This window comes from Pseudoramibacter alactolyticus ATCC 23263, assembly GCF_000185505.1.
GTDB classification, from domain to species: domain Bacteria; phylum Bacillota; class Clostridia; order Eubacteriales; family Eubacteriaceae; genus Pseudoramibacter; species Pseudoramibacter alactolyticus.
In genome coordinates, this window is the sequence record NZ_GL622359.1 from 1017118 (window position 1) to 1074788 (window position 57671).

Annotated in this window: 55 protein-coding genes and 1 tRNA gene (2 of these 56 only partly in view); 3 read left to right on the forward strand and 53 right to left on the reverse strand. The window is 50.8% G+C overall.

Going from position 1 to position 57671, the window contains the following annotated elements:
- The 25 genes from HMPREF0721_RS04790 to hslO form a co-directional block, all read right to left on the reverse strand.
- Positions 1 to 60, reverse strand: partial view of an amidophosphoribosyltransferase gene (locus tag HMPREF0721_RS04790; RefSeq protein ID WP_006598468.1) — the 5' end (the start) only. 1365 nt of this gene lie to the left of the window's left edge; 60 of the gene's 1425 nt are visible here — the first part of the coding sequence; the start codon lies at positions 58 to 60; its stop codon lies off the left edge, out of view.
- Between the two features lie 161 nt (positions 61 to 221).
- Complete coding sequence (locus tag HMPREF0721_RS04795; RefSeq protein ID WP_006598469.1) at positions 222 to 2408, reverse strand: bifunctional 4-hydroxy-3-methylbut-2-enyl diphosphate reductase/30S ribosomal protein S1; 2187 nt, start codon at positions 2406 to 2408, stop codon at positions 222 to 224.
- 113 nt (positions 2409 to 2521) lie between these two features.
- On the reverse strand, positions 2522 to 3100 hold the full coding sequence (locus HMPREF0721_RS04800) for a lysophospholipid acyltransferase family protein (RefSeq protein WP_006598470.1): 579 nt from the start codon (positions 3098 to 3100) through the stop codon (positions 2522 to 2524).
- Positions 3097 to 3753: a (d)CMP kinase gene (cmk, locus tag HMPREF0721_RS04805; protein ID WP_006598471.1), complete on the reverse strand. Its 657-nt coding sequence runs from the start codon at positions 3751 to 3753 to the stop codon at positions 3097 to 3099. Before cmk ends, HMPREF0721_RS04800 begins: the two co-directional genes overlap by 4 nt.
- A 1-nt stretch (position 3754) precedes the next feature.
- The gene (locus HMPREF0721_RS04810; protein WP_006598472.1) at positions 3755 to 4978 is read right to left on the reverse strand and encodes a BaiN/RdsA family NAD(P)/FAD-dependent oxidoreductase; all 1224 of its coding nucleotides are present in this window, start codon (positions 4976 to 4978) and stop codon (positions 3755 to 3757) included.
- A 35-nt stretch (positions 4979 to 5013) separates the two neighbouring features.
- Entirely contained in the window at positions 5014 to 5586 is a 573-nt protein-coding gene (mnmM, locus tag HMPREF0721_RS04815; RefSeq protein ID WP_006598473.1) for a tRNA 5-(aminomethyl)-2-thiouridylate-methyltransferase MnmM, read from the reverse strand.
- The gene (locus HMPREF0721_RS04820; protein ID WP_006598474.1) at positions 5579 to 6319 is read right to left on the reverse strand and encodes a pseudouridine synthase; all 741 of its coding nucleotides are present in this window, start codon (positions 6317 to 6319) and stop codon (positions 5579 to 5581) included. The genes mnmM and HMPREF0721_RS04820 overlap by 8 nt, the downstream gene beginning before the upstream one ends.
- On the reverse strand, positions 6316 to 6897 hold the full coding sequence (gene scpB, locus HMPREF0721_RS04825; RefSeq protein WP_006598475.1) for an SMC-Scp complex subunit ScpB: 582 nt from the start codon (positions 6895 to 6897) through the stop codon (positions 6316 to 6318). The genes HMPREF0721_RS04820 and scpB overlap by 4 nt, the downstream gene beginning before the upstream one ends.
- Complete coding sequence (locus tag HMPREF0721_RS04830) at positions 6890 to 7627, reverse strand: segregation and condensation protein A (RefSeq protein ID WP_006598476.1); 738 nt, start codon at positions 7625 to 7627, stop codon at positions 6890 to 6892. The genes scpB and HMPREF0721_RS04830 overlap by 8 nt, the downstream gene beginning before the upstream one ends.
- 3 nt (positions 7628 to 7630) lie before the next feature.
- Positions 7631 to 8272, reverse strand: a complete 642-nt coding sequence (locus HMPREF0721_RS04835) for a site-2 protease family protein (protein WP_006598477.1) — start codon at positions 8270 to 8272, stop codon at positions 7631 to 7633.
- Positions 8273 to 8275: 3 nt separating this feature from the next.
- Positions 8276 to 9544 carry a diaminopimelate decarboxylase gene (gene lysA, locus HMPREF0721_RS04840; protein WP_006598478.1) on the reverse strand — a complete coding sequence of 423 codons (1269 nt, stop codon included), beginning with the start codon at positions 9542 to 9544 and terminating at the stop codon, positions 8276 to 8278.
- A gap of 119 nt (positions 9545 to 9663) precedes the next feature.
- The gene (locus HMPREF0721_RS04845; protein ID WP_006598479.1) at positions 9664 to 10191 is read right to left on the reverse strand and encodes an NUDIX hydrolase; all 528 of its coding nucleotides are present in this window, start codon (positions 10189 to 10191) and stop codon (positions 9664 to 9666) included.
- A 9-nt stretch (positions 10192 to 10200) separates the two neighbouring features.
- Complete coding sequence (gene nrdR, locus HMPREF0721_RS04850) at positions 10201 to 10653, reverse strand: transcriptional regulator NrdR (protein ID WP_006598480.1); 453 nt, start codon at positions 10651 to 10653, stop codon at positions 10201 to 10203.
- A 3-nt stretch (positions 10654 to 10656) separates the two neighbouring features.
- Positions 10657 to 11757: a cell division protein FtsZ gene (gene ftsZ / locus HMPREF0721_RS04855; RefSeq protein WP_006598481.1), complete on the reverse strand. Its 1101-nt coding sequence runs from the start codon at positions 11755 to 11757 to the stop codon at positions 10657 to 10659.
- 233 nt (positions 11758 to 11990) lie between these two features.
- Positions 11991 to 12773, reverse strand: a complete 783-nt coding sequence (locus tag HMPREF0721_RS04860; protein WP_040639919.1) for a cell division protein FtsQ/DivIB — start codon at positions 12771 to 12773, stop codon at positions 11991 to 11993.
- 32 nt (positions 12774 to 12805) lie between these two features.
- A complete protein-coding gene (gene murG, locus HMPREF0721_RS04865; protein ID WP_006598483.1) occupies positions 12806 to 13915 on the reverse strand; it encodes an undecaprenyldiphospho-muramoylpentapeptide beta-N-acetylglucosaminyltransferase in 1110 nt (369 codons plus the stop codon).
- Positions 13912 to 15042: an FtsW/RodA/SpoVE family cell cycle protein gene (locus tag HMPREF0721_RS04870; RefSeq protein ID WP_006598484.1), complete on the reverse strand. Its 1131-nt coding sequence runs from the start codon at positions 15040 to 15042 to the stop codon at positions 13912 to 13914. Before HMPREF0721_RS04870 ends, murG begins: the two co-directional genes overlap by 4 nt.
- A 62-nt stretch (positions 15043 to 15104) precedes the next feature.
- A complete protein-coding gene (gene murD / locus HMPREF0721_RS04875; RefSeq protein WP_006598485.1) occupies positions 15105 to 16478 on the reverse strand; it encodes a UDP-N-acetylmuramoyl-L-alanine--D-glutamate ligase in 1374 nt (457 codons plus the stop codon).
- Between the two features lie 33 nt (positions 16479 to 16511).
- Positions 16512 to 17477 carry a phospho-N-acetylmuramoyl-pentapeptide-transferase gene (mraY, locus tag HMPREF0721_RS04880; RefSeq protein WP_006598486.1) on the reverse strand — a complete coding sequence of 322 codons (966 nt, stop codon included), beginning with the start codon at positions 17475 to 17477 and terminating at the stop codon, positions 16512 to 16514.
- A 4-nt stretch (positions 17478 to 17481) separates the two neighbouring features.
- Positions 17482 to 18912, reverse strand: a complete 1431-nt coding sequence (locus HMPREF0721_RS04885; protein ID WP_006598487.1) for a UDP-N-acetylmuramoyl-tripeptide--D-alanyl-D-alanine ligase — start codon at positions 18910 to 18912, stop codon at positions 17482 to 17484.
- 35 nt (positions 18913 to 18947) lie between these two features.
- The gene (locus HMPREF0721_RS04890) at positions 18948 to 21383 is read right to left on the reverse strand and encodes a penicillin-binding transpeptidase domain-containing protein (RefSeq protein WP_006598488.1); all 2436 of its coding nucleotides are present in this window, start codon (positions 21381 to 21383) and stop codon (positions 18948 to 18950) included.
- 10 nt (positions 21384 to 21393) lie between these two features.
- Positions 21394 to 21876, reverse strand: coding sequence for a septum formation initiator family protein (locus HMPREF0721_RS04895; RefSeq protein WP_006598489.1), 483 nt, complete (start codon positions 21874 to 21876; stop codon positions 21394 to 21396).
- A 28-nt stretch (positions 21877 to 21904) separates the two neighbouring features.
- A complete protein-coding gene (gene rsmH, locus HMPREF0721_RS04900) occupies positions 21905 to 22849 on the reverse strand; it encodes a 16S rRNA (cytosine(1402)-N(4))-methyltransferase RsmH (protein WP_006598490.1) in 945 nt (314 codons plus the stop codon).
- A gap of 11 nt (positions 22850 to 22860) precedes the next feature.
- Positions 22861 to 23289: a division/cell wall cluster transcriptional repressor MraZ gene (gene mraZ / locus HMPREF0721_RS04905; RefSeq protein ID WP_006598491.1), complete on the reverse strand. Its 429-nt coding sequence runs from the start codon at positions 23287 to 23289 to the stop codon at positions 22861 to 22863.
- 145 nt (positions 23290 to 23434) lie between these two features.
- On the reverse strand, positions 23435 to 24349 hold the full coding sequence (hslO, locus tag HMPREF0721_RS04910) for an Hsp33 family molecular chaperone HslO (RefSeq protein ID WP_006598492.1): 915 nt from the start codon (positions 24347 to 24349) through the stop codon (positions 23435 to 23437).
- A gap of 236 nt (positions 24350 to 24585) precedes the next feature.
- On the opposite strand from hslO, the gene HMPREF0721_RS04915 reads away from it, so the two are divergent.
- Entirely contained in the window at positions 24586 to 25932 is a 1347-nt protein-coding gene (locus tag HMPREF0721_RS04915; protein WP_006598493.1) for an MATE family efflux transporter, read from the forward strand.
- A gap of 685 nt (positions 25933 to 26617) precedes the next feature.
- On the opposite strand, the gene HMPREF0721_RS04920 is transcribed toward HMPREF0721_RS04915, so the two are convergent.
- The 10 genes from HMPREF0721_RS04920 to HMPREF0721_RS04970 all read right to left on the reverse strand — a co-directional run bounded on the left by HMPREF0721_RS04920 (position 26618) and on the right by HMPREF0721_RS04970 (position 37982).
- Entirely contained in the window at positions 26618 to 28156 is a 1539-nt protein-coding gene (locus tag HMPREF0721_RS04920) for an LTA synthase family protein (RefSeq protein ID WP_006598496.1), read from the reverse strand.
- A complete protein-coding gene (locus HMPREF0721_RS04925; protein ID WP_040639921.1) occupies positions 28137 to 28787 on the reverse strand; it encodes a hypothetical protein in 651 nt (216 codons plus the stop codon). Before HMPREF0721_RS04925 ends, HMPREF0721_RS04920 begins: the two co-directional genes overlap by 20 nt.
- 184 nt (positions 28788 to 28971) lie before the next feature.
- Complete coding sequence (locus HMPREF0721_RS04930; RefSeq protein WP_006598498.1) at positions 28972 to 30111, reverse strand: hypothetical protein; 1140 nt, start codon at positions 30109 to 30111, stop codon at positions 28972 to 28974.
- A gap of 103 nt (positions 30112 to 30214) precedes the next feature.
- Positions 30215 to 30805, reverse strand: coding sequence for a ComEA family DNA-binding protein (locus HMPREF0721_RS04935; RefSeq protein WP_040639922.1), 591 nt, complete (start codon positions 30803 to 30805; stop codon positions 30215 to 30217).
- Between the two features lie 131 nt (positions 30806 to 30936).
- Entirely contained in the window at positions 30937 to 32178 is a 1242-nt protein-coding gene (locus HMPREF0721_RS04940) for a DUF1015 domain-containing protein (protein ID WP_006598500.1), read from the reverse strand.
- A 9-nt stretch (positions 32179 to 32187) separates the two neighbouring features.
- Positions 32188 to 33357 carry a phosphoglycerate dehydrogenase gene (locus tag HMPREF0721_RS04945; protein WP_006598501.1) on the reverse strand — a complete coding sequence of 390 codons (1170 nt, stop codon included), beginning with the start codon at positions 33355 to 33357 and terminating at the stop codon, positions 32188 to 32190.
- 152 nt (positions 33358 to 33509) lie between these two features.
- On the reverse strand, positions 33510 to 34598 hold the full coding sequence (gene serC, locus HMPREF0721_RS04950; protein WP_006598502.1) for a 3-phosphoserine/phosphohydroxythreonine transaminase: 1089 nt from the start codon (positions 34596 to 34598) through the stop codon (positions 33510 to 33512).
- 229 nt (positions 34599 to 34827) lie between these two features.
- On the reverse strand, positions 34828 to 36195 hold the full coding sequence (gene mgtE / locus HMPREF0721_RS04955) for a magnesium transporter (RefSeq protein WP_006598504.1): 1368 nt from the start codon (positions 36193 to 36195) through the stop codon (positions 34828 to 34830).
- Between the two features lie 146 nt (positions 36196 to 36341).
- A complete protein-coding gene (locus HMPREF0721_RS04960; RefSeq protein WP_040639923.1) occupies positions 36342 to 37037 on the reverse strand; it encodes a YoaK family protein in 696 nt (231 codons plus the stop codon).
- A 222-nt stretch (positions 37038 to 37259) separates the two neighbouring features.
- Positions 37260 to 37982: a GntR family transcriptional regulator gene (locus HMPREF0721_RS04970; RefSeq protein WP_006598507.1), complete on the reverse strand. Its 723-nt coding sequence runs from the start codon at positions 37980 to 37982 to the stop codon at positions 37260 to 37262.
- A 180-nt stretch (positions 37983 to 38162) separates the two neighbouring features.
- Between HMPREF0721_RS04970 and HMPREF0721_RS12805 the strand changes: the two genes are divergently transcribed.
- Entirely contained in the window at positions 38163 to 38363 is a 201-nt protein-coding gene (locus HMPREF0721_RS12805) for a hypothetical protein (RefSeq protein ID WP_423219055.1), read from the forward strand.
- A gap of 836 nt (positions 38364 to 39199) precedes the next feature.
- On the opposite strand, the gene deoC (HMPREF0721_RS04980) is transcribed toward HMPREF0721_RS12805, so the two are convergent.
- The 18 genes from deoC (HMPREF0721_RS04980) to HMPREF0721_RS05065 form a co-directional block, all read right to left on the reverse strand.
- Positions 39200 to 39910, reverse strand: a complete 711-nt coding sequence (deoC, locus tag HMPREF0721_RS04980; protein WP_006598509.1) for a deoxyribose-phosphate aldolase — start codon at positions 39908 to 39910, stop codon at positions 39200 to 39202.
- A gap of 20 nt (positions 39911 to 39930) precedes the next feature.
- The gene (deoC, locus tag HMPREF0721_RS04985) at positions 39931 to 40656 is read right to left on the reverse strand and encodes a deoxyribose-phosphate aldolase (RefSeq protein ID WP_040639925.1); all 726 of its coding nucleotides are present in this window, start codon (positions 40654 to 40656) and stop codon (positions 39931 to 39933) included.
- 41 nt (positions 40657 to 40697) lie between these two features.
- The gene (locus HMPREF0721_RS04990; RefSeq protein WP_006598511.1) at positions 40698 to 41636 is read right to left on the reverse strand and encodes a transketolase family protein; all 939 of its coding nucleotides are present in this window, start codon (positions 41634 to 41636) and stop codon (positions 40698 to 40700) included.
- Positions 41633 to 42490 (reverse strand): transketolase, encoded by an 858-nt coding sequence (locus HMPREF0721_RS04995; RefSeq protein ID WP_040639926.1) that lies wholly within the window; start codon positions 42488 to 42490, stop codon positions 41633 to 41635. The genes HMPREF0721_RS04990 and HMPREF0721_RS04995 overlap by 4 nt, the downstream gene beginning before the upstream one ends.
- Before the next feature lies 1 nt (position 42491).
- On the reverse strand, positions 42492 to 43817 hold the full coding sequence (locus HMPREF0721_RS05000) for a transaldolase family protein (protein ID WP_006598513.1): 1326 nt from the start codon (positions 43815 to 43817) through the stop codon (positions 42492 to 42494).
- 90 nt (positions 43818 to 43907) lie between these two features.
- Positions 43908 to 45434 (reverse strand): xylulokinase, encoded by a 1527-nt coding sequence (locus tag HMPREF0721_RS05005; protein WP_006598514.1) that lies wholly within the window; start codon positions 45432 to 45434, stop codon positions 43908 to 43910.
- A 38-nt stretch (positions 45435 to 45472) separates the two neighbouring features.
- A complete protein-coding gene (gene deoC, locus HMPREF0721_RS05010; protein ID WP_006598515.1) occupies positions 45473 to 46195 on the reverse strand; it encodes a deoxyribose-phosphate aldolase in 723 nt (240 codons plus the stop codon).
- A gap of 18 nt (positions 46196 to 46213) precedes the next feature.
- Entirely contained in the window at positions 46214 to 46948 is a 735-nt protein-coding gene (gene deoC, locus HMPREF0721_RS05015; RefSeq protein ID WP_040640290.1) for a deoxyribose-phosphate aldolase, read from the reverse strand.
- 103 nt (positions 46949 to 47051) lie between these two features.
- Entirely contained in the window at positions 47052 to 47717 is a 666-nt protein-coding gene (locus HMPREF0721_RS05020) for an HAD family hydrolase (protein ID WP_006598517.1), read from the reverse strand.
- Positions 47701 to 49506 carry a ketose-bisphosphate aldolase gene (locus HMPREF0721_RS05025; RefSeq protein ID WP_006598518.1) on the reverse strand — a complete coding sequence of 602 codons (1806 nt, stop codon included), beginning with the start codon at positions 49504 to 49506 and terminating at the stop codon, positions 47701 to 47703. The genes HMPREF0721_RS05020 and HMPREF0721_RS05025 overlap by 17 nt, the downstream gene beginning before the upstream one ends.
- Before the next feature lie 240 nt (positions 49507 to 49746).
- Positions 49747 to 50847, reverse strand: coding sequence for a glycerol dehydrogenase (locus HMPREF0721_RS05030; RefSeq protein ID WP_006598519.1), 1101 nt, complete (start codon positions 50845 to 50847; stop codon positions 49747 to 49749).
- A 212-nt stretch (positions 50848 to 51059) separates the two neighbouring features.
- Positions 51060 to 51136 (reverse strand) — tRNA-Arg (locus HMPREF0721_RS05035).
- Between the two features lie 54 nt (positions 51137 to 51190).
- Positions 51191 to 51970 (reverse strand): prolipoprotein diacylglyceryl transferase, encoded by a 780-nt coding sequence (gene lgt, locus HMPREF0721_RS05040; protein WP_006598521.1) that lies wholly within the window; start codon positions 51968 to 51970, stop codon positions 51191 to 51193.
- Positions 51967 to 53685, reverse strand: a complete 1719-nt coding sequence (recN, locus tag HMPREF0721_RS05045; protein ID WP_006598522.1) for a DNA repair protein RecN — start codon at positions 53683 to 53685, stop codon at positions 51967 to 51969. The genes lgt and recN overlap by 4 nt, the downstream gene beginning before the upstream one ends.
- 40 nt (positions 53686 to 53725) lie before the next feature.
- Positions 53726 to 54184, reverse strand: coding sequence for an arginine repressor (locus tag HMPREF0721_RS05050; protein ID WP_006598523.1), 459 nt, complete (start codon positions 54182 to 54184; stop codon positions 53726 to 53728).
- A gap of 42 nt (positions 54185 to 54226) precedes the next feature.
- The gene (locus HMPREF0721_RS05055) at positions 54227 to 55111 is read right to left on the reverse strand and encodes an NAD(+)/NADH kinase (protein WP_006598524.1); all 885 of its coding nucleotides are present in this window, start codon (positions 55109 to 55111) and stop codon (positions 54227 to 54229) included.
- Between the two features lie 22 nt (positions 55112 to 55133).
- Entirely contained in the window at positions 55134 to 56006 is an 873-nt protein-coding gene (locus tag HMPREF0721_RS05060) for a TlyA family RNA methyltransferase (RefSeq protein ID WP_006598525.1), read from the reverse strand.
- Positions 56006 to 56647 carry a hypothetical protein gene (locus tag HMPREF0721_RS05065; protein WP_242821855.1) on the reverse strand — a complete coding sequence of 214 codons (642 nt, stop codon included), beginning with the start codon at positions 56645 to 56647 and terminating at the stop codon, positions 56006 to 56008. Before HMPREF0721_RS05065 ends, HMPREF0721_RS05060 begins: the two co-directional genes overlap by 1 nt.
- A gap of 915 nt (positions 56648 to 57562) precedes the next feature.
- Between HMPREF0721_RS05065 and pyrE the strand changes: the two genes are divergently transcribed.
- Positions 57563 to 57671, forward strand: partial view of an orotate phosphoribosyltransferase gene (gene pyrE / locus HMPREF0721_RS05070; RefSeq protein WP_006598528.1) — the start only. Its footprint extends 560 nt past the window's final position; only the first 109 of its 669 coding nucleotides appear in the window; its start codon is at positions 57563 to 57565; the stop codon falls past the right edge of the window.

Below are 57671 nucleotides of genomic sequence, written 5' to 3' on the forward strand. Positions count from 1 at the left end.
TCCGAAAAACAGATCCGCCACACCGTCGCGCTTTGATGCAACGCCAAACAAACCTCCCATAATTGCCTCCTGCTTTGAATTTAATGTGATTACGGTTATTATACCGCAAATCGTTTACTCCTGAATAGTCCCGAAATCAATTTATTCCGGGCCGCATCCGCCTGTCCTCAAAAAAGCACAAAAAAAGAAGCCGCCGAAGCGGCTTCCTCCAGTGGTTCCTTTTATTCTTCGTTTTCGCCGGCATCATCGGCATCTTTGCCGAAATCCAACTGACCAAAGAGATCGCCGAAGGAATCACCCAGGGTAAAGTTTGCGTTATCTTCATAAACAGTGGTATCATGCTGCGGCTGACGTCTGCGCGATCTGCGCCCCCCGGCAGCCCCGCCGCCTGAACGGCGACCGCCGCCATTGCCGCCTTCTCTGCGCTGTTGTCTCTGCGGACGTTCCGGCGCTTCGAGGGTCGCTTTGATGCTCAAGCTGATCTTTTCCTTTTCGCGGTTGATTCCGATGATCTTAACCTTCACGGTATCGCCCGGCGTCAGCTCGGACGCAACGGATTCGACGCGGCGATAGCTGATTTCGGAAATGTGAATCAAGCCTTCAACGCCCGGGATGATTTCGGCAAAGGCCCCGAAATCCAAAACATTGGTGATCTTGACTTCGACTTCATCGCCTTCTTTGTACTGTTCGACAAAGGTATCCCACGGTTTCGGCTGCAGCGCTTTCACGCTGAGCTTGATCTTCTTTTCTTCGTCGTTCTTCTGAATGACCTTGGCTTCGATTTCCTGCCCCTTTTCAAGCAAATCCTTCGGTTCGTTGGCACGGGCCCAGGTCAAATCCGAACGGTGAACGAAACCATCAATACCGTCGAGGTCGATGAAGATCCCGAAATTCGTGATGGTCTTAACCGTCCCTTTGAGGACATCATCCAAATTGATTTCGGCGTAACGTTTTTCTTTCTGCTCGCGCTGCACCTTCTGACGTTCTTTGTACTCTTTTTCGAGGATCACACGCTGAGAAAAGATCGCGCGGCGGCGTCTTGCATTGTAGTCGATGATTTTCCCGCGGACTTCTTTGCCAACCAGCGTATTGAGATCCTTGATATAGCGCACATGATACTGAGACGCCGGCATGAAGATATCGGTAAAGCCAATATCGACGATAAGACCGCTGCCGGAAACGCTCTTGACAGTTCCTTCAAGGATTTCTTCGTTTTTATAGGCTTCTTCCAAACGACGCTGGGTTTTTTGATTGTCAAATTTGATCTTTGACAGTCTGACAGCACCATTGTCATCGTGCAAATCGGTCACAATCGCATTGATCTTGTCCCCGGCCTTCACTTCGTCGGTCAGAGCGACGTCGTTTTTCCAGGTGTAGTCATTGCGCTTGATCACACCATCTGCTTTATATCCAATGTTCAGGATAATTTCATCATCGTTGACTTCAATGACTTCCCCCTCAACCGCTGACCCTCTGTGAATCGGCTTGAAGGATTCATCAATAGCAGCCGCGAAATCAAATGCTTCATCTGTCATTTCTGCTGTTTCCTGAACCTGCATGTTTTCCGTTTTGTTTTCTTCCATTCTTTCCGTTACCTCCTTAACGATCCAGTCCGGCGTGGATGCTCCCGCTGTGATTCCGACCCTATCGCAGTGCTTGATCTCATCGAGATTTAATTCTCCGGCTGTCTCTATATGGCATGTATTGCTGCATTGCGCTTTGCACACCTCATACAGTTTTTGCGTGTTCGAGGAATGATAACCGCCCACAACAATCATATATTCCACACGTTTGGCCGTTTCAACCGCAGCGGCTTGTCTTTCCGCAGTCGCCGAACAAATCGTGTTAAATATCACACATTCATCGGTTCTTTCTTTGAGAACCTTTGTGATGGCATTAAATCTATCTTTGATAGCAGTCGTCTGTGCCACCACACAAAGTTTTGCCGTGTGGGGAATCGCAGCGGCCTCTTCAACCGTATTGACCACGATGGCCGGTTGTTTGTCACACCAGCCGGTCGCCCCGACCACCTCCGGGTGATCCGCGTTGCCCACGATGACAACCTGATATCCTTTGGCATCATAGTCGCTGACCCTTTGCTGCATCGCGCGAACAAAAGGGCAGGTCGCATCGACGATGGTCAGGCCCTTCGCCTCAGCCTGATCCATCACAGCCTTGCTGACGCCGTGAGAGCGAATAATCACGGTTCCCGACGGGATTTCCTCAATGGCATCCACTTTGATAATGCCCATCTGCTCGAGCCGCTCCATTTCCTGGCGGTTATGGGAAATATCCCCCAAACAGTAAATCGGCTGATGTGCGGCATTTTTCAGGGTGTCGTCCGCCAGTGCCATCGCATTGGTAATCCCGAAGCAATAACCTGCTTTATCTGCGACGATAACCTTCATACACTATCTCCATTATTGTATTTGAAAACCAATTAATTGTCTATCATTTTTTAAAAAAATTACATTTTTTATTTCTTTTTTCTGAAAAGTTTTTCTGAAAAAACAAAAAATATTCAAAGCGCATAAATCTGCGCCATGATGTGTTCACTGACCGCTTCGCTTTCCTCCGAACGCATTTTTTTGCCGTAATATTCGGTGAGCCAAATGGGTTCCCCGATCGTCACCTTCACTTTGCCCCGCCATTTGTATTCGCCGGTGATGTGGACCGGCAGAATCGGCGCGCGGGTCTTCTGGGCGAAGACGATAAACCCGTCAGCCGGTTTGACCTTCTGCCCTTTCTTGACGCGGGTGCCCTCCGGAAAGATCCCGATTTGTTCGTCGTTGCGCAAATACCCCAGCGTGGTCTTGAGCGTCTCCACCGAAACGTGATGGCGGTCCACCGGGAAAACGTGCACCTTGGTCAAAATCCAGCTCACAAAGCGGCCGGAAAAAATTTCTTTTTTGGCCATCCAGTAAATCGGGCGGCGAATCGGAAAAATCGTATCGATCAACAGCGGGTCGTACCAATACGTATGATTGGCGCACACCACGGCGCGGCCGCTCTTCGGAATATTCTCCCGCCCCTCAACGCTCACATTGATCCAGCACCAATTGACCAGACGAAAAAGCCAATGCGCAATCCGGTAAATCATCGGCAATCCTCCCCAATGGCTTTTAAAATCGCCGCACACACGTCGGGAATATCCAACCCGGTCGTGTCTACGCGGACGGCGTCGTCGCAGCAGACAAGAGGACCAACGTCCCGATGGGCATCGTTATAGTCCCGCTGCGCGATGTCCGCTTCGATGGCCGCCAGCGTTTTGTCGCCCAGCTGACCTTTTTCCTTTAATTCGTCGAAACGGCGTCTCGCACGTTCTTCCACGGTGGCGTCCAGATAAAACTTATAATCGGCTTCGGGCAATACCACCGACCCGATATCCCGGCCGTCCATGATCACGTCGGTATCTCCGGCGATCTTTTGCTGCTGAGCCACCAAAAGCGCGCGCACTTCGGGAATCACCGCCACTTTCGAAGTGAAACGGCTGACTTCGGGGTCCCGAATCGCCGCAGTCACATCTTCGTCGTTCAAGAAAACCTGCCGACCTTCAAAGCGAATGACCGCCGTCTCGGCCAGCGCCGCCACCGCCGCCGTATCGTCAAAATCAAGCCGATGGCTCAGCGCCGCGTAGGTAATGGCACGATACATCGCACCGGTATCCAAATACACAATGTTCAGCTGCGCTGCCACCATCTTCGCAATGGTGCTTTTGCCGGCACCCGCCGGCCCATCAATGGCTATTTGCATGCTACTCTCTCCGTGTTCCCGCCGCAAAGCCCGTGCTCGCGGCAATTTGAATATTGAAGCCGCCGGTGAACCCGTCGACATCGATCATCTCCCCGGCAAAATAAAGGCCGGCGATCCGTTTAGAAGCCATGGTTTTGGGATTGATCTCCGCGGTGGATACCCCGCCGGCCGTCACAATCGCCGTATTGGGATCATCAAACCCCTGAATGGTAAGGGACAGATGTTTTAACACCGCCGTTAAGGATTTGCGCTCAATCCGGCCGATCTGATTGGTTTTTTTATCGCCGGCGACACCCGCCGCCGCCAAAATCACGGGGATCATCCGCCTGGGCAAAAGCGCTTCCAGGGTGTGGTCGATTTGACGGTTTTTGAATTGATCAAAATCCCGCAGCAATCTGGCATCCAACTGTGCTTCGGCCAGTGCCGGTTTAAGATCCAGCACCACTTGATAGCACTCCGGCGCTTCGTCCATCAGTGCCGAAAACGTCAAAATCAACGGGCCTGAAAGGCCGAAATGGGTCATCAGCACTTCGCCGCGCAATTTGGTCTGGAGCCGCTCCCCACGATAAAGCGCCGCCTCGATGTTTTTGAGCGTCAGCCCCTGAAGGGCTTTTGGCCAGGTTTCTTTGGTCTTTATCCCCACAAGGGATGGCCGGCAGGGCGTCAGGGTGTGACCCAGCCGCTCGGCTTCCCGCAAGCCCCAGCCGTCGGAACCCGTCGAGCGATAGCTCAGCCCGCCGGTGGCCATCACAACCTTGTCAACTGCCAGCATCTCGCCGCCGGCCAGCGTCACCCCGACGGCCCGGTCCGCTTCCACTAAAATCGCCGTCACCTCGGCATGCAAGCGCACATCCACCTGTGCCGCCCCCAGCGCTTTGCCAAAGGCGCGGATAATATCACTGGATTTGTCACTCGCCGGGAACACCCGATTACCGCGCTCCACCTTGAGCGGGCATCCCTGGGATTCGATCAGCGCCATCAGGTCCCAGTGACTGAACCCCGCGATGGCCGAATACATAAACCGGGCGTTGTGCACCACATTGTCAAGAAAAGCGCGCTCATCGCAATCGTTGGTCAGATTGCAGCGTCCTTTTCCCGTGATATACAGTTTTTTGCCGAGCTTTTCGTTTTTTTCAAGCAGAGTCACCGAATCCCCGCTCTTCGCCGCGGCCAGGGCGGCCATCATGCCGGCCGGCCCGCCGCCGATTACGATTGTCTTTTTCATATTGAGCTATTATATCACAGGGCCGGCCGATCCGCTCATCCTTTTTTTCGGATCACATAGGCCACGGGCGCTCCCTGATGATTCTCGACACTGAAGCGATAAGCCTCAAAACGGTGATCGAGCGCCCGCACCCACCTGGCCACACCCTCGGCCTCCGCGCGACCAGAGGCGTGAGCATAAGCGCAAATCGTCAAGATTCCGCCCCCGGCCAGCACCTTCGCCGCCGCATTCAATGCGGTCAGCGTCGTTTCCCGCCGGGTCACCACGGCGGAATCGCCCCCGGGAAAATAGCCGAGATTAAACATCGCCGCGCGAATCCGGGAATCCTGAACGATCTCCGGTACCGTCCCCAAAGTCTCGTGACCCTGATGATACCAATGCACCGGCCCCGCCCATTGCCGTTCGGCCAGTTTATCCCGCGCCATCGTCAATGCCGCTTTCTGGATATCAAAGCCGTATACCCGGCCGGTCGCCCCAACGGCTTCGGCCAGAAAACAGGCATCCTCCCCGGTGCCCACCGTCGCGTCAAGGGCGCTGTCACCGGGGATGAGCACCTCAGCCACGCAGGTGCGCACAAAATCCGTCTGCCTGCGAAAGTGCTCAAGCATCGCCTTCTCCCTGGACGGCGCGGCGCAATTTTGCCACTTCATCCGGACGCAGACGCCGCCATTCTCCCGGTTTGAGGGTATCGTCCGCAATGTCGCCGATGGCCGTCCGCCGCAGCGCCACCACCGGATACCCCACCGCCGCGCACATCTTGCGAATCTGGCGCTTTTTGCCTTCGCAAAGGGTGATAGATAAGCGTGTAGAGCCCCGCTTGCGCCGAAGCACGGTCACTTCCGCCGGCTGGGTACGGTAGGTTTTTGTGCCGGCATCGTCCAGCGGGATCACGACCCCTTCGCGCAGCGCCGCCAATGCCGGTGCCGTCAGCTGCCCCTTCACCACCGCCTCGTAAACCTTGTCAAGGTGATAACTGGGATGGGTCAGCCGGAAGGTGAGATCGCCGTCGTTAGTCAAAATCAAAAGCCCCTCCGTATCCTTGTCGAGGCGGCCGATGGCATAAAGCCGCACCTCCGCCGCCACCAAATCGAGAATCCTGCGCTCGGCGTGGACATCCTCGCTGGTGGTCACCACCCCCCTGGGCTTGTTGAGCAGAAGATAGACTTTTCTCTCCGGCGCAATGAGCTTTCCATCCACGAACACCACATCTCCGGGGGTCACCTGAACCCCGGGCGTATCGACCACGCTGCCGTTCACCATCACCCGGCCGTCGGCAATCATCGCCTCGGATCCGCGGCGGGAGGCCACCCCGCATTGGGCCATGTATTTTTGAAGTCTCATGCATCCTCCTGTGTTTCGGCCGGCGCCTCCTCTTCTTCCGGCACTTTAAAATCGGCTACCGGCGGCAAATCTCCCAGGCTCTCGATGTTCAATGCTTTTAAAAAGGCCGGCGTCGTCACATAAAAAAAAGGCCGCCCCGGCGCTTCCTTTCGCCCTGCTTCGGCAATGAGCTCGTGATCCAGAAGGTTTTTGATGGAACTCGCCGAAGAAACCCCGCGAATCCGCTCGACATCCACCCGGGTCACCGGCTGCCGATAGGCGACGATGGCCAGGGTTTCCATCGCCGCCCGGGACAATGCATTGTTTTTGCCGAAGCGCTGGACCTTTTTGATTACTGGATACAACGAGGGTTTGGTTGAAAGCTGCCAGCTGTCCCCAACACGCACCAGCCGCAGGCCGCGATCCGCCTCGCCATAACGCGCCTGAAGCGCCACGAGATACCGCAGGACTTCTTCTTCGGTCAGGCCCGCCGCCGCCGCCAGCGCCGATACGGCCACGGCGTCGCCACAAGCAAAAAGAATGCCTTCCAGCCAGCCGAAAATCGGCGCTTCAAAATCATTGTGATTGGGTTCATCCATGGGGTTCCCTCCGATTGTCAATTAAAATATCCGCAAACCGCCGACGCTGCCGTGTCGTGATGCGCCCCGTTTTAAATAGCTCCAATACCGCCAGAAAAGACGTCACCACTTCCCCGGTTTGATGATCGCGCACAATCTGTGAAAAAGCGACCGACTGCCGCGGGGCACCGGTCAATGCGGTCTCAATGCGCGCAATTTGCTCCTCGGTGGTGTAAGGGTCCTGGACGAGCTTCGTCTGGGGCACATCTTTAAAGGAATGATCTTCCCGCCACCGGTCCATCAGGCGCTGATAACCGGCGGCCAAGGCTTCAGCCTCGACGCTCACCGCCTTTTCTTCCGCAGTCAGCGGCAGATATATCGGATCCCGGTACACCGCCCCGCTGTAACGGGAGAACTCCCGTTCCAGATAAAAACTAGCTGCTTTATAAAGCTGATAAGCTGCCAGCTGCTGAATCAGCAGCGCTTCCGAATCTTCTTCCTCCGCCGTCTCGACCTCTTGCCGCGGCAAAAGACGCTTGGCCTTAAGGGCGATCAGGCGGGACGCCATCACGATAAACGCACTGGCAACACTCAAATCCATTGCCTGCCAACTCCGAATCGTTTCCAGATACTGGGTGGTGATGGTCGAAATGGACACATCATAAATGTCCATTTCGTTTTTTCGAATCAGCGTCAAAAGCAGATCCATCGGTCCTTCGAAATCATTGATATGCACCTGATAACTTTGCACGGTTCACCCCAGGATCCACGAAAAAACCGGATTTAAAATCGCACCATAAAGATTCAGAATCCCGCTGACAATCGGCGTGATGACGGCGCCGAAAACCCCGGTGAACATCAAAATCAAAAGCACCCAATAGCCGTAATGGGAAAACGCCGCATAACGCCGCTGTGCTTCATAGGGTAAAAACTCCTGAAGCACCTGGGATCCATCCAGCGGCGGAATCGGAATTAAATTGAAAATGCCGAACATCACGTTGTACAGGTAAATGTTCTGCAGGATCAGCTGCAAAATCATATTGTTTAGCGGCAGGCAAGCGTCATAGGCTGCCATCCCGATAAAACCCAGAAGGAGATTTGTCAGACAGCCCGAAAGGGCCACCGCGATCATCCCCTTGCGCCGGTCTTTAAAATTGTCGGGATTGACCGGCACCGGCTTGGCCCAGCCAAAGCGAACGAAAACCAGCGCCAGCAGCCCGATAGGATCAATGTGTCTGAGCGGATTAAGGGTCAATCGGCCGGCCAATTTCGGCGTGTCATCTCCCATGGCTTCAGCGGCATAGCCGTGGGCCGCTTCGTGAAAGCAGATCGCGATGAGAATGCCCGGAATCGAAAAGATCAGATTTAAAAAATAGTCGCTTGAAAAATGAAACATTGTCTATAACCATTCCGGAACCCGGTCAAAATGCAGGAGTTCCTCATCCGTTTCCCGCTCGACGATCACCGCATCCCGATCGCCGGACAACAGCACCACCGCCGGCCGCCCAAAGCGGTTGTAAACGCTGGCCATCGTGTAATTATAAGCCCCGGTATTCGTCACCATCAATGTGTCGCCCACTGTCGGCTGATTGAGCGGCATTTCCGCGATAAGCTGATCGTTTTCGCAGGCGCGTCCGCTGATCCGACAGGATTCCAGCTGCTCCTCCGCTTTGCCGTTACAGATAAATGCTTCGTATTGCGCCCCGTAGAGGGCCGGCCGAGGATTGTCGTTCATACCGCCGTCAATCGCCACGTATTTGCGAACCCCCGGGATGGTCTTCACCGTTCCCACGGTATAAAGGGTTACCCCCGCTTCACAAGCGATAAACCGGCCGGGCTCCACCACCAGTTTCGGACATTCAAGGCCCTCCGCCCGGCACCACTGTTTGACATGGTCCACCATCTGTGGAATATACTTGAGGGTATCAAAGCTTTCATCACCGGTCAGATAGGGGATGCCGAAACCGCCGCCGAGATTCAGCGTGGTCAAGGGCACACCCTCCTGCACCAGTGCCTGATAGAGGCTTAGCATGCGGTCTGCCGCGAGCACAAAGGGTTTATCATCCACAATCTGCGAGCCGATGTGACAATGCAGCCCGTCGACGGTGATGCCGCGCATCTGCGATGCCTTGCGCACCACGGCCTTCGCCTGCTGATAGGGAATCCCAAATTTGGAATCCTCTGTCCCCGTCTGGATCAGCTCGTGGGTATGGGCCTCCACGCCGGGCGAAATGCGAAACATGATGGCGATTTCTGCCCCGGTTTCTGCCTGAATCGTTTCAAGGCGGGCAAGTTCATCCTCGCTGTCGACAACAATGTGCCCGACCCCATATTCAACCGCATAGCGCAGTTCGTCCACACGCTTGTTATTGCCGTGAAAACAAATGCGCTCCGCCGGGAATCCCGCTTTTAAAGCGGTCATGATTTCCCCGCGGGAAACCGTATCCAGCGAAATGCCTTCTGAAGCAATAATCCGGCACATCGCCAGGTTGGTAAAGGCCTTCCCCGCATAATTGATATCGTAAGCCACGCCGGTTAAATCAAACGCCTTTCTGATCGCCTTAATGCGGTCGCGGATTATATCCTCGCTCATCACATAGAGCGGGGTTCCGTATTTTTTTGCCAGGGCAACCGTATCAAATCCTGCAAATGTTAAATTCTCTGCCATGCGTTAACTCCTCGTCATCGATTTATTTGTGTGAATTCGCCGCAATCATGGCCGCGGCGCAATAGAAAATAAGAGGTGATCTGTGGCCGTTTCGACGCCATCGATCACCTCAATAATGTTTAAGAATGTGAGAAATAATAACCTAAGGCGCAAACGGTTTTTGCGTCTGTAAAATACTGTTTGTCGTAAAGTGCGCGGACCGTTTGAATGGGCAGGCGAACCACCTCAATAAATTCATCGTCATCGGCTTCAAGCGCTTGATGCTCAAGCTGCGTGGCAATAAAAAGAAAGGTTTCTTCATCGCAGCAACCGGGTGTCGGCCAGACTTTGCCGCAGGGAATTAACGCTGTCGGTTTCAGTCCGATTTCTTCCTGCAATTCACGCGTGCCGGTCATCTCCGGTGTCTCTTTGCCCTCCATCAAGCCAGCCGGGATCTCCAGCAGATAATCTTCAATCGCGGAGCGATATTGCTTGACAAAAAGCATCGTGTCGCCATCAACCGGCAATACACCAACACCGTTACGATGTTTAACGATTTCCCGCTTGGCCAGCTTGCCATTGGGCAGCTCGACGGTATTCAACTTTAAATCGAGAATTTTTCCCGCGTAAAGCACTTCCGATGTGACGATTTTCTCTTCATTATCCAAAGGATCTCCTCATTCGGCCATGAGCTTATCCAGCTCACTTTTAAAAGTTTCGACGTCTTTAAACTCGCGATACACGGACGCAAAGCGCACATAGGCCACTTGGTCAATCTTCTTGAGCTCATTCATCACCCGCTCGCCGATATAAATGGATGATACTTCTTTGTCTTCAATCTGATACAATTCCCGTTCCAGATTGTCAACCAGCTTTTCAATCGTCGCAATGGCAACTGGGCGTTTTTCGCAGGACTTGATGATTCCATTGTAAATTTTATTGCGGTCATAGGGTTCCCGCTGTCCGCTTTTCTTCACAACAATGAGCGGAATGTTTTCAATCCGCTCATAGGTCGTGAATCTTTTTTTACAATGTTCACATTCTCGTCGGCGTCGAATCATCGTGTTGTCATCGGCAGGTCTGGAATCAATGACTTTGCTGCCGTCGTAATTGCAAAACGGGCACTTCATACCTTAGTCTTCTTTATTTAAAAACGTCGGAATGGTAAACAGATCTTTCGAATCGTTTCTGGCCGGCTGTACGTTTCTGTTCGGCTGTTTCTGAGCACGCTGCTGGGACTGGGCGCCTTCTTTGATCGCCTTTAATTCTTCGCTTTCTTCTGCCGGCAAAAATCCGGTTGCGATCACCGTGATCTGGATTTCGTCGCCCATGCTTTCATCGATGGTAGCCCCAAAAATTACGTTTGCGTCTTCGTCGCAGGCTTCGCGCGCGATGGTTGCCGCTTTATCCACTTCAAACAAGGAGAGATCATCACCGGCTGTGATATTGAGCAGCACACCGGTTGCCCCGTTGATTTCGGTTTCGAGCAAAGGGCTCAAAATCGCTTCCTTGGCAGCTTCTTCCGCGCGGTTTTCGCCGGTAGCGCGGCCAACACCCATGTGCGCCAGGCCCGCGTCCTGCATGATGGTTTTCACATCGGCAAAGTCAAGACTGACAAGACCCGGCATGGAAATCAAATCGGAGATGCTCTTAACCCCCTGAAGCAGAACGTCATCCGCCAGCTTAAAAGCTTCTCTTAATGAGGTGGATTTATCTGCCATCCGCAGCAAACGGTCATTTGGAATGGTCACCAACGCATCGACGTTATCTTGAAGGAAGTCGCAGGCAATTTGCGCATTGCGCATGCGAACCCGCCCTTCGAAGGAGAATGGTTTCGTCACAACGCCAATGGTCAAAATACCCATTTCCTGCGCAATTTTAGCGATAATCGGCGCAGCTCCGGAGCCAGTGCCGCCGCCCATGCCAGCCGTTACGAAAAGCAGGTCCGTGCCCTGAATCACTTCGGCAATAGCATCTCGGCTTTCCTCCGCAGAGCGCTGTCCCATTTCCGGGTTTCCGCCGGCACCCAGACCACCGGTTGTTTTTTCGCCGATTTGCAGACGCTTTTCTGCCAATGTCAGGGCAAGCGCCTGATTGTCCGTATTAATCGAAACAAAATCCACGCCCTTCAGCCCGGATTCAATCATGCGGTTGACGGCATTATTTCCGCCGCCGCCAATGCCGACAACACGAATTTGAGCAAAATTATCGTTGTAGTTGTCCAGTTCTATCACTTTACTTCCTCCTGGTTCTCACATCTATATTGCTTATTTTAATGGGTTTGCTTTATTTTCTTATGGTTTATACCGTTTTATTGTATCGTTTTCTACTGGATATTTCAAGCGCGTAAACAATTTTTACAGTATTCTTTTTTTATAATAACCCTTCTTTTTTAACTTTGCAATACAGCAAGATTTTTTTTGCATTTTTTATGAATGTTTTTTCATTTTTATGCCAAACAGCTTGACTAACGATTCTTGACAATTGGATAAGGGCCGGTTGTCAAATCCACGTTCATATTGCTCTGCTTCTGAGAAAACAATGTTTGAATATAATCCATGTGCTTCTGCAGGTTCCCGACACTGACCACCTCGATATTGAGGTTCGATTTGGTAATGATTCGATAGGTATTATCCGACGTATAAGCCACTTCGGATACCTTTGTCAACATGCCGCCGGCTTCCAATGTCTTTAGAATAGCAAACGCTTCATCTTGCCTGCGCCAGGGCGCAAACGACAGAGTCTCGCCCGAACGATAACGCCCCTTCAACGTCAAACCCGAGAGCAAAGGCACATTCGTGTTGCTCAAATAGGGCGACGTCATCACCACTTTTCGCCGATTGTTGACGTAATAAATCTGCGATCCATTGTTGACGGCACACAAAATCGGCATTTCTTTCACATCGACAACCAGCGTGTTCGGAAACGCCCGCACGATGGCAACGCTTCGCACGTGAAGACTATCTTTGATATCGGCCGCCAACTCGTTGAGATTGACCGTTAAAATGTTCTGACCGATGGCCGTCGCCGCCTGATCCTTTACGGTCTGGTCATCTATGGTGACGTTACCTCGAATCTTGATGTTGCGAATGGTCAAATCCACAGGCTGCACCGTCCCGGAAAGCCAGTAACCGCCAACGCCCAAAATAGTGCCTGACACAATCATAATGAACAGAATGCGCAAAAACCGCTTGCGTTTGCTTTTTTTTAGGCGCTTGGCAATGCGCGCTCGCTTTGGGTCCTCTGCCACCGGCTCACCCCCTTCACCATTTCGCACGATGCCTACTCACCCATCAGAGCGAGCGCCTTTTCAACAATGCGTTCATCCGCATCCAGTTTTGCGTAGGTCAGTGCCTTTTGGGCCATCGCCCGGCGCTTATCCGCATCGCCGATCAGCGCCTCAGCTGCCGCGATCAATCCTCTGCCGCTCAGATCCTTTTCCTCGATGACGATGGCAGCTCCGGCTCTCGCCATGGCCACCGCGTTAAATTTCTGATGATCCCCTGCCGCATAGGGGTACGGAATCAAAATGCACGGCGTTCCGGACGCAGCCATTTCTGCAATGGAGGAAGCGCCGGAGCGCCCGATGATCAGATCCGCCGCCCCCATTAATGTCGGCATCTCGTTGGAGTAGGCCAGCAAGTGGCAGTTGGTGCCGTCGCCCCAGGGAATATGATCGGCATCCAGTGCCCGTGTCACCACTTCCCATTGCTTCTTTCCCGTCAGCTGGTAAAGCTGAACCTGCGGCCGTCCCGCGTAATGTGCCGTCACCGCGCGCATCGCGCCATTGATCGCGACCGCACCCTGGCTGCCGCCCATGGCCAACACCATGACGGCGTCATCAGCCAGCCCCAGTCGCTCCCGCATCACCTGGCGGTCGATATGCTTGAAATCGTCCCGCACCGGATTCCCGCAAAGCACGGTTTTTCCCGCCGGGAAATAGGCCGCCGCTTCTTCAAATGTCAATGCGACGCAATCGGCCGTCTTGGCTGCCATACGGTTGGATTTTCCCGGATAGGCATTTTGTTCGTGGATCAGCGTCGGCACTTTCATTTTCGCCGCTTCCCGGAGCAGAATCCCGGAGGTGAATCCGCCGGTGCCGATTACCAGCTGCGGCCGATACGCCTTGATGAGCCTCCGCGAATCCAGCGCGCTGAGCAGAATATTTTTAACCGCGATCGCCTTTTTAATCAAGCCGCGTTGAAAGCCGCTGGCGTTAATAAACGCCATTGGATAACCGTATTGGGGCACGATATCCTTTTCCATTCCCACGTGCGATCCCACAAAGGTGATCTCAATATCCGGCCGATGCTTTTTCAGGCAGGCCGCAATGGCCAGACCCGGATAAATATGGCCGCCGGTTCCCCCGGCTGCAATGAGCACGCTTTTCATTTTTGACCTCTTTTCGTTCGCTGCCGGCCTGAACGCCGGCGCTTTCCCGAATGCATTCCCCGCGAAAGATTGACAATCGGCCCGACCATCATGAACAAAATGACCATGGAGGTGCCGCCGGCACTGATAAAAGGCAATGCCATGCCCGTTACCGGCATGATGGACGTGGCCACGCCGATGTTTACAATCACTTGGAAGCCCAGCAAAGCGATGACCGAGCTGGTGTATAGATAGCCGAATTCATCCTTCGAGCTGTTGGCGATTTTAAACCCGCGATACAAAATATAGCCGAAGAGAACAAGCAGCAGCACGCAGCCGATCAGGCCGCACTCTTCGCCGATATTCGCAAAGATAAAATCGTTTTGCAGCTCGGGCAGAAAAAGCAGCTTCTGTTTGCCGTTGCCCAGGCCCCGACCGAAGATCCCGCCGGAACCAATGGCCAGAAGCGACTGGGAAATCTGATAATTGAGGCCGTTCTGCCCGAAAAAGACGTTCAGCCGCTCCATTCGCCAGGGTTCTTTAATCAACAGCGCTCCAATCCCCGCGCCCATCACCGCGATATAGGGCAGAAAAAAGCGGAAGGGAATCCCGCCGAAAAACATCACGAAGAGCATCGCGACCCCGATGGCCATCGCCGCGGACAATGACGGCTCAATAGCGGCCAAGACACAAATCACAAGCATCGGCACGATGCAATACAAAGTATATTTCGAAAAGCGCTTCTTAACCTCTGGCTTTTGCGAGATCACCGTGCTTAAATACAAAACGCCGGTGAATTTCGCGAACTCCGAAGGCTGAAAGGTCATAAATCCCAGGGAAATCCACCGCTTGGCGCCGTTCACCTCCATACCGACGACCAAAACCGCAGCCAACAACAAAATCGTAACGATGAGAAGCGTGCAGGCCAGCCTGAAATTATTCCACCTGCGGTAATTTTTCCGGCTCACCAGCCACATCACAAAAATCCCAAGAACCACGAAAAAGGCTTGCTTGAGAAAAAGCGACAATCCGTTGCTGCTCTCCACGCTCGACGTGTACATACTGGCCGAGAAAACCATGAGCAAACCAAAGCCACTCAAGATCAGCAAAGCGGTCACAAAATATTTATCCGGCTGACGGCTTCCCATGCCTGCCTCCTTCAGTGAATGCGTCGATTGTCAACGACACGCCGACGAACAGTGCTTCCATCTCATCCGCGAACCAATTGCTTAAACAGATTGCCTCGGTCTTCATAATTCGCAAACATATCCCAGCTGGCGCAGGCCGGCGAAAGCAGCACCGCATCCCCCGGTGCGGCCGCCGCCTTGGCCTTAGCCACCGCTTCCGGATAGTCTGCCACAAGCGAATAGTCTTTAAATCCGGCCGCCTCCGCCGCCTCCGCCATGGCCTTGGCTGTATCCCCGATGAGCAGCAGCTTCTTGACCTTCACCGTCACAAGTTGCATCATCCGGGTGTAATCTTCCTGTTTATCGTAGCCGCCGGCGATGAGAATCGTCGGTTTTGTCATGGCGTTAAGCGCTGTGATGGCCGCATCGGTATTGGTCCCCTTAGAGTCGTTGATATAATCCACGCCGCCAATGGTCGCCACAAACTCCTGACGGTGTTCCACGCCCTTAAACGCTCTGAGTGTTTTCTGGATGATGACCAGCGGCACCCCCATGAAATACGCCAGGCCGATCGCCGCCATGGCGTTCATTACATTGTGCGGCCCCTTAATGCCCAGCGCTTCCTCGGTGATCACGGCCGTATCCTGATCGGCGTCCGTACCCTCCGCGATCATCAGCGTCTGACCTTTCAGGTAAATCCCCTTTTCCGGCCGTCCCTTCAGACTAAACCAGATTTTTCGGGACGGAGCCTTTCTGACACAGCGCACCACGTCCGCATCGTCTGCATTGACCACCAGAATATCTTCTGCCGACTGATTTTCAAAAATGCGGGCCTTCGCCGCATAGTAATTTTCCAGGGTGCCGTGCCGGTTGAGGTGATCCGGTGCCAGATTTAAAATCGCCGCCGCTTTCGGCGCGAAGGTATCGATGGTTTCCAGCTGAAAGCTGGAAAGCTCACTGACAAAAAGATCCGCCGCAGTGGATGTCCTCACATGCTTGGATACGGCTTCGCCGATGTTCCCCACGGTATACACATGGGCATAACGGGAATCCTGCTCGAAAATTTTGCCCGTCAATGTGGTCGTGGTGGTTTTGCCGTTGGTCCCCGTGATCCCCACAAAGGGCGTATCCGTCAGGCGATAGGCCATTTCCACCTCGCTGATCACCGGAATTCCCCTGCGATAAGCCTCCTGAATGGCCGGAATCGTCAGCGGCACGCCGGGACTCGGCACCACCGTATCGACGCCGGCAAGGGCCGTTTTCGGCAGCTGGTGGCCAAAAAGGCAGGTCAGATGGGTTTTGGGCAACGCTTCAAAAGGCTCCAAAAAATTTTCCGAAGCTGAAAGCGCCTCATAATCCTTCGTATCTGTTAAAATCACCGCACTGCCTGCGGCTAACAAGGCCTCAGTTACCGCAACGCCTGTTCTCTCGGCACCAATCACCAAAACTGTTTTCACGCTGCCACCTCTCTATTCAAATGGATTTCCTGCTTACATTGCCAAAAACGCAATGCACACACAAAAAATCGTCACAATCCAAAACACGGCCACCACTCGGGTTTCCTTCCACCCAGACAATTCAAAGTGATGGTGGATCGGTGTCATTTTAAAAATGCGCTTGCCGTGCGTCGCCTTGAAATAGACCACCTGCATCACCACCGAGAGCGCCTCGGCCACGTAGATCAGGCCCGCGATGAGCACAAAAAGCTGCCTGTGCAGCATGATCGCCGAGACGATGACCGCCGCTCCCAATGCCATCGAACCGGTATCCCCCATGAAGATATCCGCCGGATTGGAATTCCAGCGCAGAAACCCGAGACACGCGCCGACCACCGCGCCGCCGAATGCCGCCGATTCAGGCCGTTTGAACATCACGGCGACAATCATAAAAAAGGTCGTCGCAAAGGCGGTCACGCCGGCACAAAGGCCGTCCAATCCGTCGCTGAGATTGACAGCGTTGGTCATGGCCACGACGGCGATGAAGGTAAAAGGATAAAACCAAAGACCGAAATCGACCGTCGCCCCGCTGAAGGGAATAATCATCGTCGTGCCGATCACCGCGTCGGTCCCCGCGTGCCAGGCGATCGCCGCCGCCGCCACAAATTGCATCGCCAGCTTCTGCCATGCCCGAAGACCAAGATTGTGTTTCTTCGTAACTTTGATGAAATCGTCGATGAAACCAATGGTCCCAAAGGCGATCATGCTGATCAGCGGAAAGAACACCCGCTGGCCTACCACAAAGGCAAAAATAATCATCGCGACGAGAATGCCCAATTGAATCACCAAGCCGCCCATGGTTGGTGTGCCGGATTTTTTTTGATGGCTCTTGGGGCCCTCTTCGCGGATCGCCTGTCCGAAATTCAACTTGTGAAGCACCGGCAAAAAATGCCGGGTGCCGATCCACACCACCAAAAAGCTGACGATCAGCGAAACCACTGCATAACGCATATCATTCATTGATTTATTTTCCTTCCCCAGGCTTTTCCCAACGGTCGCCGGTTTTAATCCTGTCGATGATACGGTCCAACGCAAGGCTGTGGGACGCTTTGATCAGCACGGTATCACCAGTCTGTGCTATCTCTCCAAGAATTTGTGCGGCAGCATCCACCGTCGCCGCCGCGACCGCCGGATGATTTGGCGCCGCGCCGCGCGCGCCCTCGCAAAGGGTCTCGGCCCATTCTCCCACGCCGATCAGCACATCCATGTGGGTGCCGGCGTATTCACCGACGGCGCGATGCCAGGCCTCCGCATTCTCACCGATTTCGAGCATATCGCCCAAAACTGCAATCTTACGCCCCTCCGCCACGGCGCAAACCGTATCCATCGCAGCACGCATGGATTCCGGATTGGCGTTGTAGGCATCGTTGACAAAGCGCAGCCCGCCGACCTCCGCCATCTGCATGCGGTTGCCGCTGGGCACAAACGCGTCGAGTCCTGCTTGGATGGCCGCGTCGTCGAGATGATAGTATCGACCGATCCAAATGGCTATCAGACAATTATACACATTGTGAATCCCCGGCCATTTAAAATGAAAGGGCACGCCGTCGGCTTCAAAATACAGCCCCGACAGATCCTCGCGGATCGCTTCCGCCTTAAGATCCGCATCCGGCTCGCGAATCCCCACGCGCACCACCCGATAATCCCGGGCGACAATTCTGCGCAGATAAGGATCGTCGCCGTTGATCAGAGCGATGTCATCCTTCTCCATAGTGCCGAAGATTTCCATCTTGGCTTTGAGGGTGTTCTCCTTCGAGCCCAAATTCTCCAAATGCGCCGAGCCGATGTTAGTAATCACGCCGATATGCGGGCGCACTTCGCCGATGGACCGGGCTATCTCTCCCGGATGATTCATCCCCATCTCGACCACGGCCGCTTCATGGGCCGGTGTCAGCTGAAACAATGTCAGCGGGACACCCACTTCATTGTTGAAATTGCCCTGGGTTTTCATCGTCTGGTACCCCATCGACAGCACCGAAGCGATCAGATCCTTGGTGGTCGTCTTGCCGGCAGACCCGGTCACTGCCACGACCGGAATATCATAACGCGCGCGGTTCGCCGCCGCCAGCGCCCGCATCGCTTCAAAGGTATCCGCAACGCCGACGATGCCCGCATCGATCTTCCCCTGCCATGCCGGCAGATGATCGCTGTCACACAAAACCGCCGCTGCGCCGTTCGCACACGCCGCATCGATAAAGTCGTGCCCATCGTTGCGCGCTCCGATGATCGGGATATACAGATCTCTCGGTTTGACTTGGCGGCTGTCGGTCGCAATGCCGTGAATCGCTGCACCCGGATGCACGACCTTGCCCTGTGTGATCGCCGCCACAGCCTCGACAGACCAGGGCTCGAATGCCATTTCGTTTGTTTTCTTTTGATTCGTTGTTTTAACCATTATCCTTGCTTTCTGCCCTTGATGATTTAAACCATTCAGGATTGTTCAAAGGTTACCGTGATTTCCGTCTGCCGATTGACTTGCGTTCCCGCCTTCGGATTTTGTGTTTTTGCAAAACCTGAGCCTTTGATCTTAAGCTTGAGTTTCAGTCCTGTCAGCACTTCGTTGGCTTCCTGCACATTCATTCCGCTTAAATCCGGTACGGTAACCTGATTGCTTTGATCGCTTTGGCTGGTCCCGGTTTCAAGCACCAGCACCGTTTTGCCATCATAAGTCGATTTGGCTTTAAGGCTCTGGGCCGTGACGATACTGCCTTTGCTCTCGTCGTCCACCCGATATTTAATGCCTTTTTCGTCCAGGATCTGCTTCGCGAAGGCCAGCTCCTGTCCTTCCAGATCCGGAACCCTGACCGCACTCTTTTGCAATTGACTTTTGCCCTTGCCGCTGGGATCCATATAATCTGTCGTCTGCTGTAAAATTTTAATACCGGCCGGCGCCGCCGCCTGAGCCCCAAAAGCGCCGGACTGCGCTTCATCAACCACGACGATGGTCGCGTACCGCGGATTGTTTACCGGTGTGAATCCGAAGAATGACGTCACATACTTCGTATGCGAATAGGTGCCGTTTTCCACTTTCTGGGCCGTTCCCGTTTTGCCACCGATGCTGTAATTGCCGGCAATGGTTGCAAGCTCCGGATTGCCAGTAACCACCTTTTCCATAATTTTGCGCATTTCTTTAGAAGTCGCCCTGGAAATGATCTGCTTGGACGACCCTTGAGAGCGGTTGGAACGGATACCGTTATTCTTCGTCGACACGACTGTCGGCTGACGATATCGGCCATTGTTGATCACGCAGTTCAAAGCGCTGATCAACTGGATCGGCGTCGTCATCAATCCCTGACCAAAAGACAAGTTGGAATAATCCAGCAGATTGATCTTTTGATCTTCCTGAAACACCCGGGTCATGATGCCGCTTTCTTCACCCGTTAATTCAATCCCTGTTTTCTTGCCGAAGCCGTAATCGTAGGCGTAACGATAAAACAGATTCGGATCAAGCTTTTGAATGATCTGCACCAGTCCCGGATTGCAGGAATTCGAAACCGCATCTGCCGCGGTCTCGACTCCGTGAACCGCCGTGCAATTGATGCGCACACCGCCCACCATGATATAACCGTTGCAAACCACCTTGGCATTTGGCGAAATCGCGCCTTCTTCAAAAGCCGAAGATGCCGTGATCGGCTTGAACGTCGAACCGGGCTCATAGGTAAAGTTAACACCCGGATTGTTCCACATCGCGTTGAGTTTGTCGCTTTTGGACTTACCCTTCAGCTGGTCTCCATAATTTTTCGCGTAGGCTTTGTTCAGCTTATTGGGGTTGTTCAAATTATAATCCGGCTTGGTGGCCATGGCCAGAATCTCGCCGGTTTTTACATCGATCACAATCGCCGTACCCCGCTTGGCTTTATACGTTTTGATCTGTTCGTTCAGTGCCTTTTCCGCAATGGTCTGGATATTGCTGTCGATTGTCAACACCAAATCCTTTCCCTTTTTTGCCTTTTTCACAATTTTAGTCTGGGACGGAATGGTATTGCCCGATGCATCTTTTTGAAAATAAGCCACGCCGTTTTCCCCTGAAAGCCACGCATCATAGGTACTTTCCACCCCGCTGACGCCATGATAACTTTGATCGGTAAAGCCAAGCACATAGGAAGCAAAATTGCCGTTGGTGTAATAGCGTCGGCTGTCATCAACTAATTCGACCCCGTTGGTGCCCAGGACATTGCCGTTTTTATCTTTTGTCGTCATATCCTCGAGAATTTTTTTCGCTAAAGAATTGTCAACCTTGGACTGGACGAGCACCGCCGAATTTTCTTTTTGCGTCAGATAAGCGTAGGCCTTTTTCTCCGTCAGATTGTCAAACATCGCCGCCAGTGATTTTGCAACGGCATCCGGATCATCAATCCTGCGGGGATACACATAGAGCGTCCCGGATTGATACATAATGCCGCCGCGATCTAACCGCCTGGCTTTTCTGCCCTGAGAAGCATTCACCCCCGTTTTGATCGTCACCGCATCATTTTCCTTCTGGTTGATCTTTTTCTCAAGACTTTCCCGGCTCACCGAAAGTTTGGCGCTCAGCTCGTCAATAAGTTTCTTCTTGTGCTTTACATCCCTTGGGACGATGTGCACTGCCTTAGCTGTCGAGTTCTGGGCAAGGATGTTCATATTGCGATCATAAATATTGCCGCGGGAGGCCTGGATATCCACCTCATCCACCAATTGATCCACCTGTCTCGCGTATTGATCTGTCGCGTCAAAAACCTGCAGGTAAATCAGCCGCGCCACGATAATCAGAAAGCCAAGGGTAAAAATGCTAATCACCAGCATCATGCGCCGATTGCGAATGCGTTTGTTCCGGCGGCTGTCTGCCTTATTTATTTTTTTTGATTGTTTGCTTCGAAAAAACCCCATTGATTGCCTCTCATTGCTGCATTCGATTCATCCAACGCGCCAGATAACCGCCAATGCCCTTTGCATTGGCAAGTTGATCCGATTTTTTCATCACAATATAAACATATTGTTTGGCCGTCGGCTCTGTCATGCCGTAATTGCGCGCTTTTGCTTCGATCGCCGCCAAATTCCGAGAACTGATAATTTTACCTTCCAGGCTGTCGTTAACCGATTGCTGTTCTTTCACTTGAGATTGCAGGGCACGCACGTCCCCATCCAGCGAAGTGATTACCGCCTGCTGAAGCAAAACACCGAAGCACGCCGCAAAAAAAATGACGATGCCAAACCGCGCCAGTGAGCGCTGCCGCTTGGCCCTTCGCCGGCGCACGCCCGGCCGCACCGATGCCCCGGTGTGCATCTGCCGGTCTCTCGCGGCCTCTCCCCCGCGGGAGAAGCGCCGTTTACGCCGCGAACGCGAAGCCTCTATTTGGTTTTTTTTTCGACGCTGTCTCATTTCGCGCTCTTTTCCCGGATATCCCGATTTAAATGCGTTCGGCAATTCTTAATTTGGCGCTTCTTGCCCGGCGGTTGGCCGCAAGCTCTGTCTCGCTCGGCACGATGGGTTTACGCGTAATCTTTTTAATCGTCGGCACCCGGCCGCAAACACATTGCGGCAATTCCGGCGGGCAGATACAGGGGTCTGCCTGTTCGGTAAACAGGCGTTTAACCAGCTGATCTTCCAGCGAATGGAACGTGATCACACAAATGCGCCCGCCGGGATTCAGACGATCGATGGCCGCCTTCAACGCGTCATTCAAAATACGCAGTTCCCCGTTCACCTCGATGCGCAGCGCCTGAAAAGTTTTCTTGGCCGGATGGCCTTTACGCTTGAGCTTTTCCGGATACGCCGCCTTGATGATCTCCGCCAACTGGCCGGTCCGAGTGATCGGCGCCTGCGCCCGAGCCTTCACAATAGCGGCCGCAACCCTACCGGACATTTTTTCTTCGCCGTATCCCCAAAGAATTCGTTTTAAATCCTCCTGGGAATAGGTGTTGACCACCCGCTCGGCTGTCAGCGGGCGGCTGCGATCCATCCGCATATCGAGCGGCCCGTCATGATGATACGAAAACCCCCGCTCCGCCTGATCAAATTGAAAGGAAGAAACCCCCAAATCGAAAAGAAAACCATCGGCCTTCTCGATCCCGGCATTATCCAACACCGTTTCGAGATCGACAAAATTATTCCTGACAAAAATTTTATGACAGCGCTGCGAACGCAGCCGCGTTTCGGCCCGGGATAACGCGTATTGATCCTGATCGATGCCGATCAGCGTGCCCTGATGCCCCAGCGCGCGGCAAATGGCTTCTGAATGACCGCCGCCGCCCAAGGTGCAGTCCACATAGATGCCACCCCGCACAATGCCAAGCCCTGCAATCGCTTCGTCGCGCAGCACCGTGATGTGTTTTCCCTGATTGTCTTCGTTCATCGCATACCTTACTAAATGCCCAAATCGGCCATCGCATCGGCCAAATTGGCAGCCGTCGCTTCGTTATAGGCCTGCCATTTCGCCTTATCCCAGATTTCAATGCGTTTGGTAACCCCGACGATCACCACATTTTTGCGAAGGCTTGCAAAGTCCCGCAGCCCCTGCGGAATCCCGACACGCCCTTGTTTATCCATAGCGCAGGCTGCCGCTCCAGCATAGAAAAACCGCGTGAAAGCGCGGGCCTTCTTGTCAGCCAGCGGCAATGCACTCAGCTTTTCCTGGAGCACCTGCCACTCACCCTCTGGAAACCCGAATAAACAGCCGTCAAGCCCCCGCGTAATCACAAAGGTCTCACCGAGAAAATCCCGAAATTTCGGCGGAACGATCAGGCGCCCTTTGTCGTCAATATTATAGGTATATTCGCCAAAAATTGCGTCCATCGCCGCCTCCCTTCGCAATTTTTACCACATTATACCACATTCCCCCACCACTGCACAAAACTTAAAGGATTTTCTGAACTTCCTCTATTCTTTTCGCCAGCGGCCAACAAAAAAGATCCGATCCCGAAGGAATCGGACTTCTCATTTACGCCAGCTTATCGTGAATATGCAGGCGATCAAAGCGGCCGGCGTTGCGGATGGTTTTGAGCGCATCCACCGTGAAATGGTAGACCGCGCCGCAAAAATGACATTTTACCTCGATGGTTTCCCCGTCGGCAATCATTTCATCCATATCCTTCTTGCCAATAGCTGCCAGTGCCCGGGACACTTTCTCCTGATCACAATCACAATAAAAAGTTACCGCCAGCCGATCGTTCATCACCAGGTCCAATTCGCCCAAAATGGTTTTTAAAATCGCTTCGGGGCTCAGGCCTTTGGCCATCATGGCCGTGATGCTGTCTATTTCCGAAATTTTTTGTTCCAGACGGGCGATTACTTCATCCGGGGTATCCGGCATCAGCTGGATGATAAAGCCCCCTGCCGCCTTCACCGAACAATCCGGATTGACCAGCACGCCCAAGCCGACTGCCGAAGGGGTTTGCTCTGAGACATTGTAATAATAGGCCAGGTCTTCGGCGATTTCCCCGGTAAGCAACTCGCAATTACCATTGTAGGGTTCTTTCAGTCCCAAATCGCGGATGACCCGCAAGGTGCCTTTGCCGATGGCGCCGCCGACATCCAGTTTGCCCTGGGCGTTGAGCGGCAGATCCACCGACGGATTGCCGGCATAACCCTTCACCCGGCCGCGACTGTCCGCCGTGACGATCAACCCGCGGGCCGGGCCGTCCCCGCTGATCTGCAGGGTCAGCACATCCCGGTCCCCCTTCATCATGCCCCCCATCATGGCACCGGCCGAAAGCAGCCGGCCCAGGGCCGCTGTCATCACCGGCGACGTCTGATGACGGATGCGGGCTTCCTCCACCGTTTCCGCCGCGCTGACGGCAAAAGCGCGAATATGCGCGTCTGCCGCTGTTCCCATAACCATATAATCTGACATCATCTGCCTCACTTTCTAATTTTCTGTTTATGATTCGCCCATTGCCTGCGATCTGTTTCAAAAAGAATGTGCTGCTTATTCTACCACGCTTCCTTTCCTGTGACAACGCCCATTTGTACGCGCCGTTTTGAATCTCCTCCGCTTTTTACGTCAGCATTTGAATTTGCCCCTCTTTTATATTAGAATTGAAGCGCCATTTTCACATGCTCTCAAAAACAACACGCGTCAGGAGGTTCCCCATGCGCAAAGATCTCACTCAAGGCGGCGTTTACCGCAACCTTGTTTTTTTCTCCCTGCCCTATTTGCTCGCCTGCTTTCTTCAAACTTTTTATGGCATGGCTGACCTTTTTATCACCGGCCAGTTTAACGGTGCCGCGATTATCTCTGCCGTCTCCATCGGTTCCCAGGTGATGCACATGCTCACGGTGATCATCGTCGGATTGGCCATGGGCACGACCATCGTCATCGGCCGTGCCATCGGCGCGAAAAACGACCGGGCTTTAACGGCAGCCGTCGGGACAAGCATCGTCTATTTTGCGGGACTCTCCCTGCTCTTAACCGCCGCGCTGATATTGGGTGTCTCGCCGATTTTAACGCTTTTATCCACCCCGCCGGAGGCCGTCGCCGAAGCGCGGCACTACCTGCTGATTTGCTTTGCCGGCATTCCGTTTATCACCGCCTACAACGTCCTCAGCAGCATCTTTCGCGGCATGGGCGACACCAAAAGTCCCATGATTTTCGTGGGCATCGCCGGGGTGATCAACCTGGTGATGGACTATCTGCTCATCGGTCCGATGCAAATGGGCGCTGTCGGTGCGGCTCTGGCCACTGTACTCTCCCAGGCTGTATCCGTGTTCTTTGCCTTGGCTGCCCTGCGCCGCTTTGACCTGAACATCGTCCTTCATCGGCGCGATCTGCACATCGACCGGTCATCCTTTCGCACCATCTTTGCCATCGGTGTTCCCATCGCTTTGCAGGACGGCCTTGTGCAAATCGCCTTTTTATTTATCACGGTGATTGCCAACCAACGGGGCGTCAACGCGGCAGCGGCCGTCGGCATCGTCGAGAAAATCATTTCCTCTCTCTTTCTGGTGCCGTCGGCCATGCTCTCGGCCATCTCGACCATCGTCGCCCAGAATGCCGGCGCCGGACAGCATCGGCGTGGCCGGCAAACCCTCTTTGCCGCTATGCTCACCGCCGTAAGCTTTGGTCTTGCCGTAAGCCTCATCGTTCAATGCCAGGCGGTGCCGATTCTTAGCCTCTTTGCCCGAAACGACGCCGCTGTCATCACCATGGGCGCCGATTATTTTCGATCCTATGTTTTCGACTGTATCTTTGCCGCCATCCATTTTTGTTTTTCCGGCTATTTTTGTGCTTACGGCAAATCACTGCTGTCTTTTGTGCAAAACGCAGTCTCTGTGGTCGCCATCCGCGTTCCGGGGGCCTATCTCGCCACGCGCTATTTCCCCCGCTCTCTTTATCCGATGGGGTGGGCCGCACCGCTGGGCTCTTTGCTTTCGGCAGTTCTCTGCGTAATTTTTTTCATTGCCTTTCGGAAACATTGGTCCCGAGAGATTCCCCAATAAGTGAATTTAAAGAGCCAACAAAAAACCACAATGGTACAGCAATCGTGATTTTTATCGTTTGGGATCATACTAACCTTTTCAGGCTTCTTCCAAAATCTGCACGGTGCAGCCCTCCAGATCCCGGGCAAAAGGCAAAACGAACGTGAGAACCGGGAGAAATAATCTCCCCAAGACTCGCGTCCTGATCTTTAAGCGCTGCTATCGCCTCGTCCAGGCCATCCGTTTTAAGGCCGAAGAAAACCCGCGCTGTTGCACGCCGGCACGCCGTCGCCGAGCGGCTTCATGCGACTGATCGTTCTTGCCAAGCATCGCGATCTCGGTGCCGTGCGCCGAAAAACGACTGCCCATCGGCAATCCCATTAACGCATGATAAAATCACAATGACGTTTCTAAATCAGCTACATGAATCGCCATTAAATTCAGCTCCTTTCTTCTCTCTCTTCCTTTATGATTTATTTCCGCGATATCACAAAACGATTCTTGCCATCTATTTTGAGCAAAAAATAAAGACATCGGTATGAGTGCAGCATACCGACGCCTACTCGAACAACCCGTGGCTATTCACATGATATTTTTCTTCATAAATTATCTTATCACCTGGTTTCGCGGTTGTTCAAGATTAACACTTTATATTTCCCTGTTTTTTAAGGGTTCAGATCATACTAACTTTATTGCCCGTTCAAATTTAATAGAAGTGACGCATATAATAAGTTGACTTCTTGGCTAATTCTTTGTTGAACTGATCAAATCCCAATGTTTCAGCCAAAGTTTTCTGATTTGAAAACAGATTGGCGCCCAGTCCGAGACGATTGCCCTTGATCCGATACCCCATACTCGCCAGTGTCGTCGGCAACATGTCCATCGGCGTAAAGACGCGGTTCTTGAGATTGAGGGGCTCCTCTGTATCGCGCGCGCCATTGATGATGCAATTGTAAACCGTCCGATCGTAATAGGAGATTCCGGCCACCAAGTCATTGTCCATTCGGGGATGATCGCCCACGATCACGATCACTGTGTTGGGATACCAACTTTGCTGCTTGGCCCAATTCACAAAATCGTAAACCTGGCGGTCGGCGCAATCCACCGCATCAGCCGCCTGACTGCCGTACCGGCGGTAGCAATTCTGGCAGAGATAGCCGTGGGGAAAATGGGTATCCGCCGTCAGCATTGTCAGATTAAAAGGCTTATTCTTGCCCGCCAGTGCCGTCGCTTCAATCTTTGCATATTCGTAGAGTTTCGCATCTTCATACCCCCACCACACATGATAATCCTTTGGAATATAGCCGCGCTTCTTGGCAGTTTTCAGATCAAAAATCGCATATTTTCCATGATCTTTAAAATAAGTATTGCGCCCGGCAAAACTCGAATCCGAACCGCAGAGGAATTCTTGATTGTAGCCTTTTTTCTGCAAAATATCGCCCAAACTTGTAATTCCCGAAGCAAAAGTTTTGCGCTCGTTCATGCTGTTGCCGTTCGTTGGAAGGGCATAGGGCACCCCGCTGGTCTGAGCAAAGAGCGACCCCATCGTCCAGCCCGTTCCCGTTGTGTTGTGAAAGCCGCCCAGCTGATTGCCATCGGAAAACGAAACGTTCTCATTGGCCAGCGCCGTCAAATTGGGAATATAATTCGCATAGGGCTGAGCCCCGCCGGCTATTTGGGAGGCATAGGTTGTCTCCATGCTCTCCATATAAATGTAAATGACGTTTTTCTTGGTCTTGCCGTCAGTGGAAATACTTGTCCGATTGGGATCGACATAATATTTTTCGTAGATCTTCGTTCGCTGATTGGCTTTTCGGGCATATTGGGTGATGCCAAGACTCCTATCCAGATACTGCCATGCCCCGCTCAGCAGTATAACCGCGCCAACTATCAGCAACAGCCGATACACATAGATCAAATTGATCCGCATTTTGTGCCGGCCAAACGGCCGTGTCAGTTTCACCTCGATTTTCGACAATACGCGAAAATCCAACACGATCAAAACGACGGCCACCGCGGCTGCCGCGATAATCTGCGGCAGACAAAAGATCACAGCGCGCGAAAAAAAATGGGTGTTTGCCCCCTTCATCGGCGATGTCACCGTAAAAATAATTTGCTCAATCTTGACGCCAAAAGTCTTGTTAAGCCAATCCGTGGCCCGGTAACTGATCATAGCGACCATCCAGATCAGCGTGGTCAATACATAAAAAGCGATTTTGCCGATTTTAACCCAAAATTGTTTCATCTTCTGCCGATTTATCTGCTTTTGGATCTGTCTCGACCGCTTCGCCATCCCCATAATCCCCTTTCCCGTCTTGCTCCTCCGGCTGTTTTTTTTCCGCAGATTTCTCCGGCATCACTTCCTGAAATTTGATCGCGTCCGTCTGAACACCTAATGTCGCTGTTTCCGCTGATTTGATTATAACTTGCTTATCATCGACACTTGGCACGGCACCATGATCTGCGGGCATCTCCGGCATTGACTCCCCGACATCCTGAAACGCATCCGCCCGCGGTTGAACCACTCCTTTTTCCTTCAAATAATCGACGCCTTTCTTCTCCAAACGTTTTTCTCGCTTCCGAGCGTTAATTTCAACCCGAACGCCGCTGTATTTTCTGAAAATTTCTCCCACAAAGGGCAAAATTATAGCGCCAAAAACGGCAATCAATAAACACCATATGCTTTCTGGTTCCAAATAAATCTTTAATGTTTTCACCATACTCCAAACGACAAATTTAACAACCAGAAGGTTGAGTACCGTTAATATGCCATAAATTCGAATCGATTTGACGACCGATACCTCATGCCCCAAACGATGAAGAAAAATTTCCCATGCGATGAAGGGGACTAAAAATAAAATGATAAATTGTGTCATTGCGCTGCCTTTCTGTATGTATTTAAAGCTGGGATCAAGCCCATTTATTATACCCACCGCGTTCAAATTATTCAAATTGAATACTTAAGACTCAATACGCATATTTTTATACATTTTTTCTAACTTAAAAAGAGCGCAGCGCATACGCCGCACTCTTTTTGACATGATTACCTATTCTTCAATTTTAATTGTTCTTATCATCCTTCAAATCGCTGTACGCCACCAAACCATTAAAGGCATTATCCAACACCGTTTTTTGATCTGCCGATATATTTCCTTCAGAGACATTGTAAATCATAATGACGTTATATTTCCCAAAGAATAGATAGCCGTTGATCTGGGCATTCCCTCTGCTCATCTTAAGGCTATATGCTTTTCCGGAAGCAATCGGACTTTTGACAGCGTTCATTTCCACCTGCATTCCATTGAACGCTTTCTGCATTGCTCTTTCGAAATACTGCTTAAACGCCGCATCTGAGAAATTTTGGGTGCTGCTGCTAATGTATCTGCGCGCAATGAGCAAATTTTGAGCCGCAGAGGCACTGCCCCCCGGCCCATAGAACGTCACATTCGACGTTGTTCGGGTGGTATCCATGCGCCAGTCTGATGGAATCGGCACCGTGTAAGAGCCGGAGAGAACGCGTTTGGTAGTCGGTGGATTCTGCGTGTATTTCTTGGCGGCCTTCTTCGCTTTCTTGCTATTCCAGTACACCTTAACCTGATAATACTGCGACATCTCGTCAACGGTTGCCTGGGTTTTGTCGTTCGCCGCATTGTTCGCGATATTGATCATGCCCATAACATAATTGGTCGTTTCTTTATCCTTGCCGACAATCTTTGTCAAAAACTCCGTGCGGCACACGCTATAATATCCGTTGCCATATTGCGGCAGAACCTGAAAACCCGTGCGATAGTAGGTATTCCCGTCTTCCGTTTTTTTAATTTTGCCCAAGGTATCGACCGCCGCATTGAGATTCGGCGCCGCCATGGAACCATATTTTTGCAGATAAGCCTTTGTGCCGCCGGCAGAATTCACGTAAGCGGCATCGACGCTGCGCAAATTCAACGAAGTTCCGTTAGCCGACGCGCTTAAATGATTCCCTGAAGCTGATTTGCTGCCGTCTTTCGGAATAAATACCTGTAATTTTTTGCCGGTCTTCAGTTCCAGCGATGATTCCCCCAATCGCTTAAACTGATCGTAATCTTTCACCTCGGTGCCGAGTGTTGGTGCTTTGCCGCAGGCGGTGAGCAATGCGCCCAAAACCATGCAAGCCGCCACTAATGCCACGATGCTGCGCTGTTTTAATGTTTTTATCTTCATCATCTAATCCTCTTTCTCTGCCAATTTCAATCATATCCAAATTTTACTTAAATTTAATCGAATTAACTTTAACAAGAAATTCTTTGCCATAATATTAATTCTTTTGTCAGACACTGATCCGATCCTTTAGTTGCTCGTACAGTTTATCCCCGATGCGATTGACCTCCTTAATTTCTTCCGTTGAGCTAAATGGACCGTTTTTCGTGCGGTAGTCGATAATATTCTGAGCCAGCACTTCACCGATGCCCGGCAATGTCATGAGTGTTTCCTTCGATGCTGTGTTGATATTAACAGTCGCCGTTCCTGCCGTATTCTGATTCGCCATTTGCGCCGATGCGTTTCGGTTGGGCACCGTGAGCTTCTGGCCGTCCTTAACTTTTTCCGCCAAATTGAGGGCATTGACATCGCCCTCTGCCGTTGCCCCGCCAGCTGCCTTAATCGCATCATTCACCCGGGCGTCCGGCGACAGACGGTATAATCCCGGCCGATTGACTGCCCCGGCGACATGCACCATTATTTTCGATGACGCAGCACTCCCTCTTTTCTGAGATGTCTGCGAGATCTCTGAGTTGCTGAGGACTTTTTCGTTGGCCTGTTTCAATTTGATCCAGAAACTGCCAATCGCCAATACGGCAACCGTTGCGACAGCCATCAAAAGCATTATTTGTTTTCTTCGCCGTTTGCTTTCGGACTTCATGCCTGTTTCCCCCGTAAAAGTCATTGCACAAATGTTTACAGTTTCATTTATTATATCACGAGATCGCATCCGATAGTGATTTTTTCAAAAAATAAAAAATCCCGAGACAGCTCTCGGGATCAATGATTGATTTATGACAATTTGTGAATAAACAACCCGCTGCGCAGCTTGGGCTCAAACCAGGTAGACTTAGGCGGCATCAAAAGCCCCGCATCCGCAATGGCCATCAGCTCGGCGATCGACGTCGGAACCATGGCAAAAGCCACGCGCATATCGGTGGCCACCCGGCGTTCAAGTTCGGTCAAGCCGCGAATCCCGCCGACAAAGTCGATGCGCGCATCGGTTCGGGGATCCCCGATTCCCAAAATCGGGGCCAGCAAGTTTTCCTGCAGAATCGACACATCCAGACTCTTCACCGGATCTTCGGGATCGTAAGTGCCGGCCTTGGCACTCAGGCGGTACCAGGTGCCCTCCAAAAGCATGGTAAATGTCGCCTTGGCATCCGGCGCCGCGGCTTTTTTCCCCAGGCGTTCAATATTAAAATCCCCTTCGATCGCCTTGAGAAATTCCGTCTCCGACAGGCCGTTCAAATCTTTCACAACGCGATTGTAATCCATGATGGACAGTTCGTTGTCCGGGAAAATCACCGATAAAAAATAATTGAAGGGTTCTTCCCCGGTGTAGCTCGGATGGACTTCCCGCCGCATCTGTGCCACTTTAACGGCCGAAGCCGCACGGTGATGACCATCGGCAATATAAAGCGCAGGGACGGCTGCGAATTGATCGATCAGCGCGTCAATCGTCGCCGCGTCGTCAATGATCCACACCCGATGGCGCACCCCGTCATCGGCCGCAAAATCGACGGCGGCGTCCATCTTTTTGACCTGATTCGTCAACGCTGCAATGGCTTCCTGATGCCGATAAGTCAAAAAAATCGGACCGGTATTGGCATCGCAGGCATCCACGTGACGGATGCGGTCCTGCTCTTTATCCGCTCGGGTCAGCTCGTGCTTTTTGATCGTTCCGTCCAAATATTCGTCGACGGCGGTGCAGGCGACAATGCCCGTCTGGCTGTGTCCATTCATCGTCAGTTCGTAAAGATACAGGCAAGGGGTTTCGTCCTGTATCAGCACCTGCCTGGCAATCAGCCGTTCGAGATTCACTTTGGCCTTGCGATACACCGCCGGATCGTAAGGATCAATGCGCTCGTCCATCGTGGTCTCGGGCCGGTCCACCCGCAAAAAGGAGTCGTACCGGCCTCGAGCCGCCGCCCGGGCTTCCGCGCGATTATAAACATCATAGGGCAGCGCCGCGACAGCCGCTGCTTTCTCCGGCGCCGGCCGCAGCGCTTTAAAGGCTTTAATGGTCGCCATGATTACTCCTTACTTCACCAGGCGCACGCGGGTGACGCCTTCAATCGCTTTAAGGTCGGCAATGGCCTGATCGGTCACTTCCGAATCGACGTCAATCATCGTGTAGGCAAACTGACCTTTGTTTTTATTGGTCATATTGGCAATATTGATGTCGTCCTTGGCCAGCACCGCCGTGATACCCGCAATCATGTTCGGCACGTTGTGATGAGCCACCGTGATCCGGTGCGCGCTTTCGCAAATGTCCATGTTGCAGTCGGGATAATTGACCGAATTGACAATATTTCCGTTTTCCAGAAATTCGCGCATGGAGTCAATCACCATGGACGCGCAGTTTTCTTCGCTTTCCGGCGTGGAAGCGCCCAGATGCGGAATATTGATCACGTGCTTCATAGCAAAGGTTTTGTTGCTCGGGAAATCCGTGACATAGGCTGCGAGGCGGTCGCTTTCGAGGGCTTCGGCCAGCGCGTCTTCATCCACAAGGCCGCCGCGGGCCAGATTGATCAGCCGCAGGCCTGGTTTACAGATTTTAAGCAAATCAGCATTCACATAGTTTTCGGTTTCTTTCATAAAGGGCACATGAATCGAAATGTAGTCGCAATTCTGGAAAAGAGTTTCCAAACTGGAGGCCCGTTTAACTTTTCTGCTTAACCCCCAGGCGTGTTTGATGGAGATAAATGGGTCGAACCCGTAAACCTTCATGCCGAAATCCACGGCCATGTTGGCAACCAGCACTCCGATCGCCCCCAAGCCGATAACGCCCATCTTTTTCTTATACAGTTCAGGCCCTGCAAATTGCTTCTTGCCTTTTTCCACCGCAGCGGCGATATCCGTATCCCCGCTGAGGCTTTTCGTCCATTCGATCCCTTCCACCACTTTTCTGGAAGAGATGAGCATGGCCGTGGCCACCATTTCCTTCACGGCGTTGGCGTTGGCCCCCGGCGCGTTGCAGACCACAATGCCCGCCTCGGCACAGCGATCGAGGGGAATGTTATTGACACCAGCACCCGCCCGACCAATAAAGCTCAAACTGTCCGGCAATGCCATGTCGTGCATTTTGGCGCTGCGCACCAAAATAGCGTCCGGCCACTCCGATCCGTCCCCATCGACAACATAAGCGTCGGTTAATTGCTTGAGGCCGCGTTTGGAAATGTTATTCAGGGTCTTGATTTGATATTTCATTTTTTACCTTTCATGATGCCGCAGCAAATTCGGCCAACTTCGATACTACCCCGAACTTTACTGCGCGCGTAATGGTGAACCGGCTACTCCGGCTCTGATGCTTAGATCTGATGTCGGTGAATTTGCAACATTTAGGAAGATGATCCCCATTATTAATGGGCCATCTCGAAACGTTTCATGAAATCGATCAGCGCGTCGACGCCGGCCATGGGCATGGCGTTATAAATAGATGCCCGCATCCCGCCGACCGTGCGGTGCCCTTTGAGGTTTTCGAGGCCGGCTGCCTTGGATTCCTTCACGAACTGGGCGTCAAGATCAGCGTCGCCGGTCACAAAAGGCACATTCATCAGCGAACGGGCTTCCGGCACCACCGTGCCCTTGAAAAGTTTGGAATTATCCAAAAAGTCATAAAGCTTGGCCGCTTTTTCTTTGTTGATGGCTTCCATTGCCGGCACCCCACCGAGCTTCTTCAGCCATTTGTAAACCAATCCGCAGATATAAATGCTGTAACAGGGCGGCGTGTTGTAGCAAGAATCCTTGTCGGCGTGAATCTGATAGTTGAGCATGGCCGGAATATCCACTGCGGCGCGGCCCAACAGATCCTTGCGGATGATCACCGCGACAACCCCGGCCGGGCCCATATTCTTTTGTGCCCCGGCAAAAATTAATCCGAATTTGGACACATCATAAACTTCCGACAGAATATTGGACGACATGTCCGCCACCAGTGGCACGTTTGCCGGCACGGTCGGCAGGTTGTCCGGCCGGAAACGGGTACCGTAAATCGTGTTGTTCACACAGATATACAAATAATCGATGTCGTTGCGCATCAAGGATGCATCAAATTTCGGAATGTAGGTGTAAGTTTTGTCCTCGGAAGAGGCGATCACCTTGGCATCGCCGACCTTCACCGCTTCCTGATAGGCCTTTTTCGCCCAGTTCCCTGTTTGAATGTAATCCGCCCGATGATGGTCCGTCATCAAATTCAGCGGAATCATCGAGAACTGCGTCGAACCACCGCCCTGCAGGAACAGGATCTCATAATTATCCGGCACCTGCATCAGTTCCTTATAATCCGCCTTTGTCTGCGCCAGAATATCCGCAAAAGCTGCCGAACGATGGCTCATCTCCATCACGGACATGCCGGTATCGCCGTAGCAGAGCATTTCTTTTTGCGCTGTTTCAAGCACTTCCACCGGCAAAGCAGACGGACCGGCAGAAAAGTTGTAAACTCTTTCCACAATTTACCTCCTTATGAATTTTGAATCATGTAAAGTTACAAACAAGAACATTATAATCATAAGGTTTGTTTTTTTCAATGCGGTAAGGTGTTATTTTCAGCCGAAGAACGGTATTTTTGAGTATCGCTTCTCCCTTTTGCTTTTAACAAAAAACATGCAAAGGTAGAGCAATGATGTCCGTCCGAATAGATACTAAAAAAGACCCTCCGAAGAGGATCTTAATCACGCATCACACCAGCAGCGGCAAAAATAACTTGGCCAGTCCCAGAAAGATGAAGAAACCGCAGGTATCCGTCATCGTCGTTAAAAAAATGGAAGAAGACAACGCCGGATCCTGACCGATCTTTTCCAAAACCAATGGAATCAGATAGCCCGAAACGCCGGCGATCACCAAATTGCCAACCATGGCCATCACCACCACCATCCCCAGATAAATATTGTGATAACGGAAATAGATGATAATCCCGGTGATCAGGCCGATCGCCGCACCATTGAGCGCCCCTAAAGCGATCTCCTTAAACACCAAGGGCCAATCGTCTTTCAAATTGATTTCGCCAAGGGTGATACCCCGAATCGCTACCGAAAGCGTCTGGGAGCCGGCATTCCCCCCCATCCCGGAGACGATGGTCATCACCGAAGCCAGTGCCGCCACCTGCGCGATCACCGAATCAAAAATGGCGATGGCCGACGCTGCAATAAAGGCCGTGATCAAATTGACACAAAGCCAAGGCAAACGCCGCTTGATGGACGTTCCGATTTCTCCGCCGATTTCTTCCTCGCCAGACACGCCCCCCATGTGAAGGATATCTTCCGTCTGTTCTTCCACCATGACGTCCATGATATCGTCGGCTGTGACAATCCCAAGCAGCGATTTGCGGCGGTTGACCACTGCCAGTGCTGTCAAATCGTATTTGCGCACGACCTGTGCCGTCTCTTCCTGATCAAGCAGCGGATCCACCGTCACCACATTGGGATCCATGATATCTTCGAGCAAGGTCGCGGGATCTTCCGAAAGAATATCCCGCAGATCAGCCCAGCCCACCAGCTGCCGTTTGCGGTTGAGCACAAAAATCGTCTCGATAACTTCGGTTTTCGGGGCAATCTCCCGGATCTTCATCAATGCCTGCACCACGGTCAGATCCTGATATAAAGCGATATATTCCGTGGTCATCAGGCCGCCGGCCGTATTATCTTCGTATCCCAGAAGCACCTGGAGCTCTCTGGAATCGCTGGCCTTCATCATCTTGAGCAGACGCTTGCGGCTGTCGATGGGCAAATCGCCCAAAATATCGGCAATTTCGTCATTAGGCATAAAGGAAAAAATCCGAATGATATCCGAATATGCCAGCTGATGAACCACCCGCGCCTGCAATGCGTCGTCGGCATCTTCGAGCACGTCCGCCAGAAACTCTTTATCATCCTGATTAAAAAACCACTTCAGGTCCTCGTCGTTGATGGCGTCATCGTCGAGCACCGCCACAATATCGGCTGAGTGCATAATTTCATCCAGCCACTCCGTATTGATGGGTTCCCGGCTTTTAATGCGTTCTAACAGGGCTTCGTGCTGTTCTAATTGTTTTTGTTCTTCACTGGCCATGGTACCCTCCGACAACCGTTAATCTTATTACTATGCCACTAAACTTCCCGTGCTTTCTTAAAATTATCTTTGCCTATTATAACAGAAATTCCCGCGCGGCGTTACCCTTTTGAAAACAGTTTTCGTCAAAGTTCTCCAGACCTTCGTCATCGGTTGACGCGGCCATCCGCCTCTAAAGGCTCGGCCAACAGCATCAGGTAAACCACGACGAGTACCGCCACTGCAAAGGGCATCGCCAGACGGCCAAATACCGCCGTCAGCCGAAAGGAGATTACCACCCCGAGCACAAAGCCGGCGATGATGCCAAAATAGCGCAGGGATTTTCTGGCCTGACCGCGGTCGTGACTGCGCATCGCCCGATACAGTGTATCGACCCCGCTGCGCAAATTCCCAGTGCACATGGTGGTCGCAAAAGCGCCGCCCCGCAGTCTGCGAAAGCTCTGAACCTGCATGCTCGACACGAAAGCGATCATCCCATTGGCCACCAAATTCCAGCCGTCACTTTGGGGAATAAAGGTCACGCCCAGCAAAACGACGGCTTCCAGGACAATGATGATCTGGCGCCAATGCAAAAGGGAGATTTCGCGAGCGGTGTGCTCCTCGTGAATCCATTTGGCTACCAGGATGCCCAGCGCATACACGCTGATGGGAAGCAAATAGCGCAGAGCCCGAGGCCCATTGCCCTGGGCAAGGTTGAGCCCCATTAGCACGATATTGCCGGTTTCCGCCGTGGCAAAGACCTGGCCGCGGGTCACATAGCTATAAGCATCCAAAAATCCGCCGACCATCGCCAGAAGCGCCCCCAGCCGAAAGGTCTCCGAGATCCGTTCATCCGCTTTCATGATGCAGCTCCTTTCCGATACGTGTGATGGATCTGCATCGCCATTTTGATCAATGCACATCTCACTTTTAGGCATTTTTCGCGTGATGCTTGCCGGATTGGCAAACTTTTTTCATGGTACGCCACTTGCCCGCACTTGTCAAATGCGCTTTGATCCGGCAAAGAAAAAAGACTCCTGAAGGAGCCTTCTATCCTAATGATATATTTAAAAACCGGACTGTCCTTATGATTCATAAGTGAGTTTTATCTTGATTTTATCTCCTTTGAAAATAACCTTTGTATATTCGAAAGGAAGACCATCGCTGGAATAAATTACATCTCTCAGAAGTAATAATGGTCTATCTTTTTTTGTATTCAATAGCTTGGCTTCCTCGCTTGAAGCCGAAACCGATTCTAAAGTTTCATCAACCCGCTTCCTTTGCAATCCATACTCTTCATTTAAAATGACACATAATTGTTCTTTTTCCAAATTTTCTTTCGTCAATTGAAAACTGTATTTAGGACTGACATAGGAAATATGAATACTAATTGGCTCATTCCTTATATAGCGAACCCTTTTTATTTTATATACTAAATCATACGGTTGCAATTTGAGGCGCTTGGTAACCGTTTGACTGCCCTTTTCTGTTTTGATTTCAATAATTTTTGTTGAAATCTCATAGCCCATTTTTTCTAATTGCTCACGGATACCGATATAGGCCGGACTCAATGTTTCAATCTTTTCAGAGACAAAAGTCCCCTTTCCCTGAACCCGATATAGCCATCCTTCACGAACCAGTTCAGTTAGAACAGAGCGCACCGTCATCCTGCTAAGCCCATACATGCTGCTTAACTCATTTTCTGAAGGGATTTTTTCATCAGGTCCCCATTTTCCCGACTCAATCGCATCTTCTAAAATTTCACGTAATTGCTGATGTAATGGCTTAGGATCATTTCTATCTAACATTTTTCTATCCTTATCGTAATATATAATGGTGTCTCAATTTAATTAAAGCTTATTGTATTTTAACGAAAAAATAAAGTCAAGCGCACAACATGTGGTTTGACTTTACCATGTAGCATTACAATAGAGGCGAGGTTTATGGGATAGCAAAAAGCGAAGATCAAACAGACTTCGCAGAGCATTCTGGACGCACACGCCGTCTATCTCAACTGCTGTCTCGCCGTTTTGTACGATGAACTCCCCCATGCCGACGAAGTTGCACACCGCTCATCAAAAAACAACCGCGCCTTCATGGAAACCTACGGTATGAGCATCAAAAACACCACCGAAAACTCCTGCGTCGTCGAATGCATGCACATGTATCAGGAATTGACTCAAAAATAAATCAGGAACTTCTGTTCCCACTGATGCTCTCAGCTTTTATGTGCTTTAAGAACATCGGTTAAATAAGCGTATTGCCCATCTCAACATACCTACTCGCATAATAGCCGCATTCGGACTATTCAGAATATAACTTATTCTATGTTGAACCTTGTTATTGTCGTTTAGATCCAACAAGATAGACGGCAGCGGCTGGTATAGAATTTCGAGAGACTGATTTCTTAAATACCATAATAATAGGCCGCCTACGGTTTTGTTTCGCCATAGAAGGCCTAAATAGTTATACATTTACAGGCTCCCCATTACTCAAATCATTTAATAATACAACCTAGGCAAGGTTTGCTTCAATTTTTTTACCGTGTGTATCGGCCGCTATCATTGCATTGTATAGATCTTTCGCCGTTACGACAAATGCGTGATTCTGCGTAAATTCTTCTGCCTGTGTATGGCGTTCACACCATTCGAGTAATCTTTCCGAAAAAACAAGAAATATCCTGCATGTTTAAATCTTCAAAACATACCGGCAGCCCAAACTTAGCCAAGGCGATATCGAGATAATATTGTGCCAATGTATTAATTTTGAAAACTTCAATCCAGCTTAGATACAGCTGCATTATTGACAAGAATATCCATATGTTCGAATTTTTCTTTTGCAGATTTGATAAGAGCCAAACAATTTTCTTCCTTATTATCATAAAAATGTATCCGGTCATATCCGTCTGAAAAGCTGGTTGTAGAATTACAATAATATGAAACTTAAGGGATAAGAAAGCGATTGAGTCCGTTAGAATGAAATGAGCGAAAACAATCTAACAAAAGAACAGCAATCGCTTTGAAATTTATTCTTTATTTTTTTCCGCTAAATATTTTTTATATTGATCAATTAATTGGATCGCACTTCTTGTCCCTATCAACTCAACACCAAGTTCAATCATCCGCAGACATGCTGCCAGCTGAAATTGCCGCGGAATCCCGGAAAACTTCATTTTGGCGCCGTCAGACATATAATCCCTCATGATTTGAAGCTGGTGTTCATTTGGCAAAATATTTGCTCCCGTTCCCGTTTTTACATAATCCACACCGCATTCACAAGCAGTCCTTGTTGCCACTGCGATTTCCTTATCCGTTAATGTGCCAATTTCAAGAATCGTTTTGCACAGAGCGTTACGATTGTGGCATTTCTCGACCTGTCCCTGGATTTCTTTTTTTACCAGATCAATATTGCCGTCTTTAAGCGCTCCGATATTGATAACCATATCGATCGCCGTCGCGCCATTTTTCAAAGCGTCGTCGATTTCTGCCATTTTCATCTCGGAGGTCAATGTTCCGTATGGAAAGGAAATCGCCGCGCCGACTTTCACATCGCTGCCTTCAAGCGCTTCTGCAACGACGCTCGTCCAGCATGGCGTTGTATAAAAGGCTGCAATATTGTATTCTCTCGCTTGTCTGCATCCCTCGCGAATGGCTTCTTCCTGCGTTTCCGGTGCTAAAATTGCCATGTCGAATACTTTCGCAAATCTTTCAACAGACATTGTTTTCAGATCAATCATTTTATTTCTCCCGCCTGATATCACGATGCCCCGGCATATTCGGGGACAATGCCGATTGCCCGCATCTTGTCGAGCGCGTCGATAATTTCCGGGGCCGCTCTTGTTCCGATCAGCTCCGCGCCCGCCATAATAAAGCAATAGGCGTTTTGCGGCCGGGGGAATTTCACCCCCGCCACTTTTAGTTTGATGTCTGTGTTTTCAAGTGTTTGCTTCATGATTAAGAACTGATCCATCGATGGACCGTCAAATTGTCCGCTTGCTGTTTTGGCGTAATCAATCCCGATTTCCGCAACCAATTCACAGGCAATGCTAATTTCTTCGTCTGTTAAGAAGGCAACTTCCAAAATATATTTTGTCAGGGCATCTTCCGCCGCTTCTTTAAATAACCGCAATTCTTCTTTAATGACATCGTATTTGCCATCTTTTAAAGCGCCGATATTCATAACCGTATCGACGGAACGCGCGCCGAGCTTGATCGCTTCTTCTGTCTCAAAGGCTTTAACAGAAGGAGTGGAGCTTCCAAACGGAAAATTGATGGCTGCGGCCGGCAATACATCACTGCCTTTTAATTCCTCCTTCATGACCGGAAGCCAAAACGGACTGGAGGCATAAAAAGCAGCACAGTTATATTTAACGGCATCCCTGCACCCCTGACGAATATCTTTTTCGTCCGTGTTCTTTGGCAGAACGGAATAATCAAAAAGCTTTCCGATATTATCCTTCGTGTATTTTGATAAATCGACCATTGTCTTTCTCCTTCTCCTCTCGTAAAAACCTATTTTGCTCATCAATTCATAAAATCCTTAATGTGCTGAATAATCCCCTCCTCATCTAACTCGTAATACGACAAAACATCATTGTACGGCCCGTTCGTTGCATAGCAATTAGGGATCCCGTGACGGCGCACCGAAATATCCGGTTCTTCACTAAGCAACTCTGTCACAAGCGTTCCCAATCCGCCATCTCGATAATGTTCTTCCACAATCAAAACCCGCCTTGTTTTTCGCGCCGACTTGAGTATCAATTCTCGATCTAAAGGATAAACGGTTGGAAGCCCAATATGTTCAACGTGAATATGGTCGCTTTTAAGAGCTCTCGCTACTTTCATCACATACTCCGTCATGCTGCCTGTCGAAATGACCGTTATTTCCGTCCCTTCGCAGATCAATCGCCCTTTCCCTATCACGAATGGCTCGGTATCTTCAAACAAAACCGGTATCGCCGGATTGCCTATTCGCATATAAACAGGACCATCGTACGCAAGCATTGCTTTTGTCGCTTCTTTAATTTCATTTGGATCCTGAGGCGCTAAGATAACCACTTCCGGAATCATTCTAACGATTGCAAAATCTTCTAAGCTGTGGTGCGTCGACCCCAGGTCCGAGTAGGTAATCCCGCTGTTTCGCCCTACGATTTTAATGTTTTGATGCATATAACCCACATCGTTTCGAAACATCTCATAAGGGCGGCACGTGACAAACGGCGCAATGGCACAAAACACAGGAATAAAACCGCCAGTCGCCATTCCCGCCGCCATGCCAATGGTTCCCTGTTCAGCGATGCCGCATTCGAAATACCGATCCGGGCATGCCGTCATAAAATCGGAAAATCCCGAGCTCTTTCCGCTGTCTGAAGAGAAAAGTACAATGCGCTCATTCTGTTTTGCAATTGCTGAAACGGATGCCCCAAAAACCTTTCTCGGGTCATAATATTCTCCAATTTTCATGAAGCAGCCTCACAAATCTTTTCTTGATATGAAAGTTTTGCCCTCAGAATCATTTCGCATTGTTCTAATTCTTTCCCGGACGGTTGCCAAAAATGGGAAGCCGTTTTTCCTTCCTGCGTTGGAATCCCTTTGGCTTTAATTGTTTTTGCAAAGACAATGCTCGGTTTTCCTTCTTCAGAAGGCAGCTTCTTTAATACATCAAGAATTTGTCGCACATCATGGCCATCAATTTCATGAGCGGCCCACCCAAACGATTCAAACTTAGCCATAACCGGCTGCATATTAAGGACATTTTCTACGGATCCACTGATCTGCAAGCCATTGTAATCAACGAACAGAATCAAATTATCCAATTTGAATTTGGCTGCCTGTGCCGCCGCTTCCCAGTTAGAGCCTTCCGGCAATTCGCCATCGCCCATTACCACGAAAACACGGCTTTTGTCCTTCCGAAGCTTCGCAGAGGCTGCCATGCCGTTGGCAATTGCCAAACCATGCCCTAATGCGCCTGTGTTTGCTTCTATTCCGGGTAGTTTTTGCATGTTCGGATGACCCGGGATCACAGAATTCAAATGGCCGTAAGTATCTAAAATCTGTTTATCGAAAAACCCCTTTTCGGCCAACACAGCATATTGCGCCAAACATTTATGCCCTGCAGACAACACAAAGCGATCCCGATCGGATTTATCCGGCATGTTCGGATCGATATTCATCTCTGAAAAGTAAAGGGCCGTCACGATATCAATCGCAGACAGGGCGCCTCCAAGATGACCGTGTCCGCTTGATTTTAACATCCGGATCACATTCAAGCGACATTTTGTTGCCAAACATTCAAGCGCTATTGCCGAGATGCCCATCTTACTTTTCTCCATCAGCCGCGTTCATAAATCGTCTTTGGTAAGAAACCACCTGATTGGCGCTGGTAAAACGGGCTAAATAATTGGGTTCAGCCGTCAGAACGACGCGTCCTGACATATCTCTGAATTCATCCGCAACCAATAATCGATCAATATCCGGATAATTATCGGCCCCCTCCATACTGCAAATAATCAATCTGGTATCCTCTAAGTTGCTCTGTCTTAACCAGCGCAGATTATGTCTCACCCCATCGAGGCCGTCCGAACCTTCTTTTGATTCAAAGGAGCGCTGCTTCAAAATCCTTTGCGCATCTTCTCTGACCTCTTCCAGACCGACGACATCTTCGGCTGAGTAATAATCTTTGTCGATCATAAAAGTTCGCAGCGCTTCCAGATATTTCACATTCCGGCTGCTGTCAAACAGACCGAGATACTTTTCTATTTCCTGTGATTGCATCAACCGATGACGGATAAAGGAGTTGATAAAATAAGGTTTTGCCTGAAGGGCCAGTGCCGTTTGCCATGTTTCGAACATCAGGGTGAAATTAACCCGATACCCGTGTTCTTTGAGCATTAACGCTAATCGATGACCCCTAAAGGCATCCGCTGTCTTAGGCTGTGAATACCTTGTATCTAATTTTTTATCCCCAGTAAGCAACTGGTTAACATTGTCCTTATTAACCGGTCCGGTGTGAGGCACTTTAATAACAACGCGATACTCAGAAAGCATTTCCCTGAATTTTTCTGCCTCTTCCAAAATTTCCGAATCGCTTTTGCCGAAGGGATCATTCAGTTCGACAGAAATATCGGCTCCCGGTCCTAAAATTTTCCCTATCTCTGCCATCACCTCATCTCTGGTTTTAAAGCGATGATCGATATTTGCCTTTGGATTATTGATAAACAAATCATAAATAATGCCAGGATTGCAAGTTAAATTGGCAAGAATATCTTTAATCGGTTCTATTTCATACGGGTTGGCACTATCCGCTGAAAAAAGTAAATTGGTTGATCTTTTTTGGTTGTTTTTATCATAAGAAATATCTCTGACTAAATCAGCTAAGAGAACATGGTCTTTGATCTGATAGCGCAACTTGAAACCAGCAGGTGTCTCGCCCTTTGGCACATCAAACGTACGAATCACTTTTTTAAAATTATCTGTTGTCCCAATATATTCCGCTAATGTACCAATCTTGGAAATATCTTCATAATCAATCGGTTGTGTCAGAAAATGATTGACAAATTCTTCTTCCCCTCGTGCAATCTGCAAATTCAGGTCCTTAACTTGATAGCAAATATTCATTTTCTTATCTCTCCAAATCTTTTTCATGATGTCCGTATCTGTCTATACAAATTGTCTTTATAAAATGTGGCTGGGATAATGGAATCCCAACCACCGCTCAAAAATAATATAACCTATTTAAAACACTCGGCTGTCAAGCGCCTCATATACTTTTGCGAACTTTTCATATGCCTTGTCATATGCTTCAAAATTATTTGTATTCGGCGTATATTCCTCTTTAATTTTGACGGCTCTCTGTGATGCATCATGAACGTCATTATAGGCACCGACGCCTACACCCGCATACATCGCCGCACCGAGGCAGCCGGATTCGCTGGCTTCCAGGATTAAAATCGGGCAATTAGACATGTCTGCCAACATTTGACTCCATAACGGCGACTTTGCGGCTCCGCCTGTCAAGCGAATACTGTTAATGTCAATTCCGGCTGCCTGCTCCGCTTTGACAATGTCCAGCATTTCAAAACTAATGCCTTCCATCACAGATCGGGCAATATCCGCTTTTGTTGTTCCTAAAGACATGCCAACAAAGGTTCCTCTCGCCCGATCATTTAATTTTTCTCCCGCTGCTCCCTGTAAATACGGCAAGAAGGTAATGCCATTGGCGCCAATCGGAACACGCTCAATTTGGCGGTTAATAACATCGTAAGGATCCATATTCACTCCCGGCGCAGAACCCACGATTTTTTCAAGATCACAGAAAGTATCCCGATACCAGCGATAACTGGATGCCGATGTGTTGGAAAAGGCTTCAATCGTATAATTCCCGACGCCATGATTTCCCTTTACAACCAGTTTTCCCTTCGGGTCCCTGATGTTTTTATCGGAGATCACGAAACAGGATCCAAAGGTTCCCATTACCATCACGGCCGTTCCGTCATCCACCCCGCCGGATCCGAAGGTGTTGCAATTCTGGTCATGAGCGCCCATGCAAACCGGCGTTCCTTCCGGCAAACCCGTTAATTTTGAAATTTCAACGTTAATGCGGGCGACCACTTTTCCCGGCTCTGCAATAATTTTTGCCCTTTTGCTCAAGGGAATACCGACAATATCATGAATCTTTTTCGACCATTGATCCGCATTGATATCCATCATGCCTTCACGGCTGGCCGAAGAAAAATCCGTATAATAATCATCCGCACCCAATTGCTTTAAAAAATAATCCTGATGCGTTGAAAACAAGGCCGTTTTTTCCCAATTTTCGGGTTCATTCTGCTTGAGCCAGATGAGTTTTAGAAGGCTGAAAACAAACCCAATCGGGTCGCCCGTGATTTGATAATGCTCTTTTCTGGTAATATATTTTATATACCATTCAAGTTCTTTGTTAGCGCCTCTCAAATCCTGCCACCCGACAAAAGGCCTAATCAGCTTTTCATGCTGATCCAGCATGCCGATGACAGATCCTTGCGATGAAAGGCCCACCCCTAAAATATCTTTTGGCTGGATGCCGGACCTTTCAATCGCTGTCTTGCAAGTCGCATACAACGCAGGGGTAATATCTTCCGGAATTTGTTCCACCCAACCTTCATGGGGATAATAACAAGGATATTCTCTGTAATCACTGCCAACCAATTTCCCTTCGAGATCAAACACACAGACTTTGCATCCGGTCGTTCCGGCGTCCATGCCAACTAAATATTTACCCATTTTCTCCTCACTTCTCCTTCAATGATTAAATATCTGCTCTATTCACCCGTATAAGCCGGAATAATCCCGATCTCTCTCAAATCGTCTACCGCGTCCAGGATTGCCGGCGCCGCTCTGGTTCCGATGAGTTCTGCTCCGGCTAAAATAAAACAGAACGCATTTTGAGGTCTTGGCGCTTTTACGCCGGCCACTTTCACCTTCGTTTTGCTCCCCTTAACCGCATCGGCCATCAGCTTGACATCCATTACGTCGGGGCCTTCATACTGTCCGGTTGATGTTTTAACCCAATCGATGCCGGCCTCTGCAACAAGCTGACAAGCCGTTGTGATTTCTTCTTTGGTCAAGTAACACGTTTCAATAATCATCTTTGTCATGACGCCTTGGGCCGCATGGACATAATCATTGAATTCTGCCTTGATTTTGTCGTATTTCCTGTCTTTTAAATCCCCGACGTTCATAACGTTATCTAAAACCGTGGCGCCTTTTCGAACGGCTTCTTCTGTTTCAAAGGCCTTCACCGCGCTCGACTGCTGACCAAAGGGAAACCCGATTGCAGCGCCGACCATGATATTGGTTCCCTTTAGTTCTTCCGCAACGATGGGCGTCCATTCTGAGGAGGAAAAACAAAACGCTTTGCAGTTATATTCAATCGCTTCTTTACAGCCTCTTCTGATTTCTGCTTCTGTCGTTTGTTTTGGCAACACGGAATAATCGAATAACTTCCCCATATCCCATTTTGTCATTTTAGATAAGTCGACCATAAGCTTTCCCTCTCAATTTTACTTACTTTCTGACGGTTCTTCATATGCCGGAATCATCCCAATTTTTCTCATGGTGTCCAATGCATCGATAATCTCCGGCGCCGCTCTCGATCCGATCAGTTCCGCACCTGCTAATAAAAAGGCGTATGCATTTTGCGGCCGCGGATATTTAACACCGGAAACTTTTACCTTTGTTTTGCTATCTTTTAATGTATTAACCATGACAAGAACCTGTTCCATGGTCATGCCGTTATATTGGCCCGATGATGACTTCGCCCAATCAATGTCTGCTTTGGCGATCAGTTTACACGCCGTTGCAATTTCTTCATCGGTCAACATCTCTGCTTCAATAATCATTTTTGTCATGGCTGGGCCGGACGCTTTTTTAAAGTCTTTAAACTCCTGAAGCACTTGGTCATACTTTTTATCTTTTAATGCCCCCACGTTCATACAGCAATCCAAAACGGTGGCGCCCATGCGAACCGCTTCTTCCGCTTCAAAGCATTTAACAGCGCTTGTTTGCTGCCCGAAAGGAAAACCTACCGCTGCGCCAACTAATAAGTCGGTCCCCTTTAGCTCTTCCGCAACAACTTTAGTCCAATATGAGGACGAAAAACAAAAGGCTTTGCAATTATATTCGATTGCTTTTTGACACTCTTTCCGAATGACATCTTCCGTTGTGTCTTTAGGTAAAATTGCATAGTCAAAATGTTTCCCTAAATCATGTTTCGTCATATGCTTCCAATCAATCATCATTTTCCTCCCTCTTTTTACATCTCACCATCATGACGGCTTGGTTGTCTTTATTATATCATCATGTATATACATATCAATATAATAATTAAACTATTTCATTTTATTTGATCACGCTTTTTATCTCGGTTATATCGTCTATTAAATATAAAGGTGTGAAATTTTGTAATGCACTCTTTTCGCCATATCCATAAGTCACCATACAGACATCAATCCCAGCGTTTCTTCCAGTCAAATAATCCGTCTTCGTATCGCCAACAAGAATTGCTTCTGTTTTATTGCATCCATAAAAATCTAATATTTTTAAAATGCAATCTGGGTCGGGCTTGGGCTTGTCCACATCATCCGCCGTCACGATCACATCAAAATACTTCATCAAACCAAATTTTTGAAAAATTTTTTCTGTCGCACTTCTGATTTTAAAAGTTGCAACCGCCAGGCGTTTGTTGCATTGTTGATAATAATCTAAAATATCGATGACGCCAGGATAAACTTTTGATGTATCCGCGCAATGCGCTGTGTAATATTCTGAAAAAAGGGGCAATAATTCAGAATCGATCAGCGCTGACTTATCTGTCCCTAAAACCCTAAGCAGAATATTTCTGGCACCGCCGCCTATGCAGCCTCTGATGAATTCATATGATTTTTCTTCGAACTGATATTTTTTTATAATATATTGAACCGTTTTTACCAAATCCGGGCACGTATCAACCAGTGTTCCATCCAGATCAAAAATAATGTAAGAATATTGTTCATGTGGTTCCTTCATTTTGATCACCCCCTTCAAGTTTTGATAACAGCGCATTATTTGAAAAATATTCATAAGTGATGCCGCATTCGCCAATATCACGCACTTTTTGATCCGTTCTTTTATAATCGGCGTGATAATCCGAACCGCCGGAAATAATTTTCACGCGATTTGAATAATCCTTTTTGACCTTTTGAATGATTTCCTCTTTTGTCAGCTCTCCGCCATACGTTGTTTTATCATAGGTATACGATGCTTCGATGCCGTCTAATCCTTCTGCGATCAACCAATCGATAAAATCATCCCGACTCATTTTCCCGTCATCCACTCTGACGACATCATCAATCAAATAAGGGTGCGCAAGAATCGCGATGCCACCAACCTCATGAATCAATCGAATAATTTCAACGGCTGACGGCTTTTTCCGTTTGATGCCGTATTCCGGGTTATTTCTGCAAAGCAGTTTTGCCTCAATCCAAGTATCCGTATAGCCCTTTTCCGCCATCAGATTAAAAATAATCTTTTTCTGAACATCTTCCGGTTTCCTGGGTATCCCGCCATAATTCAGCACTTCATCCCAAGCGATGGGCATTCCCTTCTCAGTCAGCAGCGCTGTTAACTGATAATAAGAATCTATTTTGCTTTGAACGATTTTTCGATTCACGTCTAAAATCTTCTGATGATGGAAATCACAGCCTAACGCGACAATATGAACATCATCGACGAGCGTTTCGCAGGAAAATTCAATTCCGGGAATAAATTGAATGCCTTTTGTTTTCGCATAAGCAATCGGATCCACCATAATGCCATTGACTTCAATCTTTTGGGGCGGAATCACATCATGATCTGTCAATGCCAAAACTCTCACGCCGCGTTTGGCCGCATTATCAATTAATTCCTGAGGCGTATCGCCGCCATCGGAACGTGTAGAATGGGTATGCAGATCCACCGCGTAAGGCGCGCGATCCATTTGACTGAATAATCTGATATGCTTTCTTGCCACCTCTTTGACGCAATCTCCGACAAACGCATCTAACTTGAGCGGATCGTTTTGCTGCGGATTTTCATCCATGTATTCCCGCATACCTTGGCAATATGCGATTTTAATCGCGGTTGATATATTTATTTTGGCCGCCCCGGACTGAATCATCCGGTCGAACATCTCTGTTGATAATCCTGTTCCCCCGTGTAAAACAAGGGGCACCGGCGAAAACGCATTGATATCCTGCATCAGCTTGTAATTTAAATTAATTTCACCTTTGTAAACACCATGAGCGGTTCCAACAGCGGGGGCCAATGCATCAACCCCCGTCTCCGCCATGAATTTTTTACAATCTTTTGGATTTGCAAATGCACCACCGTCCTTTTCCACGACAATATCATCTTCAACACCGACGATCGCTCCGAGTTCACCTTCCACTGTTACGTTTCGCTTATGTGCGTAATCCGCGATAATTTTTGTGTTCGCAATATTTTCTTCCAAGGATAATTGCGAACCATCATACATGACCGAGGACCATCCGGCAGCGATGCATTCTTTCGTATATTCAATATCCCGGGAGTGATCTAAATGGATGGCCACATTAATTTTTGTATTTTGAGCAAGTGGTTTTAAAATATCCATTAATTCTTTTGCGCCAAATTCTTTCACCGTTTTGACTGAAGTCTGCAAAATAACATCCTGTTTTAAATCCTCAGCCGTTTCAACAACTGCTTTTGCAGTCAATTCATTGACGATATTAAATGCGCCAACCGCGTAATGATTTTTCTTTGCCTTTTCAAGCATTGTTTTCATATTGACATATGTCATTTTTGACTCCTTTCATTAAAATAAATTCTCCGCTATTTATATACCAGTATATACAAGCAATCATAGAAATAAAGATCATTTTTTGTTAACTAATTAGATTTTTTTGCATCCTTTACATTTTTTATTCAACATTTTTTAGGTGCCGTGTAAAATAACAATTATTGATAACGTAAAATTGCGCGCACAAAAAGGCTCCCGAAGGAGCCTTCCTGATCTTTTTAGATAATGAATGGCCGGATGTTAATCCTCTTTCAGGTAATAGGTCCCCAGCGCGTCGGCTGCGATGATGGCCGCCGCCAGGCTTTCCGGTGTCACTTCAAAGGGCATGTTCCCCATCGTGTCCTCCGGCGCGCAGGCCAGCTTGGCCACTTCCATGATTTTTTCCTCGTTCACTTCTTTCACGCCAAGCCCTTCAAGGTTGACCGGCAGCCCCAGCGTCGTGCAGAAGTCGAGCACTTCATCCAATTCGTCTTCCGAACGATTTTCCAGCACGAGCTGCACCAATGTCCCAAAGGCAACCTTTTCTCCGTGATACATTTCATGGGTTTCCGGCAGGGCGGTAAAGCCGTTGTGGATGGCATGAGCCGCGGCCAAGCCGCCGCTTTCAAAGCCGACACCGCTCAGGAAGGTGTTCGCTTCGATCACGTTTTCCACCGCAGCGGTACACACGTGATTTTCAATCGCCAACTTGGCTTTGAACCCATCCGCCATCAAGATGTCAAAGCAGAGCCGCGCCAGGCTGATGGCCGAATTGGTCACGTGACCGCCGCTCATCACGGTAGACCGGCTGTCATAAGTCGCCTGGGCTTCAAAATAAGTCGCCAGCGCATCCCCCATCCCGGCGACAAAAAGACGAGCCGGTGCCCGTTTGATGATATCCGTGTCCATGATGACCATTTCCGGATTCTTCGGCAGAACCAAATACGCTTCGAAGACACCGTCTTCCGTATAAACCACGGACAGGGCCGAGCAAGGCGCATCCGTCGACGCGATGGACGGCGCCACAATCACCGGCAGCTTTTCATAATGCGCGACGGCTTTCGCGGTGTCACAAACTTTCCCGCCGCCGATCCCGACAATGACATCCAAACCTTCATCCTGAACCACTTTGCGCAGACGATCAATTTCAGCGTTACAGCATTCCCCGCCGAAAGGTTCAGACACATATTTTAATCCGGCCGCTTCAAACCCGGCCTTCAGATTGTCATTTTGTGTACGCATCATGGTGCCGGACAAAACCGCCAGTGCCCCTTTGCCGAAAGTCGCAACATAAGCCGGCAGCTTTTGCAGCTCTCCGGCGCCTTGGATGTATCTTCCCGGCGCCTGAATAATTTTTTCCATGGTTTCTCTCCTCTCAAAACAACACACGCGTCGTTAATCATATATCGACATTATTTTAACAAGTCTTTTTTCGTTTTGCAAATGTTTTCTATCTTTTTATCATTATTTCCGCATCGAAAATTTAACCGCCGCCATCCTGCTTTTTATGCTCCGTTTTCAAAATCGGGCACAAAAAAATCCAGGGTGTTTCCCTGGATTAAGTGATCCTAAAATGGTGCGCTCGAGCCGATTCGAACGGCCGGCACATGGCTTCGGAGACCATTGCTCTATCCAACTGAGCTACGAGCGCAAATTTCACGCTCATTATTATAATATACGCCCCGGGCAAATGCAAGCGCGATTTTTAAATCGGCCGGCGACGCAAATCGTCACCGCGGCGCCGCAGCCAGATCAAGCCGACGATCCCGATCACAATCAGCGCGAGGCTCGTCAGCTGAGCCGTGCGCAATCCGAAAAACATCAGACTGTCGGTGCGCAGGCCCTCGATAAAAAATCGCCCGACGGAATAACCAATGAAATAAACAAAGAGTAATTCTCCGCGATTTCTTTGGAGCCGCCGCTCGAAAATAAAAACTAAAAACAAAAAGACGAGCACATCCCAAAGGGATTCGTAAAGAAAAGTGGGATGCACCTGCACAAGGCCCATCGCCGGATCGTTCACCGTGATGGCCCAGGGCAAATGCGTCGCGACCCCGTGAGCCTCCTGATTAAAAAAATTGCCCCAGCGGCCGATGGCCTGCCCCAGGGGCAGGGCCGGGATCACCGTGTCGGCCAGATCCCAGAAGGTAATTTTTTTCACCCGACAGAAAATCACGCCGACGAGAATCCCGGCCAGAATCCCGCCGTGAATCGCCAGCCCCCCGTGCCAGATCATGGCGATCTCCGACGGATTGCCGCGGTAATAGCCCCACTCAAAAATCACATACCACAGACGCGCACCGATCACCACACCGGGGATCAACACCAGAAAAAAATCGGTCACATCGTCCGGCGAAAGGCCCGTGCGCCGGCAGCGCCGCCAGGCGATCACCATGCCGAGCACCAACGCACCGGCGATTAAAATACCATACCAGCGCACCGTGATCCCGCCGACATGCAAGGCGATTGGATTGGGCTGCCTCATGTCTTGGCCTCCTGTCTTTGTTTCTCCTTCTGCGCCCGCGCCAGAGCGAGCATTTCTTCCGCGTGCGTGCCGGCCGAAGCCGTGACGGCCGCTCCCGAAAGCATCCCCGCGAGCGCGTCCCGGCTTTCCGCCGATGACAGCGCGTGAAAGGCCACCTGGGTCGATTTTTCGTCCGCGCTTTTAAGCACCTGAAAATGTGCGTCGGCCATCGCCGCGATCTGCGGCAGATGGGTGATGCAGATAACCTGACGCTTCCGGGAGAGCGCCATGATCTTTTCCGCCACGGTCTGAGCCGTCCGGCCGGAGATGCCCGTGTCGATTTCGTCGAAGATCATGGTCTCCATGCGGTCGAGCTCCCCAAAGATGCATTTGATCGCCAGCATGATGCGCGAGATTTCCCCGCCGCTGGCCACTTCCTTCAGCGGACGCAGGGGCGTCCCCGGATTTACCGCGATCTGAAAGGTGATGGTGTCGCTGCCCCAGGGCGAGATGATTTTTTCGTCCTTTTCGATTTCAATCTTAAACCGGGCCCGATTCATGGCGAGGTCGGCCAGCTCTCCTTCGATGGCGCCGGAAAGGGTTTCTGCCGCGCGCAAACGCTCTGCATGCAGCACGGCCGCCGTTTCCCGATAGGCCTTCCAAAGGGTTTTATATTCGTGCTTCATCGCAATCAGATGATCGTCGTGATGGGCCAAGTCGTCCAGTTCTTCGGCCAGTTGCTCGCCGTAAGCCACGATTTCCTCAACCGTCGCCCCGTATTTGCGCCGCAGTCCCTCGATGAGCGCGAGCCGCTGCTCTACCGTTTCAAGCCGTTTGGGATCAAAGGCCATGTCCGACAGGTAAACGCCCAGCTCGCCGGATAAATCCCCGAGGCCATCCAGGGCGTCCTTCACCGTCTGCCGATAGGGCGCAAAGGTCTCGTCGATTGCCGAAAGTCTGGCCAGACGCTCCTGCAGCTGGGCCAGACTTTCCAGCACGCCGGCGCTTTCCCCATCGTCGCCGTCGAGCAGGCTCCGGGCTTCTCCAGCCAGCGAAAAGAGCATCTCCCCGTTCTCCAGAATGCGCTGCTCCTTCTCCAAGGCCGCGTCTGCCGCCGGGTCCAAATGCGCCTCGCGGATCTGGGCCAGCTCGAAGGCGATCATTTCCTTGCGGCGTTCAATCTCCCGGGCATCCTTTTCCTGATCGCGGATGGTCTTCGACAAGGTTTTGAGCTTATCGGCCTGCTGCCGGGTTTTAAGCAGCAACGCCGCCACCGGCGTGCCGCCCCAAGCGTCGAGCAGCCGCCTTTGGGCCTCGCTTTGAAAAAGCGAGTTATTCTCGTGCTGGCTGTGGATATCCACCAGATCCCGGCCCAGGGTTTTCAGCTGAGCCACGGTCACCGCGTAGCCGTTGACACGGCACACATTGTGCCCGCTGCGGCTGATGGATCGGGTGAGGATCAGTTCATCGTCCGGCGTGGCAATGGCCATCTCGGCCAAATGCTCGTGCACGGCACTATTCTGATCGAAGCTGAACACCCCCTGCACCGACATGCGATCGGCGCCCTGGCGAATATTCTGTTTATTGGCCCGCTGGCCGAGAATCAACGTCAGCGCGTCGATCACGATGGATTTCCCGGCGCCGGTTTCCCCGGTGATCACGTTGAGATGGCTGTCCCAGTTAATATCCAGCTGTTCGATCAGCGCGTAATTGGTTATCGATATCCGTTTTAACACGACGCCCTCCTTTCGCGGCCCTCGCGCCTCTTGACTGCCTTCACTGCGGCTGCTTCATCAGTTTCCGGAAGCGATCCGCCACATGGAGCACATCCTTTTCGTTGCGCACCGCCACAAAAATGGTGTCGTCTCCGGCAATGGTCCCCACAATTTCCGGCCACTCCAAACCGTCGATGGCAATGGCCGCCGCCTGCCCCATGGCCGGCAGGGTGTGAATCACCACGAGAAAGGCCGCGGTATCCACCGTCAACACCGACTCGCGAAACACGGCCTTCACCCGCTCATCGTAAAGATTGGCGCGGTCGCGCATCGAAGCGTATTGCTGACGGCCGCGGCTGCCCCCCACCTTGATCAGCCCGAGCTCTTTGATGTCCCGGGAGACGGTCGCCTGAGTCACTTCAAATCCCGCGCGTTTCAGATGCTCGGCCAGCTCCTCCTGGGTCTCAACATCGTTTTGTTCAATAATCTCCAAAATTTTCGATTGTCTCGAAATTTTCATCTTTGCGTTTTCTCCCCTGATTCTCTCGTGCCGGCCAATTTATTAATGGTCCGTTAATTTACGGCGCAGCTGCTTGAAAAAGCTCATGTTTCCAAACAGGATCAAATTGGTTTTATAGGGTGCGCGGGTGATGCGGACGCGCCCCCGCCGATTGATCGACAGCGAAACCTGCCCGTCGGCGCACACATCGATGCCGTGGTTGCGCCCGGAAAAACGGATGTCCACCACGGCGCGTCCCGGCAATACATAAGCGCGGTCGTGCAGCCGATGCGGGCAAATGGGATTGATGAGCATGATGTTGGCCCGGGGATCGGCCACCGGCCCCCCGGCCGAAAGCGAATAGGCCGTCGAGCCCGTCGGTGTCGCGACGATCAGCCCATCGGCATAAAAGGTATCCACCAATTCTCCGTCTACCGCCACCGTCAAATCGATCATCCGAATCCCCGCCGCTTTGATCACCACGTCGTTGAGCGCGCTCTGCTTTTCGACGGTCCCGTCCTCCCGGGTCACCTGGCTTTCGAGGAGCATGCGCTGATCCAATTGGTAGTCGCCCTCGCACAGACGCGCTAAAATCGCCTCGCAGGATTCCGCGTCACCTTCCGTTAAAAACCCGAGCTTGCCGAGATTGATGCCGCAAATCGGCGTTTCATACGCACCGACTTGTCTCGCCACCCCGAGCAGCGTCCCGTCCCCGCCGAGGGTCACAATGCAGTCCGGCCGGGAGAAAAAGGTATCCTTGGGAACCCCCGCCACGCCGGCAAGCTCCCCCAATTCCGTCAGCTGGCGCTGAAGCATCACCGTTTTAACGCCCCGATCGCCCAAATAGGCCACGCATCGTCTGGCCATCGCCACCGAGGTCTGCTTGTCAAAATTAATATAAATGCCGATTTCCTCAATTTTAACGTCCGGCACGCTTTTGTGTCTCATTTGCTTTTCTGCTGATTCCAATCTATTTTGTCTCCTCGGATTCTCCGTTTTGATAATGGCGGTGTGCCCGCGCCACCAGCGCCTCAATAGCGGCCGCCCCGCTCACCGCTTCGTCGTGTGCCACCTCGGCCGTCGACGCCTCTTTCCTGGTCAGACATAAAAATTCAATATTGCCCTTGGGCCCGCGAATCGGCGAATAGTCGAGCCCCGCCACCGAAAATCCCGCCGCTTCGATGCCGGCGGCGGTCTGCGCGATCGCTTCCCGGTGAACGGCCGGATCCCGGACGACCCCATGCTTGCCCACCTTTCCCTTGCCGACTTCAAACTGGGGCTTGATCAGCCAAATGCCCAGCGCCCCCGGCTTCACACAGCGGTAAATCGCCGGCATCATTTTGAGCACCGAGATAAAGGACACATCCATCACCGAGCCGTCGGCGGGGGTATCGAGCCCCGGCAGCGTGTCCGGCCCGGCGTAGCGAAAATTCGTCCGTTCCAGGCAGATCACCCGGGAATCATTGCGCAGTTTCCAATCAAACTGGCCGTAGCCCACATCCGCCGCAATCACCCTGGACGCACCGTTTTGCAGCAGGCAATCCGTAAATCCGCCGGTGGACGCGCCGATGTCGAGAAACGTCTTGCCCGCCACCGGAAAATCGAATACGCGAAGCCCCCGCGCAAGCTTGAGCCCGCCCCGGCTGACAAAGGGAATCGCATCGCCCTTAACCGTCACCTGATGCTTCTCAAGCGTCACGCTCACCTGATCGCCGGCCTTGGTGTGTGCCCGGCCGTCCACGCGGACAAGGCCTGCCATAATGGCCTTCTTGGCTCTTTCCCGGGTATCGAAAAAGCCAAGCTTCACCAGCATTTTATCCAATCGCTCTTTGTGCTTGCTCATTAATTTTTCCTATTCACCAAATTTTGGACGGCCGCGATGGGACCGGCGATCGCACTGACGATGGCCGTTCCGTTTTTCATGGCCACATCCTTGCCGATAGCCTTGCCGCCGACGGTAAGGCAGGCCACCGATGCGGCGATGATTAATCCGGCGAAGGACGAATCCGCCAGACCGTAAAACCGCGCCAGCTGCGCCGTGATCGACACGGAAATCCCGCCGGACACCACGCCGCAGATGTCCCCGATCACATCGTTGCACACCGAAGATACCTTCGCCGCGTTTTTCACAAGCCACACGGCCGTTTTGGCCCCCCTTCTTTTGCGGGCCGCCATCGCGTTAAAGGGCTCCAAGCTCACCGAGGCCACGGCAATGCCCACAATATCCGTCGCGATGCCCAGCGCGATAATCGCGATCAAAATCACAAACGAGATCAACAGATTCGCGTTTGACAGCACCGTGTCCGACAGATAGGTGATCACCATGGTCGAACAAAAAGTGCCGACGCCCACCAGGGCAATCCATCGCCGATGGGCCTTGGCCTCCTGTTCCCTGCGCATTATTTTTTTAGCATTCGTTCTGGCCTGTGTCTCCCCCGGTTCTTCCGGCGCTTTTTGACGAGACCTTCGCTTCGTTTCGCTCATATTTTTGACAAGCTCCTCCATCCGGGGCATCGGCTCTGTCCATCTTTGCCGCCCATGCATAAAAAGCCGCTTAAAAATTCATTTTCAATTTCTATTATAACGTAAATTAAAGCCGACGCAAATGGGCGCAACAAAAAAGGACCATGCCGCATGCATAATCCTTTTGCAAGATGACGGTGCCGCGAGTAAACTTTGCAACATAGGTCCAGCAGGATTTCCCAAAAGCTGACCGGCCTGTCGCCGGGCCGACGGTTTCCCTCTACAGCTTTTCCGCCTCGTTTCCGAAAGCGGGGCTGGATTGCCACTGAGTGTGCACTATAATCCCCACAGCATTTCTTGCGAGCAGCCTAGGCGTTTTCCGCGGCGGCGCTTTTCGATCCTTAGCCTCTTTTGCAGAAGGGGTTTCGGATGCAATATTTCTAAGAAATCGGGCCCTGATTTCCCAAAAACTGTCAATCCATCCACCCGAACCACTCAAGGCAGGCTACGCTGGTTCAAAATCCTTCCGGGCCACAACAGGCCCTGACTCATTCCCAGGTTTTCCCCCGACTCACAGTCTGCGGCTTGCTGCGAAAAGCATCGCTGGATTGTTACACCGCGGATGTGGCATCGTGGTCTCCACGGAAGCAGGGTCGAGGCCTACATGCCGTTGCAGGTTGCCCCATCTTCCTTAACCCCCTGGCGAAACCCTCGACTGGGCGTCAAAGGCAACCCCAAGGGACTTCATCGATATGCCCTTCGACGGATTTTTAGGCCCGCCCTGGTGATCGAAAGCCCCGACTAGGATACTGTGTCATCTCCCACGCATTATACCACAAACTGCCGGTTTTGGCGCCGCCCGCGTTGCATTTTTGCCGCCCTTAGGGTATCATTAAGAAAATTTGACGGCACTGCCGCCATTCGAAGGAGCATCCCATGAACTACAAAGAAGCCTTTATCGAATTTATGGTCCGCTCGAAGGTTTTGACCTTCGGCGACTTTATCACTAAGAGCGGCCGCAAAACGCCGTATTTCGTCAATACCG

Bases quoted from the DNA above. Each gene is read 5' to 3' on its own strand.
- hslO (WP_006598492.1), bottom strand. From the start codon at position 24,349: ATGATGTCAGATTATATGGTTATGGGAACAGCGGCAGACGCGCATATT.
- HMPREF0721_RS04810 (WP_006598472.1), bottom strand. From the start codon at position 4,978: ATGAAAAAGACAATCGTAATCGGCGGCGGGCCGGCCGGCATGATGGCC.
- deoC (WP_006598515.1), bottom strand. From the start codon at position 46,195: ATGGTCGACTTATCTAAAATGACAAAATGGGATATGGGGAAGTTATTC.
- lgt (WP_006598521.1), bottom strand. From the start codon at position 51,970: ATGAGGCAGCCCAATCCAATCGCCTTGCATGTCGGCGGGATCACGGTG.
- HMPREF0721_RS04915 (WP_006598493.1), top strand. From the start codon at position 24,586: ATGCGCAAAGATCTCACTCAAGGCGGCGTTTACCGCAACCTTGTTTTT.
- deoC (WP_006598509.1), bottom strand. From the start codon at position 39,910: ATGATTGATCTGAAAACAATGTCTGTTGAAAGATTTGCGAAAGTATTC.
- mraY (WP_006598486.1), bottom strand. From the start codon at position 17,477: ATGAATGATATGCGTTATGCAGTGGTTTCGCTGATCGTCAGCTTTTTG.
- HMPREF0721_RS05030 (WP_006598519.1), bottom strand. From the start codon at position 50,847: ATGGAAAAAATTATTCAGGCGCCGGGAAGATACATCCAAGGCGCCGGA.
- HMPREF0721_RS04890 (WP_006598488.1), bottom strand. From the start codon at position 21,383: ATGGGGTTTTTTCGAAGCAAACAATCAAAAAAAATAAATAAGGCAGAC.
- mgtE (WP_006598504.1), bottom strand. From the start codon at position 36,195: ATGGCCAGTGAAGAACAAAAACAATTAGAACAGCACGAAGCCCTGTTA.
- nrdR (WP_006598480.1), bottom strand. From the start codon at position 10,653: ATGAAGTGCCCGTTTTGCAATTACGACGGCAGCAAAGTCATTGATTCC.
- rsmH (WP_006598490.1), bottom strand. From the start codon at position 22,849: ATGAACGAAGACAATCAGGGAAAACACATCACGGTGCTGCGCGACGAA.
- HMPREF0721_RS04885 (WP_006598487.1), bottom strand. From the start codon at position 18,912: ATGGTTAAAACAACGAATCAAAAGAAAACAAACGAAATGGCATTCGAG.
- HMPREF0721_RS04820 (WP_006598474.1), bottom strand. From the start codon at position 6,319: ATGAGACTTCAAAAATACATGGCCCAATGCGGGGTGGCCTCCCGCCGC.
- HMPREF0721_RS05000 (WP_006598513.1), bottom strand. From the start codon at position 43,817: ATGAAAAAGATTTGGAGAGATAAGAAAATGAATATTTGCTATCAAGTT.
- HMPREF0721_RS05025 (WP_006598518.1), bottom strand. From the start codon at position 49,506: ATGACATATGTCAATATGAAAACAATGCTTGAAAAGGCAAAGAAAAAT.
- HMPREF0721_RS04835 (WP_006598477.1), bottom strand. From the start codon at position 8,272: ATGTTTCATTTTTCAAGCGACTATTTTTTAAATCTGATCTTTTCGATT.
- HMPREF0721_RS04870 (WP_006598484.1), bottom strand. From the start codon at position 15,042: ATGGGAAGCCGTCAGCCGGATAAATATTTTGTGACCGCTTTGCTGATC.
- mraZ (WP_006598491.1), bottom strand. From the start codon at position 23,289: ATGGACGCAATTTTTGGCGAATATACCTATAATATTGACGACAAAGGG.
- HMPREF0721_RS04920 (WP_006598496.1), bottom strand. From the start codon at position 28,156: ATGAAACAATTTTGGGTTAAAATCGGCAAAATCGCTTTTTATGTATTG.
- HMPREF0721_RS04960 (WP_040639923.1), bottom strand. From the start codon at position 37,037: ATGAAAGCGGATGAACGGATCTCGGAGACCTTTCGGCTGGGGGCGCTT.
- HMPREF0721_RS05055 (WP_006598524.1), bottom strand. From the start codon at position 55,111: ATGAGACACAAAAGCGTGCCGGACGTTAAAATTGAGGAAATCGGCATT.
- deoC (WP_040640290.1), bottom strand. From the start codon at position 46,948: ATGATTGATTGGAAGCATATGACGAAACATGATTTAGGGAAACATTTT.
- HMPREF0721_RS04940 (WP_006598500.1), bottom strand. From the start codon at position 32,178: ATGGCGACCATTAAAGCCTTTAAAGCGCTGCGGCCGGCGCCGGAGAAA.
- cmk (WP_006598471.1), bottom strand. From the start codon at position 3,753: ATGCAAATAGCCATTGATGGGCCGGCGGGTGCCGGCAAAAGCACCATT.
- HMPREF0721_RS04970 (WP_006598507.1), bottom strand. From the start codon at position 37,982: ATGTTAGATAGAAATGATCCTAAGCCATTACATCAGCAATTACGTGAA.
- murG (WP_006598483.1), bottom strand. From the start codon at position 13,915: ATGAAAAGCGTGCTCATTGCAGCCGGGGGAACCGGCGGCCATATTTAT.
- HMPREF0721_RS04795 (WP_006598469.1), bottom strand. From the start codon at position 2,408: ATGAAGGTTATCGTCGCAGATAAAGCAGGTTATTGCTTCGGGATTACC.
- HMPREF0721_RS04945 (WP_006598501.1), bottom strand. From the start codon at position 33,357: ATGAAATATCAAATCAAGACCCTGAATAACATTTCCAAACGCGGCCTC.
- deoC (WP_040639925.1), bottom strand. From the start codon at position 40,656: ATGGTCGATTTATCAAAATACACGAAGGATAATATCGGAAAGCTTTTT.
- HMPREF0721_RS04995 (WP_040639926.1), bottom strand. From the start codon at position 42,490: ATGGGCATCTCGGCAATAGCGCTTGAATGTTTGGCAACAAAATGTCGC.
- HMPREF0721_RS05065 (WP_242821855.1), bottom strand. From the start codon at position 56,647: ATGAGCGAAACGAAGCGAAGGTCTCGTCAAAAAGCGCCGGAAGAACCG.
- HMPREF0721_RS05005 (WP_006598514.1), bottom strand. From the start codon at position 45,434: ATGGGTAAATATTTAGTTGGCATGGACGCCGGAACGACCGGATGCAAA.
- HMPREF0721_RS05020 (WP_006598517.1), bottom strand. From the start codon at position 47,717: ATGAAGGAACCACATGAACAATATTCTTACATTATTTTTGATCTGGAT.
- lysA (WP_006598478.1), bottom strand. From the start codon at position 9,544: ATGGCAGAGAATTTAACATTTGCAGGATTTGATACGGTTGCCCTGGCA.
- scpB (WP_006598475.1), bottom strand. From the start codon at position 6,897: ATGGATGAACCCAATCACAATGATTTTGAAGCGCCGATTTTCGGCTGG.
- HMPREF0721_RS05050 (WP_006598523.1), bottom strand. From the start codon at position 54,184: ATGAAAATTTCGAGACAATCGAAAATTTTGGAGATTATTGAACAAAAC.
- HMPREF0721_RS04925 (WP_040639921.1), bottom strand. From the start codon at position 28,787: ATGACACAATTTATCATTTTATTTTTAGTCCCCTTCATCGCATGGGAA.
- HMPREF0721_RS05060 (WP_006598525.1), bottom strand. From the start codon at position 56,006: ATGAGCAAGCACAAAGAGCGATTGGATAAAATGCTGGTGAAGCTTGGC.
- HMPREF0721_RS04930 (WP_006598498.1), bottom strand. From the start codon at position 30,111: ATGATGAAGATAAAAACATTAAAACAGCGCAGCATCGTGGCATTAGTG.
- mnmM (WP_006598473.1), bottom strand. From the start codon at position 5,586: ATGCTTGAGCACTTTCGCAGGCAGACGGATTTTGTGCGCACCTGCGTG.
- HMPREF0721_RS04990 (WP_006598511.1), bottom strand. From the start codon at position 41,636: ATGAAAATTGGAGAATATTATGACCCGAGAAAGGTTTTTGGGGCATCC.
- HMPREF0721_RS04800 (WP_006598470.1), bottom strand. From the start codon at position 3,100: ATGATTTACCGGATTGCGCATTGGCTTTTTCGTCTGGTCAATTGGTGC.
- HMPREF0721_RS04935 (WP_040639922.1), bottom strand. From the start codon at position 30,805: ATGAAGTCCGAAAGCAAACGGCGAAGAAAACAAATAATGCTTTTGATG.
- HMPREF0721_RS04895 (WP_006598489.1), bottom strand. From the start codon at position 21,876: ATGAGACAGCGTCGAAAAAAAAACCAAATAGAGGCTTCGCGTTCGCGG.